Annotated in this window: 63 protein-coding genes (1 of these 63 cut by a window edge); 34 read left to right on the top strand and 29 right to left on the bottom strand. The window is 64.2% G+C overall.

The genetic code is table 11. The features are described from left to right. On the top strand, positions 1-708 hold the 3' portion of the coding sequence (locus QM590_RS11725; RefSeq protein ID WP_149407496.1) for a ferredoxin--NADP reductase. It extends 381 nt beyond the left edge of the window; 708 of the gene's 1089 nt are visible here — the last part of the coding sequence; its start codon lies beyond the left edge, outside the window; the stop codon is at positions 706-708. Beyond that, complete coding sequence (locus tag QM590_RS11720) at positions 708-2117, top strand: ABC1 kinase family protein (RefSeq protein ID WP_269595008.1); 1410 nt, start codon at positions 708-710, stop codon at positions 2115-2117. The genes QM590_RS11725 and QM590_RS11720 overlap by 1 nt, the downstream gene beginning before the upstream one ends. 4 nt (positions 2118-2121) lie before the next feature. Here QM590_RS11720 and QM590_RS11715 read toward each other — a convergent pair whose 3' ends face one another. From QM590_RS11715 to QM590_RS11705, 3 genes are read right to left on the bottom strand one after another with little or no spacing between them, the layout of a single operon-like run. Further along, a complete protein-coding gene (locus QM590_RS11715; protein ID WP_149407399.1) occupies positions 2122-2799 on the bottom strand; it encodes a TetR/AcrR family transcriptional regulator in 678 nt (225 codons plus the stop codon). After that, complete coding sequence (locus QM590_RS11710) at positions 2796-3617, bottom strand: alpha/beta fold hydrolase (RefSeq protein ID WP_094640786.1); 822 nt, start codon at positions 3615-3617, stop codon at positions 2796-2798. Before QM590_RS11710 ends, QM590_RS11715 begins: the two co-directional genes overlap by 4 nt. A 21-nt stretch (positions 3618-3638) precedes the next feature. After that, the gene (locus tag QM590_RS11705) at positions 3639-5174 is read right to left on the bottom strand and encodes a flavin-containing monooxygenase (protein ID WP_317813405.1); all 1536 of its coding nucleotides are present in this window, start codon (positions 5172-5174) and stop codon (positions 3639-3641) included. A 198-nt stretch (positions 5175-5372) separates the two neighbouring features. Between QM590_RS11705 and QM590_RS11700 the strand changes: the two genes are divergently transcribed. From QM590_RS11700 to QM590_RS25935, 4 genes are all read left to right on the top strand, one after another. After that, entirely contained in the window at positions 5373-5531 is a 159-nt protein-coding gene (locus QM590_RS11700; protein ID WP_188078787.1) for a hypothetical protein, read from the top strand. Between the two features lie 73 nt (positions 5532-5604). After that, positions 5605-6249, top strand: a complete 645-nt coding sequence (locus tag QM590_RS11695; RefSeq protein ID WP_094669034.1) for a TetR/AcrR family transcriptional regulator — start codon at positions 5605-5607, stop codon at positions 6247-6249. 19 nt (positions 6250-6268) lie between these two features. Next, positions 6269-7291 carry a YdcF family protein gene (locus tag QM590_RS11690; protein WP_269595010.1) on the top strand — a complete coding sequence of 341 codons (1023 nt, stop codon included), beginning with the start codon at positions 6269-6271 and terminating at the stop codon, positions 7289-7291. A 186-nt stretch (positions 7292-7477) separates the two neighbouring features. Continuing rightward, positions 7478-8068 carry a CsbD family protein gene (locus QM590_RS25935; RefSeq protein ID WP_149407402.1) on the top strand — a complete coding sequence of 197 codons (591 nt, stop codon included), beginning with the start codon at positions 7478-7480 and terminating at the stop codon, positions 8066-8068. A 53-nt stretch (positions 8069-8121) separates the two neighbouring features. On the opposite strand, the gene QM590_RS11680 is transcribed toward QM590_RS25935, so the two are convergent. Together QM590_RS11680 and QM590_RS11675 are read right to left on the bottom strand one after the other, a co-directional pair. Continuing rightward, positions 8122-8418 carry a hypothetical protein gene (locus QM590_RS11680; RefSeq protein ID WP_149407403.1) on the bottom strand — a complete coding sequence of 99 codons (297 nt, stop codon included), beginning with the start codon at positions 8416-8418 and terminating at the stop codon, positions 8122-8124. A gap of 105 nt (positions 8419-8523) precedes the next feature. Beyond that, complete coding sequence (locus QM590_RS11675; RefSeq protein WP_373455116.1) at positions 8524-9489, bottom strand: alpha/beta hydrolase; 966 nt, start codon at positions 9487-9489, stop codon at positions 8524-8526. 300 nt (positions 9490-9789) lie between these two features. Between QM590_RS11675 and QM590_RS11670 the strand changes: the two genes are divergently transcribed. Then, positions 9790-10185: a hypothetical protein gene (locus tag QM590_RS11670; protein WP_149407404.1), complete on the top strand. Its 396-nt coding sequence runs from the start codon at positions 9790-9792 to the stop codon at positions 10183-10185. Between the two features lie 25 nt (positions 10186-10210). On the opposite strand, the gene QM590_RS11665 is transcribed toward QM590_RS11670, so the two are convergent. The 3 genes from QM590_RS11665 to QM590_RS11655 form a co-directional block, all read right to left on the bottom strand. Beyond that, the gene (locus QM590_RS11665) at positions 10211-11518 is read right to left on the bottom strand and encodes an NAD(P)/FAD-dependent oxidoreductase (RefSeq protein WP_149407405.1); all 1308 of its coding nucleotides are present in this window, start codon (positions 11516-11518) and stop codon (positions 10211-10213) included. A 108-nt stretch (positions 11519-11626) separates the two neighbouring features. Beyond that, positions 11627-12253 carry a DUF305 domain-containing protein gene (locus tag QM590_RS11660; protein ID WP_149407406.1) on the bottom strand — a complete coding sequence of 209 codons (627 nt, stop codon included), beginning with the start codon at positions 12251-12253 and terminating at the stop codon, positions 11627-11629. Positions 12254-12329: 76 nt separating this feature from the next. Next, positions 12330-12725, bottom strand: a complete 396-nt coding sequence (locus QM590_RS11655) for a hypothetical protein (RefSeq protein ID WP_149407407.1) — start codon at positions 12723-12725, stop codon at positions 12330-12332. A gap of 151 nt (positions 12726-12876) precedes the next feature. On the opposite strand from QM590_RS11655, the gene QM590_RS11650 reads away from it, so the two are divergent. Both QM590_RS11650 and QM590_RS11645 read left to right on the top strand, forming a co-directional pair. Beyond that, complete coding sequence (locus QM590_RS11650; RefSeq protein WP_068055612.1) at positions 12877-13755, top strand: universal stress protein; 879 nt, start codon at positions 12877-12879, stop codon at positions 13753-13755. Further along, on the top strand, positions 13752-16142 hold the full coding sequence (locus QM590_RS11645; protein ID WP_269595011.1) for a phosphoketolase family protein: 2391 nt from the start codon (positions 13752-13754) through the stop codon (positions 16140-16142). Before QM590_RS11650 ends, QM590_RS11645 begins: the two co-directional genes overlap by 4 nt. Positions 16143-16159: 17 nt before the next feature. Here QM590_RS11645 and QM590_RS11640 read toward each other — a convergent pair whose 3' ends face one another. The 4 genes from QM590_RS11640 to QM590_RS11625 all read right to left on the bottom strand — a co-directional run bounded on the left by QM590_RS11640 (position 16160) and on the right by QM590_RS11625 (position 20371). Next, positions 16160-17044 carry a universal stress protein gene (locus QM590_RS11640; RefSeq protein ID WP_269595012.1) on the bottom strand — a complete coding sequence of 295 codons (885 nt, stop codon included), beginning with the start codon at positions 17042-17044 and terminating at the stop codon, positions 16160-16162. Further along, positions 17041-17883, bottom strand: coding sequence for a universal stress protein (locus QM590_RS11635; protein WP_269595013.1), 843 nt, complete (start codon positions 17881-17883; stop codon positions 17041-17043). The genes QM590_RS11640 and QM590_RS11635 overlap by 4 nt, the downstream gene beginning before the upstream one ends. Positions 17884-18003: 120 nt before the next feature. Then, positions 18004-19710: a sensor histidine kinase gene (locus QM590_RS11630; protein ID WP_068055650.1), complete on the bottom strand. Its 1707-nt coding sequence runs from the start codon at positions 19708-19710 to the stop codon at positions 18004-18006. Then, positions 19703-20371 carry a response regulator gene (locus tag QM590_RS11625; protein ID WP_068055658.1) on the bottom strand — a complete coding sequence of 223 codons (669 nt, stop codon included), beginning with the start codon at positions 20369-20371 and terminating at the stop codon, positions 19703-19705. The genes QM590_RS11630 and QM590_RS11625 overlap by 8 nt, the downstream gene beginning before the upstream one ends. A 196-nt stretch (positions 20372-20567) precedes the next feature. Here QM590_RS11625 and QM590_RS11620 point away from each other — a divergent pair, with 196 nt between their 5' ends. The 5 genes from QM590_RS11620 (at position 20568) to QM590_RS11600 (ending at position 24380) form a co-directional block, all read left to right on the top strand. Beyond that, the gene (locus QM590_RS11620) at positions 20568-21503 is read left to right on the top strand and encodes a universal stress protein (protein ID WP_269595014.1); all 936 of its coding nucleotides are present in this window, start codon (positions 20568-20570) and stop codon (positions 21501-21503) included. A gap of 87 nt (positions 21504-21590) precedes the next feature. Next, entirely contained in the window at positions 21591-21875 is a 285-nt protein-coding gene (locus QM590_RS11615) for a DUF4342 domain-containing protein (RefSeq protein WP_269595015.1), read from the top strand. A 51-nt stretch (positions 21876-21926) separates the two neighbouring features. Beyond that, positions 21927-22874 (top strand): ABC transporter ATP-binding protein, encoded by a 948-nt coding sequence (locus QM590_RS11610; protein ID WP_269595016.1) that lies wholly within the window; start codon positions 21927-21929, stop codon positions 22872-22874. Continuing rightward, the gene (locus QM590_RS11605; RefSeq protein WP_068055020.1) at positions 22871-23710 is read left to right on the top strand and encodes an ABC transporter permease subunit; all 840 of its coding nucleotides are present in this window, start codon (positions 22871-22873) and stop codon (positions 23708-23710) included. The genes QM590_RS11610 and QM590_RS11605 overlap by 4 nt, the downstream gene beginning before the upstream one ends. Before the next feature lie 31 nt (positions 23711-23741). Continuing rightward, on the top strand, positions 23742-24380 hold the full coding sequence (locus QM590_RS11600) for a hypothetical protein (RefSeq protein WP_269595017.1): 639 nt from the start codon (positions 23742-23744) through the stop codon (positions 24378-24380). On the opposite strand, the gene QM590_RS11595 is transcribed toward QM590_RS11600, so the two are convergent. Next, positions 24377-25273 carry an alpha/beta fold hydrolase gene (locus tag QM590_RS11595; protein ID WP_269595018.1) on the bottom strand — a complete coding sequence of 299 codons (897 nt, stop codon included), beginning with the start codon at positions 25271-25273 and terminating at the stop codon, positions 24377-24379. The genes QM590_RS11600 and QM590_RS11595 overlap by 4 nt on opposite strands. Next, positions 25270-25761, bottom strand: coding sequence for a DUF5994 family protein (locus tag QM590_RS11590; RefSeq protein ID WP_269595019.1), 492 nt, complete (start codon positions 25759-25761; stop codon positions 25270-25272). The genes QM590_RS11595 and QM590_RS11590 overlap by 4 nt, the downstream gene beginning before the upstream one ends. A 520-nt stretch (positions 25762-26281) precedes the next feature. On the opposite strand from QM590_RS11590, the gene QM590_RS11585 reads away from it, so the two are divergent. Genes QM590_RS11585 through QM590_RS11575 form a run of 3 tightly spaced genes read left to right on the top strand, consistent with a single transcriptional unit; the run spans position 26282 to position 27715 of the window. After that, complete coding sequence (locus tag QM590_RS11585; protein ID WP_269595020.1) at positions 26282-26839, top strand: flavodoxin domain-containing protein; 558 nt, start codon at positions 26282-26284, stop codon at positions 26837-26839. Then, a complete protein-coding gene (locus QM590_RS11580; RefSeq protein WP_269595021.1) occupies positions 26836-27279 on the top strand; it encodes a universal stress protein in 444 nt (147 codons plus the stop codon). Before QM590_RS11585 ends, QM590_RS11580 begins: the two co-directional genes overlap by 4 nt. A gap of 10 nt (positions 27280-27289) precedes the next feature. Then, positions 27290-27715 (top strand): VOC family protein, encoded by a 426-nt coding sequence (locus QM590_RS11575; RefSeq protein WP_269595022.1) that lies wholly within the window; start codon positions 27290-27292, stop codon positions 27713-27715. 22 nt (positions 27716-27737) lie between these two features. Here the strand turns inward: QM590_RS11575 and QM590_RS11570 are convergent, their stop codons facing one another. From QM590_RS11570 to adhP, 3 genes are all read right to left on the bottom strand, one after another. Beyond that, complete coding sequence (locus QM590_RS11570) at positions 27738-28379, bottom strand: hypothetical protein (protein ID WP_269595023.1); 642 nt, start codon at positions 28377-28379, stop codon at positions 27738-27740. Positions 28380-28475: 96 nt separating this feature from the next. Next, complete coding sequence (locus tag QM590_RS11565) at positions 28476-29240, bottom strand: GAF and ANTAR domain-containing protein (protein ID WP_269595024.1); 765 nt, start codon at positions 29238-29240, stop codon at positions 28476-28478. Between the two features lie 115 nt (positions 29241-29355). Next, positions 29356-30366, bottom strand: coding sequence for an alcohol dehydrogenase AdhP (gene adhP, locus QM590_RS11560; protein WP_269595025.1), 1011 nt, complete (start codon positions 30364-30366; stop codon positions 29356-29358). A gap of 256 nt (positions 30367-30622) precedes the next feature. Here adhP and QM590_RS11555 point away from each other — a divergent pair, with 256 nt between their 5' ends. Beyond that, positions 30623-31075 carry a DUF1003 domain-containing protein gene (locus QM590_RS11555; RefSeq protein WP_269595026.1) on the top strand — a complete coding sequence of 151 codons (453 nt, stop codon included), beginning with the start codon at positions 30623-30625 and terminating at the stop codon, positions 31073-31075. Here the strand turns inward: QM590_RS11555 and QM590_RS11550 are convergent. The 4 genes from QM590_RS11550 to QM590_RS11535 form a co-directional block, all read right to left on the bottom strand. Then, positions 31050-31550 carry a flavodoxin domain-containing protein gene (locus QM590_RS11550; protein ID WP_269595027.1) on the bottom strand — a complete coding sequence of 167 codons (501 nt, stop codon included), beginning with the start codon at positions 31548-31550 and terminating at the stop codon, positions 31050-31052. The two genes, QM590_RS11555 and QM590_RS11550, sit on opposite strands and share 26 nt — an antisense overlap. After that, a complete protein-coding gene (locus QM590_RS11545) occupies positions 31547-31978 on the bottom strand; it encodes a hypothetical protein (protein ID WP_269595028.1) in 432 nt (143 codons plus the stop codon). The genes QM590_RS11550 and QM590_RS11545 overlap by 4 nt, the downstream gene beginning before the upstream one ends. Before the next feature lie 65 nt (positions 31979-32043). Further along, positions 32044-32217: a DUF8730 family Cys-rich protein gene (locus QM590_RS11540; RefSeq protein ID WP_188078790.1), complete on the bottom strand. Its 174-nt coding sequence runs from the start codon at positions 32215-32217 to the stop codon at positions 32044-32046. 29 nt (positions 32218-32246) lie between these two features. Beyond that, a complete protein-coding gene (locus QM590_RS11535; RefSeq protein WP_269595029.1) occupies positions 32247-33626 on the bottom strand; it encodes an MBL fold metallo-hydrolase in 1380 nt (459 codons plus the stop codon). 130 nt (positions 33627-33756) lie between these two features. On the opposite strand from QM590_RS11535, the gene QM590_RS11530 reads away from it, so the two are divergent. Beyond that, positions 33757-34530 (top strand): sulfite exporter TauE/SafE family protein, encoded by a 774-nt coding sequence (locus QM590_RS11530; protein WP_269595030.1) that lies wholly within the window; start codon positions 33757-33759, stop codon positions 34528-34530. Here the strand turns inward: QM590_RS11530 and QM590_RS11525 are convergent. Next, positions 34456-35934, bottom strand: a complete 1479-nt coding sequence (locus tag QM590_RS11525; RefSeq protein ID WP_269595031.1) for a DUF4389 domain-containing protein — start codon at positions 35932-35934, stop codon at positions 34456-34458. The genes QM590_RS11530 and QM590_RS11525 overlap by 75 nt on opposite strands. A gap of 196 nt (positions 35935-36130) precedes the next feature. Here QM590_RS11525 and QM590_RS11520 point away from each other — a divergent pair, with 196 nt between their 5' ends. The 10 genes from QM590_RS11520 (at position 36131) to QM590_RS11475 (ending at position 42844) form a co-directional block, all read left to right on the top strand. Further along, positions 36131-36436, top strand: a complete 306-nt coding sequence (locus QM590_RS11520) for a three-helix bundle dimerization domain-containing protein (RefSeq protein ID WP_269595032.1) — start codon at positions 36131-36133, stop codon at positions 36434-36436. Next, on the top strand, positions 36430-37314 hold the full coding sequence (locus QM590_RS11515; RefSeq protein ID WP_269595033.1) for a universal stress protein: 885 nt from the start codon (positions 36430-36432) through the stop codon (positions 37312-37314). The genes QM590_RS11520 and QM590_RS11515 overlap by 7 nt, the downstream gene beginning before the upstream one ends. Before the next feature lie 118 nt (positions 37315-37432). Further along, on the top strand, positions 37433-38029 hold the full coding sequence (locus QM590_RS11510; RefSeq protein WP_269595034.1) for an Rv1733c family protein: 597 nt from the start codon (positions 37433-37435) through the stop codon (positions 38027-38029). Between the two features lie 45 nt (positions 38030-38074). Further along, the gene (locus QM590_RS11505; RefSeq protein WP_269595035.1) at positions 38075-38890 is read left to right on the top strand and encodes a hypothetical protein; all 816 of its coding nucleotides are present in this window, start codon (positions 38075-38077) and stop codon (positions 38888-38890) included. After that, the gene (locus tag QM590_RS11500; protein WP_269595036.1) at positions 38797-39546 is read left to right on the top strand and encodes a bifunctional aminoglycoside phosphotransferase/ATP-binding protein; all 750 of its coding nucleotides are present in this window, start codon (positions 38797-38799) and stop codon (positions 39544-39546) included. The genes QM590_RS11505 and QM590_RS11500 overlap by 94 nt, the downstream gene beginning before the upstream one ends. Continuing rightward, positions 39543-40577, top strand: coding sequence for a zinc-dependent alcohol dehydrogenase family protein (locus tag QM590_RS11495; protein WP_269595037.1), 1035 nt, complete (start codon positions 39543-39545; stop codon positions 40575-40577). The genes QM590_RS11500 and QM590_RS11495 overlap by 4 nt, the downstream gene beginning before the upstream one ends. A 152-nt stretch (positions 40578-40729) precedes the next feature. Then, positions 40730-40930, top strand: a complete 201-nt coding sequence (locus tag QM590_RS11490) for a hypothetical protein (protein WP_068055050.1) — start codon at positions 40730-40732, stop codon at positions 40928-40930. A 15-nt stretch (positions 40931-40945) separates the two neighbouring features. Next, positions 40946-42073 carry a cation:proton antiporter gene (locus QM590_RS11485; protein WP_269595038.1) on the top strand — a complete coding sequence of 376 codons (1128 nt, stop codon included), beginning with the start codon at positions 40946-40948 and terminating at the stop codon, positions 42071-42073. 105 nt (positions 42074-42178) lie between these two features. Next, on the top strand, positions 42179-42487 hold the full coding sequence (locus tag QM590_RS11480) for a WhiB family transcriptional regulator (RefSeq protein ID WP_037193923.1): 309 nt from the start codon (positions 42179-42181) through the stop codon (positions 42485-42487). A 135-nt stretch (positions 42488-42622) separates the two neighbouring features. Further along, positions 42623-42844 (top strand): ANTAR domain-containing protein, encoded by a 222-nt coding sequence (locus QM590_RS11475; protein ID WP_269595039.1) that lies wholly within the window; start codon positions 42623-42625, stop codon positions 42842-42844. 144 nt (positions 42845-42988) lie between these two features. Here QM590_RS11475 and QM590_RS11470 read toward each other — a convergent pair whose 3' ends face one another. From QM590_RS11470 to QM590_RS11445, 6 genes are all read right to left on the bottom strand, one after another. Beyond that, positions 42989-44203 (bottom strand): EAL domain-containing protein, encoded by a 1215-nt coding sequence (locus tag QM590_RS11470; protein WP_269595040.1) that lies wholly within the window; start codon positions 44201-44203, stop codon positions 42989-42991. A gap of 339 nt (positions 44204-44542) precedes the next feature. After that, the gene (locus QM590_RS11465) at positions 44543-44785 is read right to left on the bottom strand and encodes a GGDEF domain-containing protein (RefSeq protein ID WP_269595041.1); all 243 of its coding nucleotides are present in this window, start codon (positions 44783-44785) and stop codon (positions 44543-44545) included. Continuing rightward, complete coding sequence (locus QM590_RS11460; RefSeq protein ID WP_269595042.1) at positions 44722-45651, bottom strand: GGDEF domain-containing protein; 930 nt, start codon at positions 45649-45651, stop codon at positions 44722-44724. The genes QM590_RS11465 and QM590_RS11460 overlap by 64 nt, the downstream gene beginning before the upstream one ends. Before the next feature lie 451 nt (positions 45652-46102). Then, positions 46103-46966, bottom strand: a complete 864-nt coding sequence (locus QM590_RS11455) for a DUF559 domain-containing protein (protein WP_269595043.1) — start codon at positions 46964-46966, stop codon at positions 46103-46105. A gap of 151 nt (positions 46967-47117) precedes the next feature. Then, complete coding sequence (locus QM590_RS11450) at positions 47118-47792, bottom strand: SGNH/GDSL hydrolase family protein (protein ID WP_269595044.1); 675 nt, start codon at positions 47790-47792, stop codon at positions 47118-47120. Between the two features lie 25 nt (positions 47793-47817). Beyond that, a complete protein-coding gene (locus QM590_RS11445) occupies positions 47818-49644 on the bottom strand; it encodes a DUF4012 domain-containing protein (RefSeq protein WP_269595045.1) in 1827 nt (608 codons plus the stop codon). Between the two features lie 461 nt (positions 49645-50105). On the opposite strand from QM590_RS11445, the gene QM590_RS11440 reads away from it, so the two are divergent. Genes QM590_RS11440 through QM590_RS11420 form a run of 5 tightly spaced genes read left to right on the top strand, consistent with a single transcriptional unit; the run spans position 50106 to position 53499 of the window. After that, positions 50106-51329, top strand: a complete 1224-nt coding sequence (locus QM590_RS11440; protein ID WP_269595046.1) for an alkane 1-monooxygenase — start codon at positions 50106-50108, stop codon at positions 51327-51329. Then, a complete protein-coding gene (locus QM590_RS11435) occupies positions 51329-51493 on the top strand; it encodes a rubredoxin (protein ID WP_269595047.1) in 165 nt (54 codons plus the stop codon). The genes QM590_RS11440 and QM590_RS11435 overlap by 1 nt, the downstream gene beginning before the upstream one ends. After that, complete coding sequence (locus QM590_RS11430) at positions 51490-51663, top strand: rubredoxin (protein ID WP_269595048.1); 174 nt, start codon at positions 51490-51492, stop codon at positions 51661-51663. Before QM590_RS11435 ends, QM590_RS11430 begins: the two co-directional genes overlap by 4 nt. Beyond that, positions 51660-52868: an NAD(P)/FAD-dependent oxidoreductase gene (locus QM590_RS11425; protein WP_269595049.1), complete on the top strand. Its 1209-nt coding sequence runs from the start codon at positions 51660-51662 to the stop codon at positions 52866-52868. The genes QM590_RS11430 and QM590_RS11425 overlap by 4 nt, the downstream gene beginning before the upstream one ends. A 10-nt stretch (positions 52869-52878) precedes the next feature. Next, complete coding sequence (locus tag QM590_RS11420) at positions 52879-53499, top strand: TetR/AcrR family transcriptional regulator (protein ID WP_269595050.1); 621 nt, start codon at positions 52879-52881, stop codon at positions 53497-53499. A 95-nt stretch (positions 53500-53594) separates the two neighbouring features. On the opposite strand, the gene QM590_RS11415 is transcribed toward QM590_RS11420, so the two are convergent. Further along, positions 53595-54262 (bottom strand): DDE-type integrase/transposase/recombinase (locus tag QM590_RS11415; protein ID WP_283279092.1); only part of this gene is annotated, 668 nt, incomplete at its 5' end.

The raw sequence follows: 54262 nt of genomic DNA, 5'->3' as shown, positions 1-54262 counted from the left end.
GACGTCGATTTCGTACTTCTGGCCGCCGGTAGCGGCATCACCCCGATCATGTCCATCATCAAAACCGCACTGTTGCGGCACGAGAACCGCGTCACCCTCGTCTATGCCAACCAGAACAGCGACTCGGTGATCTTCGCGGAACAGCTGACCGAACTTCGGTCTCGTTTTCCCGATCGACTCGACGTGCATCACTGGTACACGTCGGACTCGGGATTGCCCACTGCTGCAGGGCTGGCCACGATGAATGCGGCCGTTCCGCCGGAGTGCGAGGCCTTCCTCTGCGGCCCAACGCAGTACATGAACGTCGCCGAGGAGTGGCTCGGCCGCACCGGCACGGTCGCACGCAGAACGCATCGAGAAGTGTTCTCCTCCTTCGACTCCAATCCGTTCCAGAGCGAAAACACCACGTCGGCTCACGAATCGGACGCACAGTCCGTCGCCGCTCAGGTCGAGATCGACGGAACAGAGACCGAATTCGCCTGGAATTCCGGCACCAAGCTTCTCGACCGGCTCCTCGAACTCGGTCTCGATCCGCCGTACGTGTGCCGCGAAGGGACCTGCGGCGGATGCGCGTACACACTCACCGAGGGCACTGTGACCATGCTCGCCAACGAGACACTCGACGAGCACGAGCTCGAACACGGGGTTCGATTGGCGTGCCAGTCCGTGCCCGAATCCCAGTCGCTCCGTGCGGTGTTCGACCGCTGATGCCCGATGCGATGGGCCGTGACACCGACTCCGACGGAGCGCCTACCGAGGCCCTCGACATCGCGTATCCCGACCTCACACATTTCGGACTCGAAGAGTTGGGCCGGGCCGCGTGGATCACCGTGGTACTCCTGGCTGCCGCAGCGATCGCCGTCGTTCGCTGGCCGGTGTCCTGGCTCGCCAAACGCCGTCGCTTCACGGTCTCCCTAGCCGAGGGTGTGGTCAAAGGATTCGAGGCGCTGGGGCCGACGTTCGTCAAACTGGGACAACTCATGGCGTCGTCGCCCGGTGTGTTCCCCCCGGTTCTTGCCGATGCGTGTCTGCGCTTGCTCGACGGTGTGCCACCCGTCCCGGCCCACAAGGCTCGCCGTGTGATCGAACGCGACCTGGGTGGCAGTATCGCGGAACTGTTCACCTCGTTCGACGACGTGCCGCTCTCGGCCGCATCCGTGGCGCAGGTCCACGCCTGCGTGCTACCCGACGGGCGCGAGGCGGTCGTCAAAGTGCAGCGGCCCGAAATCCGTCGTCGCATGCGAGTCGATCTACGGGTGGCCTTCACCGGTGCGTCGTTGTTGGAGAGGTTCTTCGAGGTCTTCCGCATCGCCAACGCGACGGCCGTTGTCCGTGACCTCGACGAGTTGACGGCCCAGGAACTCGACAGCGCAGCAGAAGCATTGCGTCAGCAACGCTTTCGCGACAACCTGTATGTCTTCGGAGACAATTCTCACGTGATGGTTCCGGACATCTACTGGAGCCATTGCGGACCTCGGGTGATCTGCATGGAACGAGTTCGAGGAACCCCGGTGGGCCGTGTCACGCCGGGCGATCTCGCCGGGCTCGATTCCGAGCTGCAGTTGCGTCGCGGCGTCAAGGTATGGCTGGAAGCCGTTGTGCTGCACGGCCCCTTCCACGGTGATGTACATGCCGGCAATCTGTGGGCACTGGACGACGGACGGGTGGGATTCCTGGACTTCGGAATCGTCGGGGAACTACCCGAGCAGTGGCGCGAGGTACTTCGCGAGATGTTCCGTGCCTCCCTGTTCGACGGCAACTACACCGAAGCTGCGCGACGCATCCGCATGCTCGGCATCACCGAGGGAACAACTCTGGGCGACAAGCTGATCGGTCTGCAGCTGAGGAAGTTGTTCGAGCCGATTCTGGGTAGAGGAGCCGCCCGCGTCGACCTGAGCAAACTCGTCGCGTCTCTGGTCGAGACAGGCAGGCGCTGGGGTATCGCGACACCGGAGGAACTGGTGTTGTTCGGCAAGCAGCTCGGCTACTTCGAGCGCTACTCGGCTGCACTCGCACCGGAATGGGTGTTGGGTCGAGACCTGTTCCTGTTCAGAAACATTCTCCCGGAGGAAGTGGCCGCAGCGGTGGCCGCGAGGAACATCGCGCTCCCGGACTGAGCCCTCACGGCTCGTCGATCAACGGATGAGATTCCGACGCGAATCGCGCAGCAGAGCCCGCGGCGCGCGCTATGCCCGCAATTCCGCTCCACACCATCATGGTGAGGTAGTCGACGAGCTCGTCGGCCGTCATGGTTCGATCGAAGATCCACCAGTGTGACGCCAATCGAACGGCACCGATCATCGCGAAGGCGATGGGCATCGAGCCGGCCGTGGAGAACTCACGCTCTCGAAATCTGTCGGCGATGACGGTGGCCAGGAGCTCGGCGATCAGCCCCTCCGCGGCGGTGATGACGTCGTGGTTGCCCGAGACTGCGTTGTTGGCGTGGACGTAGATGTAGATCTCGGGATCCGTGTCGACCGTCGAGACGTAGGCGGAAATCACTGCCCGGGTGAGGTGATACTCGTCGAGGTCCTCGGACATCGCATCCCTGATCCGAGGCACCAGCTCGGTCTCGACGTATCGCGCCATGGCAGCGTCGGTCAAGCCCCGTTTGTCGGTGAAATGCTTGTACAGAACAGTTTTCGAGACACCGTTCGCAGAGGCGATGTCGTCCATGCCGATGTTGTGACCCTGCTGTCGGATGGTGTCCAGAGTGCAGTCGAGCAGTTCACGCCGCCGCGTGATCCGATGATCGCGCCACCGGTGGCTTCGGCCGTCGACCTTCTCCGGAACGCTCACGCCGACTGGGAGACGGTTCGAGATCCCCTCAACAGAATCGACGCCACCAGTTCCGGATCGTCCGACATCGGTACGTGCCCGAGCCCCGCGTACGTCGTCACGTCCGCCTGCGGAAAGGTTCGACGCACCAGCGGTGCCTGATACACCGGCAGAACCCAGTCGCGACGCCCCCACGCGACGGTGACCGGAACATCCTCGTCGACCGGAATGCTGAAGCGCGGCACTGCGTTACCCGCTGCGTCGATCGCCCGGTTGGTGGTGATACTGAGCGCGTCGATGGTGGCCGTCGCGGCGGGAACTCGCCACGGCTTGGCGTAGAAGACACCGTTGGCGATCGTGCGACCGACGACCGAACGCATGACGGCCGGTGCGATCGGGCTGATCACTCGGGACAACGCGCGCAACAATCGGAACACGAGCAGCGCACGCGTCTGATCCCAGTGTCCGCGGAAGAATCCGGCCGGCGAGAGCGCGGTGGCCGAGGCAACCGATCCGCGGGCGGCGAGTTCGAGGGCGAAGTATCCACCCAACGAGTTTCCGGCCACGTGCGGCTTCTCGCCGTCCACCGCCACGTGCTCGAGGAACCGCTCCAGTTCGGCGACGATCCACGGGCCGAGATCGAACTCCTCGGTGGGTAGTTCGGGTGAATCACCGTGGCCGGGCAGGTCGACCGTCACCACTCGCCGGTGCTGCGCGAGTGTCTCGATGACGCTGTCCCAGGCGTGTTGCCGATGAACTATCCCATGGATCAGCACCAGGGTCGGTCCCTCGCCGCGGATGGTGTGCGCGAGCGCGGGGCCCTCGATGTCGAAAGTCATTGCGGTCCGATCTGTTCTCGTCTATCCGGTGCGAGCGTCTACTGCTTCGGGGCCGGCCACCCGTGCAGGCACGGTCCGTCCGAACGTCATCGATTCGGTGAGATTGTCGAAGCGCGCGTCTATTCTGTCGAGAATATAGTTCTGCCTCACCGACCAGGGCCGCTCGGTCCCCGATTTGGGTAGCTCGTCCAAGGATCGCGTGACGTATCCCGACGCGAGGTCCACGACCGGTCGAGATTCCACGGCCTTGCCCTGACGGTCCGGGATCGCGTGGGTGTAGCCGTGAGACTGCATATACACCAACAGTTTCGCCACCGCCTTGGCCGTCATGTCGGCTTTGAGCGTCCACGATGCATTCGTGTACCCGATGCACCAGGCAACGTTGGGCACGTCCTCGAGCATGTGCCCCTTGTAGACGAACTTGTCGTGCGCCGCGAACGGTTGTCCGTCCAGTGACAGCGCGATGCCACCGAAAGCCTTGAGCTTCAATCCCGTTGCAGTGACGATGATGTCGGCCGGGATCTCGTCTCCGGATTCCAGGAGAATGCCGTCGGCGGTCAAGCGGGAGATTCGGTCGGTCACCACGGTCGCACGACCGGAACGAATGGCCTTGAACAGGTCGCCGTCCGGCACCACACACAACCTCTGGTCCCACGGGGCGTACGTCGGATCGAAATGCTTGTCGACGTCGTATCCCCGCGGCAATTGCGCCTTCGTCATGGCCCGGAACACCCTGCGGGCCGTCTTCGGTGCGCGTCGACACAATTGATACGAGCCGACCATCAACAGCGCATTACGCCACCGCAATGCACTGTGCGCCAGAGAGTCCGGCAGTACGCGCTGAGTGAGCGTGGTGAACGGGTCGGTCATCGGCAGCGACGCGATGTAGGTGGGCGATCGCTGCAGCATCGTCACCGACGCGGCCTCGGCAGCGAGTGAGGGCACCAAAGTGATTGCGGTTGCTCCACTTCCGATCACGACGACTCTCTTGCCCGAGTGGTCCAGATCCTCGGGCCACTGCTGAGGGTGCACCATCTGCCCGGTGAACTCGTCGGCCCCGGGAAGATCGGGGGTGTACCCGCCCGAGTAGTCGAAGTATCCGGTGCACAGGAACACGAATCGGCTGCGATAGGTCTTCGGAACACCGCTCGAAAGCGTCTCGACGGTCCACAGGTCCGTCGACGAATCCCAGTTCGCGGCCTCGACCGACGTCGAGAAATCGGTGTGTTCGTCGATGCCGTTCGCGTACGCGGTATCGACGATGTAATTGCGGATGTCTTCGCCGTGCGCCAGCAGGGTGTCTCCCTGCCACGGTGTGTGCGGGAACGAGAACGTGAAGATGTCACTGTCCGACCGAATTCCGGGGTACCGAAACAGATCCCAGGTACCGCCTGCGCGCTCACGACCTTCCAGGATGGTGTAGCTGAGCTCCGGTGCCATCTGCTGCAGGCGATATGCGGCTCCGACGCCCGATATGCCTGCACCGATGATGAGAACGTCCTGGAAATTGTCGACGGAGCCGTCGAACTCGGGCCATCGACCTCGGCTTGTCGTCACGTCGTGCCTCGCTGTCTCGCCGAACACCATCGCGGATCGGCCCGACTGTGCGGCGGATCGCGACTTACATCACACAATGTGTCATTGACGAGTGGCGATGTCAATGACAGTGTTCACCGCACACCGAAGACAGGAACCCCTCATGAACCACACATCACCTGTTGCCTGCATCCACACAGCACAGGGAACCAGAATCCGATGACTGCTGTGGCGGTCGGGGCCGCAGCAGTCATCGCTCTCGTCCTCCTGGCGTCGAGGGGATCGGGCCTGGACTTCGAGCGACGTGCCCTGTCCGGCGCATACAAGCCGGTCCGCTCGACGTGGCCGAAGCGACCGGTCACGCGCCGACGCACGTGACGAGCTCGCGAGCGGTCCATTCCGTTCCGTGACGTCGACAACGGCAGCGGGCCCGGTCAGTACTCTCGACCCCATGGGCGATCGGAAGTACGCAGGCAGGTCGCCCGAGGAACGATCCTCCGAACGCATAGCCCGTCTCATGGACACCGCGATCGCTCTGTTCGGCAGCCACGGGTACGCGGCGACCACGATCGGGATGTTGTGCGCGGAATCGAACGTGTCGACCCGTCACTTCTATCGCGAGATCGGAAGCCGGTCGGAGCTGCTCAAGAAGATCGTCACCACCATGAATCAGGACGGCGAGCACGCTGCACGAGAGGCACTGACCGCCGACGGTCGGCAACCGGTGTTGGCGTCGATCGACGCCGCAATCCGGGCGTACCTCGGCGTCACGTGTCGCACCAGGATGTCGGCTCGGGTCTGCTACGTCGAGGTGGTCGGCGTCAGTACCGACATCGAACTGTGGCGCATGAACCAGCGAGACGTCATCGTCGAGATGTTCGACTCCCTTGCAACCACCGCCGCAGCACGAGGAGAACTGCCGAACAGAAACTATCGCCTGGTCATTCTTGCCATCATCGGTGCCGCCAACATCTTCGCCCAGGAATGGGCCCTGAGCCGCAGTTCCGACGTCGGAACCACCGATGACACCTTCACCCCGTACATCGACACCCTCGTCGAGTTGGTCACCGCTGCACTGACGACACCACTCCCCTGACCGGAACCAGGTTCGAACCATGTTCCTACTCGCGTTGGCTGTCGTGTTGGTCGTCACGTCGTTCGTCCGTATCCGGCGAGACCCGCGTCGGCTGTCCAACGGCCTGACTGTCATTGCGGCTCTCGCTGCGCTGGCGATCGGATCGCCGAGTCTGCTGCATCGGCTGGACGCCCGGGTCGAGGCGATTCTCGTCGTTGCGGTGCTGTCGGCAATCCTGCTGACGGCGATCGGACTCGTGGGCGCAGCGGCCATCAATGGGCTGGTGGTGATCAGGCGCGAAGGGCTCCGGCTCTCGACCGCACTGCCACTTGCTCTGGCGGTTGCGGTGACGCTGGGCGTCGGGCTGTTCGTCGCAGTGGCGGCCGTGCTGGAAACGCACACTCTGCCCCTGTGGTTGCTGGCCGCGGTCTGGACAGGGGTGCTGTTCTCGGTCTGCCTCGGCGTCCAGCTCGCCGCGTTCTCTGTCCACGCGCTGATCTACGGACACTTGGAGCCACCGAAAGGAAGTTCAGCCGTTGTTGCTCTGGGATGCGGGCTGGGCTCGGGAGGAACCGTGACGCCTCTTCTCGAGAGCCGACTGAACCGCGCCCTCGATGTGTACAACGCCGAAGTGGCGTCCGGACATCGCCCGGCCCTCGTCGTATCCGGCGGGCAAGGGTCCGACGAGGAGACTGCGGAGGCCACGGCAATGAAGAAGTACCTGGTCGGCAAGGGTGTGTCCGAAAAACTGATCCTCGCCGAGGCGCGCTCGCGAAACACTCGGGAGAACTTGACGATGACGAGGGACCTTCTGGAGTCGTCGGATCTGAGATCGGAGCCGATGATCGTGGTGACCAGCAACTTTCACGTCCTGCGAACGGCCGCGTTCACTCGCGATCTGGGTCTCGACGCTCATGTGACGGGAGCCGACACGGCACGTTTCTACGCACCGACGGCGTTTCTGCGCGAGTTCGTCGCAATCCTGCATCGCTACCGGAAGCCCAACATCGCTCTGCTGGTCGGCATCGCTTCGATCGTGGTGATTCTCCAACACGTGAACTGACAATGCGGGGCCAGACGGCACCAGCGAACTGCGCGCCACCGAGCATCCCCACCGATAGTGACCCGGAACACGCCCGTCGGACGTATGTTTCGGAGCGTCGATTTCGACTCATACCTAACGGCGTCGTCCGCGACGCCCCCAGCTCCGGGTATCCGGAGACGACCTACACGAAAGAGGTAATCACCGATGGCCGACTTCATCGACAAGGCTCAGCACAAGGCAGAGGAACTGGCCGGGACTGCGAAGGAGAAGGCCGGCGAGGCCACCGGTGACGACAGCCTTCGCGCCGAGGGTGCCGCCGATCAGACCAAGGCCAACACCCACCAGGCCGCCGACAAGGTCTCCGACGCAGCCGAGAATGTTGCCGACACCGCAGCCGATGCCGCCAAGGAAGCCAAGCACGCAGCCGCCGATGTCGCCGACAAGGCGTCCGACGTGGCCGAGGACGTCAAGAACACCGTCAAGGACAAGGTCTCGAACGTCGATGCCGACGACGTGAAGGAGAAGGCCTCCCAGGTCGCCGACAAGGCAGCCGACAAGGCCTCCGCCGTCGCCGACGACGTGAAGAACACGGTTCGCAACATCGACTCCGAGGATGTCGCCCAGGCGGCGAAGGTCGGCACTCCGATCATCGCAGCCGTCGCAGCCGCAGCCGGTGCCGTCGCGTTCGTACTGATTCGTCGACGCAACCGTCGCCGTAGCGCTGCGCACCTGTTCGTGCCGTCGAAGCGCACCACCCGCAAGCTCGCCAAGAAGGCCCGCAAGCACAGCTTCTGAAGGTAATTGCACAGAAAAGCCCCGCCTCGATCGAGGCGGGGCTTTCTGCGTCTCTACAGCGGCTTGAGTGCCCGGCTGGGTACCCAGTGAGTGACGGTTTCGCTGCGGTCTCGTGCCATCAACTCGTACGTGACGCGGCCCAGCCAATCTCCGTCCACGGTGATGGACCATTCGACCAGATCTCCCGGCACGACGCGTCGCACATCGAATCCCTCGGGATTGAACTTCGAGGCGTGGTGCGGCGGCAGCGGGTAGAGGATGTTCAGGTCGATCCACACCTTCAGCGGTGGTCGGAGCAGCTTGAACGGGCGCACGGCAGACGCCGGTCGAGGTTGTGCGCGCCGTGCCATCGTTCGATCATACGTTCGATCAGGACGTCGATCCACCGCCCCGGACAACGAAGAACGGCCACCCGCACACGAGGTGCAGGTGGCCGTTGTTCGGTGCTGAAAAGATCAGATTCCGAGCGATCCCGCCAGGAACGGCCAGGAGTTGTGCAGGTCGTCCTGCCAGTAGCCCCACGAGTGGTTTCCGACCGGGCGGAAGTCCACGGTGGCCGGGATACCGAGCTGATCGAGGCGCTTGGCCAGGTTCGAGGTGCAGAAGTTGGTGGCAACTTCGATGCCGCCGCCGACGATGACCTGGTTGGCAAGCGTCGCCGGGTCGTTCTTCAGACGCGGGTTGGCAAAGGTGTCGTTCGGGGCACCGGGCAGGCCGCTGCCGGTGCTCATGTAGATCTGCGTTCCACGGAGCTTCTCGGCGTTGAGCAGCGGGTCGTTCTCGCGCCACACGGGGCCGTCGAGCGGTCCCCACATGTTCTCGACGTTGCCGCCGCCGTAGGTCTCGACGACGAGCTTGACGAACTGCTGACCGATGGGGTCGGAGGTCTGAGCGCAGCCGCTGTACGCCGCGACGCCGGTGAACTTGCCCGGGTACTTGATCGCGATGTTGAGAACCGAGGTGCCCGTCATGGACAGCGCTGCGAGCGACTGGCGACCGTTGGTGTCGAACTGGGCGTCGATCAGCGGGGGCAGCTCTTCACCGAGGAAGGTGCTCCACTTGTTGCTGCCGAGCTTCGGATCGTCCTGGAGCCAGTCGGTGTAGTAGGACCACTTGCCCTTCTGCGGAGTCACGATGTAGGCGTTCTTGTCCGACAGGAAGGCCTCGGCGTCGGTCTGCGACTGCCACGATGCGGCATCCTCGCCGCCGCCTGCGCCGTTGAGCAGATACAGCACCGGGCGGGACACGCTGTCGTCGGCCGGCTTCTGCACCGTCACGGGAATGGTGCGGTTCATGGACGCCGAGTACACCTGGAGCTGGACCTGGCGGTTCTCGAGGGTGTTCACCGACTCGATCCTCGATCCGTTGCTCGACTGCGTCGTAGCCGCAGGCAGCTCTTCCGCGGACGCGACGGGCGTCATCAGCGCGGTCGGGAGAATCGCCACTGCGAGGGCGACGGCCGTAGCCGAACCGATTCGCCGGAAGCCGTGTCGTCGAGATCGTGGCACGCTGTTTCACCTTTTCGTCGAGTTACACCGGTCGAGTCTCTACATCGGCCGAAGATGAGGTGACGTTACCTCGAGCAAACGTCCCGAGCGTTATGGACCGGACGAATCCGAGACGCGATCGTGATGCTCTCGGCAACGCAGACCCAGAGGTGTTCCCACGAGACGAGTGTCTGTGGTCTATTGGGTGCCCGTCCCGCGAAGGAGTCGATCGAGATGTTTCGTCGCACCGCTGTCATTGCTTGCGTCATTGCAGGTGCCGCTGCCTTCGGAACGGGAACGGCCGCAGCCGACGAGTGGCCCACTCCGCCGCCGTATCCGAGTCCGTCGGCTCCGCAGGATGTCACCGGATTCCTCACCCCACAGGACCTGGACTACTGGAATCCGTTCGTCAGCAGGAATCGACTGACCTCGCCCTACGGCAACAGCACTCGCATCGTCTGCACCGGATTTCACGGAGTGCTGTCCTCCTGCTGGCAGGCCGATTCGAATGGCAACCCGCACAAGCTGATTCTGCTGAACATGAACTACCCGGGTTCGACGGGCCAACTGCTGCCCGGCGGAGGTCCCGGGCACTTCGTCTACCCCGGCTTCATCCCCGGCATCGGCTGACCCGCACCTGGTTGTTGGCGTTCGCTCAGTTGTACGGCTTACGCGCCGTTTCCGGGTCGCCGTAGGTGATGGCACGTTCGCGTCGGGTGCCGGTGGCCAGGGTTGCGGCCCAGTTGATCAGCGTCCCGACGCGATTGCGGTTGCCGGCCAGGAATGCGATGTGGATAACTCCCCACGACACCCAACCCACGAAGCCCGACATCTTCAGCGGCCCGGCCTGCACCAGTGCGTGACCGCGGGCGATGTAGGCCGCGGTGCCGAGATCTCGGTACTTGAAATCCTTTCGCGCAGAACCGGACAGGTCTGCTGCGATGGCCGCGCCCGCCGCGCGTCCGCCCTGCATCGCCACTTCCGCAACTCCCGCGAGCTTGTTCAGCGACATGATGTCTCCGACGACGAAGACGTTGCGGTGTCCCGGGATCGAGAGGTCCGGCTGCACAGCGATGCGTCCGGAGCGATCCTGTTCGACGCCCATCGCGTCGGCGAGTTGTTTCACGAACGGAACGGCTTCGACGCCTGCGGTCCACAGCACGGTGTGGGTGTCGTAGCGAGTGACGGTCTTGGGTTCGGCCTTGGCCGTGACCTCGACGTCGGTGGCCGTGACGTCGGTGACGTGAACTCCGAGATGGGTTTCCACGCCTACCGCGTCGAGGGTGCGTTGCGCTTTCTTCGTCAGGGAATCGGGGAACGATTCGAGGACGCGGTCACCGCCGTGGAAGAGCAGCACACGCGCTTCCGACGGGTGAATGGTGTCGAACTCCTTCGCCAACGCCCTGGAGGCGAGTTCCCTTATCTGACCGGCCAATTCGACTCCGGTCGGGCCTCCCCCTGCCACGGCGAACGTGAGCCAGGGTCGGCGTTCCTCGGCGGTGGGCAGGGATTCGGCCATCTCGAAGGCAGAGATCAGCTTTCGCCTGATCGCGAGGGCATCGTCGAGGGTCTTCATCCCCGGTGCCCACTGCACGTATTCGTCGTGGCCGTGATAGGCCTGCTGCATTCCGACAGCGACGACGAGGTAGTCGTAGGGCAGCTCGAAGGTCGAGCCGTCGAACCGACTGGCCGTCACCACTCCACCGTCACCCACCGCGGTCACCGAGGTCGCTTCACCCAGCGCCACATACACGTTCTTCTGCTTACGCAGCAGGTGCCGCAGCGGACTGGCAATCGAACCCTCGGACACAAGACCGGTGGCGCACTGATAGAGCAGTGGCTGAAAGACGTGGGAGGTGCCGCGCTCGAGCACGGTGACGTCGACGTCCTCACCGCGTAGACGCCGGGCCGCGCGCAGCCCGCCGAATCCTCCGCCGATGACCAATACCCGTGGACGTGCCATGTGAACGTTCTCCCTCGGACCGACCGCAGAGAAGGACTCTCCGAGTGGCAAGCCTACTCGAGGGCCGCACCCCCTGGTCAGGAGTGCGGCCCTCGGTGTCGATCCGGGTCAGCCGAGCAGCGCCCGCATGGTGTCGATTTCCTGCTGCTGCGTGGCCACGATCGTGCGGGCCATATCCTGCGCGTCGGTGTTCGACCCGTCCGCGATCTCGCTGTTCGCCATCTCGATCGCGCCTTCGTGATGTTCGATCATCATCGTCAGCCACTGGCGGTCGAACTCGGCACCGGTGGCCGCACTCAACGCGTCCATGTCCTGCTGGGTCATCATGCCCATGCCCGAGCTGTGGTCCATTCCGCCCATCTCACCCATGTCGGACGAGGGCGCGGGCTGACCCCATTCGGCAAGCCAGGCGGTCATCCGGTCCATTTCCGGTTGCTGCGCGGCCTCGATAGCCGACGCCAACGCCACGACGTCCGGATTGTCGGTGCGGCCCTGGACCATTGCCGCCATTTCGACCGCCTGCGCATGATGCGGGTACATCATCTGCGCGAACATCACGTCCGCATCGTTGAATTCTGCCGACGCGTCGGACTGGGTCGATGACGCCGACGACGAGTTCGACGAGCCCATCGAATGGCCGTCCATCGACGAGTCGGAGGTGTCGCTGCTGCAGCCTGCGACGAGAAATGCGCTCACGGTGGCAGCAGCCAGCGAAGCGACGAGTGTTGTACGCATGTGAAACTCCTTGAACGAGTGCGAAATACAGGGATGAGTGAATCCGCCGGTGGTCGTACGTTCACCGGGCTCCCTGTCACACTCGCAAGGTCACCGATCTGTCCAGCTCCCAGAGGGTCCACGGCGGAGCACGCTCCGAGATGGAGTCGGTGCGCCCACCGATGCCGTCCGCCGATATCAGCGAGTAGCCGATGTCGACGCTCGTCGACGGAACCGACAGAGCAGCCCACGACACCGTGGTTCCCGCGCACGGATGCATCATCTGGTGCGCCGCCGGGCAGTCGTGTTCACCGACCGCCACCTGCACGGGCCCCTCATGGTGCATCGCCGACGCCATGGCAGCGTGTTCGTTGCTCGCCGACGCGGTCGCCGTCGCCGAGTGCATCAGCAGCACCCCGAAGATCGTCAGTGCGATCAGCAATCCGGCCGCCGAGGCAATGCCCTGGCGACGGCGTCGGATCACTCGATGCATGTCGCCGACGATAGCAAGATATACCCCCTAGGGGTAGCCGGCAGGGACTTCCGCCTCGCACCGAAGGACTTCCGCCTCTGTCGGCGGCGAGCCGATCCGAGCCATGCTCGGTGGGTATCTGCACACGCAAGTCAATGGACGGGAATTCGTCATGAATGCATCGAGTCGGGTAGTCGTCGGAGTCGACGGATCTGCCACATCGCTCGACGCGGTCCGCTGGGCAACGCGCGAGGCCGTTCGACGCCACGCTCCGCTTGAGTTGGTCACGTCGTCTCTGTTCGCGCCGGGAACCTACGGGGATGCCATCAGTCTCCGGATCGGTGCATTCTCGGACCCGGACGTCGAGGCCAAGCGTGTGCTGACCGCAGCGGTCGATGTTGCGCACAAGACTGCCGCCGGCAATTCGCTGATTCTCGATACGCGCCTCGAACACGGCTCTGCTGCACGGAATCTGACGCACTTCGACGTCGCTCCCGCCATGATCGTCGTGGGGTCGAGGGGTCTGGGCGAGTTCACCGGCGGGTTGATCGGGTCGGTCAGTACCGCAGTGGTCACGCATGCCAAATGCCCTGTTGCAGTAATCAAATCGAACATCGTCAGCGACGGTCCGGTTGTCGTCGGGGTGGATTGCACCGCCAACAGTCAGCCTGCGATCGGATTCGCTCTGAAGGAAGCGTCACTGCGCGGAGTCGACCTCGTCGCTGTACACGCCTGGAGCGACCTCGAACTCGGCAGCGTGTTGACGCGCGACGACGAGGGTCCGTGGGTCGATTCCGAACTCGCCGAGAAGACGTCGTTGGCGGAGAGCCTGGCCGGCTGGTCGGAGGACTACCCGGACGTCACCATCCATCGAGTGGTGGTTCAGGACAGGCCTGTTCGTGAGCTGGTCCGTGCGTCGGAGGCAGCGCAGTTGATCGTCGTGGGAAGCCGCGGTCGGGGTGGATTCGCATCGATGCTTCTCGGTTCCACCTCGCGTGCGGTGTTGCATTCGGTGGATGTTCCCGTCGTCGTCGTTCCCACCGATCGATGAGCGTGGAGTCGATCGAGTCTTCCTACAGCTCAGATGAATTGGACGCCGACCTGCGCTACTGGGCTGCGGCGAACTATCTGACGGTGGCGCAGATCTATCTGCAGGACAACGTATTGCTGCGTCGTCCTCTGGAGGTGGCGCACATCAAACCGAGGCTGCTCGGGCACTGGGGCACCAGTCCCGGACTCTCGATGATCTACACCCTCCTCAATCGGGTGATTCGTCGAACCCATTCGGATTGGCTGTACGTCACCGGTCCCGGCCACGGCGGTCCGGCGTTGGTGGCGAACACCTACCTCGAGGGAACCTACAGCGAGATCTACCCGAACATCTCGCTCGACAACGAGGGCGTTCGACGGCTGTGCCGTCAGTTCTCCACTCCCGGCGGCATTCCGAGCCATGTCAGCGTCCAGACTCCAGGCAGCATTCACGAGGGCGGCGAGCTGGGTTACGCCCTCGTCCACGCCGCCGGTGCCGCGTTCGACAATCCCGATCTGATCGTTGCCTGTGTCGTCGGGGACGGTGAGGCCGAAACCGGTCCCCTGTCCGGTTCGTGGAAGATCCCGGCCTTTCTGAACCCGATTCGCGACGGTGCCGTCTTGCCCATCCTGCATCTGAACGACGGCAAGATTTCCGGACCGACGGTTCTCGGACGCAGCACCGATCAATCGGTAGCCGACTATCTGAGCGGCCAGGGGTGGGCACCCCTGTTCGTCGAAGGCGACGACCCACGAGAGGTGTTCCCGGCGCTCCACGCAGCCCTCACGCGAGCTCACGACGCGATCGAGACAATCCAGCACGCCGCCCGCAACGGAGAACCACAGCACGACATCGAATGGCCCGCCATCGTTCTACGCACCCCCAAGGGCTGGACCGGCCCGCACGAGGTGGACGGCAAGCTCATCGAGGGCACGCACTGGGCGCACCAGGTACCGCTGTCGGGAGTCCGCGAGAACCCGTCGCATCTGGCGCAGCTCGAGAAGTGGCTGCTCTCCTACGACCCCCGATCGCTGTTCGACGACGACGGCGCTCCCGTCGACTCGATTCGCGAGCTCGCTCCGTCGGGCACCGAACGTCTCGGTGCCACTCCGTATGCGAACGGAGGACTACTTCTGCAGCCCTTGGTCATTCGCGATCTGGAGAACTATGCGCTCACCGTGGAGTCCCCGGGGCGCACGTCGCACGAGACGACCACCGTGCTCGGGGAGATGATGCGTGATATCTATCTCGACAACGCACAACCCCACGGCGGCGGCAACTTTCGCCTGTTCTGTCCCGACGAGACCGCGAGCAACCGGCTCCAGGCGGTGTTCGAGGTGACCGATCGATGCTGGCAGTTGCCGACCACCGAGTTCGACGACGATCTCGGTCCCGACGGTCGCGTGATGGAGGTGCTCAGCGAGCATCTGTGCGAGGGCTGGCTGGAGGCGTATCTGCTGTCGGGTCGACACGGCCTGTTCGCCAGCTACGAGGCCTTCGCCATGGTGAGCGTGTCGATGCTGATCCAGCACACCAAGTGGCTTCAGCACGCGGCAACACTCGCGTGGCGGGCACCCGTCGCCTCGCTCAACGTGCTGCTCACCAGCACGTGTTGGCGCAACGACCACAACGGATTCAGCCATCAGGGCCCCGGACTGATCGACGCGGTCATTCCTCTGGCACCGGATGTGGTGCGCGTGTGGCTGCCACCGGATTCCAATACGCTGCTCGCGGTTGCCGATCATTGTTTCCGCAGTCGAGGTCACGTCAATGTTCTGTTGGTGGACAAGCAGAGTCACCCGCAGTATCTGACGCTTCCCGAGGCGCGGGCGCATGCAGCGGCAGGTGCGTCCCGCTGGGACTGGGCCGGCACCGAATCGGTCGACGCCGAGGAAGATCCCGAGATCGTTCTGGCGTGTGCAGGCGACGTGCCGACCGAGGAAACCCTCGCTGCCGCAGAGTTGTTGCGGACGTGGACTCCCGAGCTCAAGGTTCGGGTGGTCAACGTCATCGATCTGATGGCGCTGCTCCCCGTCGGCGATCATCCCCACGGATTCTCCGACGAGCAGTTCGCGGACCTGTTCACCACCTCGGTCGATGTGGTCTTCGCGTTCCACGGCTATCCCCGTGCGGTGCACCAACTGGTGCACGGCCGACCGGACGCCCAGCGGTTCCACGTACGCGGGTTCATCGAACAGGGCACCACCACAACACCGTTCGACATGGTGGTGCTCAACAAGATCAGCCGATACCATCTCGCCCTCGCGGCACTCGACCGGGCAACAACCACGCCGGCCGGTGCCGAGGCACTACGGCAACACTGCCGCGACCAACTGGCGCGACACGACGCCTACATCCGAGAGCATTTCGAGGACCTCCCCGAGATCCGGCAGTGGCGGTGGTCGTGACTGCCGGACCCGTCGAGCTACCCGCGGGCGATGATCAACGGGCAGTCGACGCGGTGGGCCAGTGAACGAACCGTGGATCCGAGAAGTCTGTCGCTGAAACCGTTGCGTCCGCTCGAACCGACGACCACGGCCTGGGCGCGCGGTGACACCTCGAGGATCTTCTCGACCACGTTGCCGCGCAGCACTTTCTGCTGGACCACGACGTCCGGATACTGTTCGCTCCAGCCGGACAGGCTCTCCGCCAACACGGTTCGGCCGTTCGACACGATCGCATCGGATCTGTCGGTCGCGGACGCGTCGGGCGAGGAGATCGGTTCGTCCGTGGACACGTGCACTGCAACCAATTCCGTTCCTCGGAGCGAGGCTTCGTCGAATGCCAACCGAACGGCGTTCAGGTTGTGCGGCGACCCGTCGACGCCGAGGACAACAGGGCCTCCCGACGAATGCAGCTCCACACTTTTCGGCACGATGACCACCGGGCAGTGCGCTTGAACGGCCACCGCGGTGCTCACCGAGCCGAGCAGTTCAGCGAAATAATCGCCGTTGCCGCGCGAGCCCACCACCATCATCGAGGCACTGGAGGACTGCTCCAGCATGGCCTGAATCGTCGGGCCCACAATCGATTCGCTCACGATCTCGAGACCGTCGGGGTCCTTCACCGACCGTCGCGCAACCAGCGAAGCCCAGGCCAGGACCGACTCGGCGGCTTTGTGCTCCTCGGAGCCGATGTGAGACGGCAGCGCGACGAAGCTGGTGTACAGGACCTTGACTTGATAGGCGGACACCAGCTTCACCGGTACCCCACGCAACTCGGCCGCATGAGCGGCCCACCCGACTGCGTCGAGCGACGAGCCGGAGCCGTCGACACCGACGACGATCGGAGACTGCCTCGAGGTACTCATGCGTGCGGGACGACGAGGACGGGGCAATGGGCATGCCGCAGTACGGCGGTCAGTGTTCGTCCCGGCACTCTGTCTCGCTCGTGGCCGACCACCATCAGCTGGGCCGTCTCGGAGACCGCCACGAGTTCCGATCCCGAGTCGGCCTCGGCGTACACCGACGCCACGCGAACGTCTGGGTAGTCCGCGCCGAAGGGTTCGAGCCGAACGTCCATTGCCGATTCGGGGTGTAGCCCGTCACCGGGTCTACTGAGGGCGGACGCGAGAATGGAGGAGACGGCCTGGGTGTGCACCGCCAACACGCTGGCCGACCTGATCGATGCCTCGTGAAACGCCTGAGCGACAACAACATCGGCTTGTGAAATGTCGGCATCACCCAGCGCCGCGACGACCGGTCCGCGGCGTTCGGCGTCGAAGTGCCGGACGATCGCCACGGGGTGGGGCGATGCTTCGACCACGGCTCCGACCATCGATCCGAGTACCCAGGCGGTCACTGCACTGCCGGTCGTGGTCCCCAGTACGAGCAGAGACGCAGATCCCGCTTCGGTCGACATCACCGATTCGGGACGCCCTTGTGCGACAACTGATTCCACGGCAACGGCCGGATCGATCGATGCGGCCACATGCGCTGCGCGACTCAATGCCGTGCGGGCATAGTCGCCGTCGACATCCGGAGCGCCGTAGACGGTTTCGGGCTCGGCGTGGCCGGCGATCACGTGGATCAAACGAAGCGACGTCCCCCGCCCACGTGCCTCCTGCACGGCGAATCGGACCGCATCGAGCGCGGTCTCCGATCCGTCGATACCGACCACGACGGGTCCGGCGGTGTGTGCACTGTTCATCGGGTTCCTCTCGGTGGTGCGACGATAGGTTCTGCACCTTCACCGAGAACGCTACGAGCGCACACCCACCCCACGCAGCGGCCGGAGGTCACCGAAACAGGTGACGAACGACTGCACCCGTCAGGGCAGCGGTACCGACCAGGTCACATCGGTGCCGCGTCCGGAGGAGCCGGGACCGATGTTCATCGACCCACCGCATTCGACAGCACGGGCACCGAGGTTGGACAGTCCGCTGGCGGTGGTGTCCTCTGGCATCCCGATCCCGTTGTCGGACACGACGATCTGCAACTCGTCGCCCACCGACAAGGTTACGGTCACAGTGTCGCCCTGCGCGTGATGGACGACGTTGCTGACCGTCTCACGAACGACGGCAACGGCATGATCGGCGAGCTTGGTGTCCACAACCGACAGAGGCCCGAACATCCGCACGACGGCACGGATATCGACGTTCTCGGTGAGTTCGAGTACCGCCGCATTGATGCGTTGACGCAATCGCGTGGCCGAGTGGGACGTGCTCTGCAAGTCGAAGATCGTCGTCCGGATGTCCTGCACCGTGTCCTGCAGGTCGTCGATCGTCCTGGACAGTCGCACCCGAATTTCCTCGGACTCGGTGCGCTGCAGAGTGCTCTGTAAAGCCAATCCGGCGGCGAAGATTCGCTGAATCACGTGATCGTGCAGGTCGCGGGCTATTCGGTCCCGGTCCGACAACACCTCGAGTTCGTGCATCCGGCGGCTGGAATTGGCGATCTGCATCACCAATGCAGCTTGATTGGCGAAGTTCGAGACCAGCTCGAGTTGGGAATCATCGAACGGCCCCCGCCCCTCTGTGCGGAGCACCACCAGGACGCCGCTCACGCCCTCGGCGACGCGGAAGGGTGAAATCAGTGCGGGCCCGAAAGCCGAGCCCAATTCCTTGGCACCGTACTCGAGTCGTTCCTTGCGCAACGGTGTTCGACGTCGAAATGCCGATCCCGAGCTCGAACCCTCGATCGGAATGACTGCTCCGATCATGCGATCGGATCCGAGCCCCTCGCTGACCGTGACGACCAGTTCGGTGACATCCTCGAACGGCTGGTCACCGTCCTCGGGAACCGCGATGAACGCCGCATCGGAACCGGTCAGGTGCAATGCTTTCCGCGCCACCATCTGCAGCACTTCGTCGATGTCCGTCCCGGCGAGCAGCTCGGTGCCGATGTCCCGAGTTGCTTCCATCCAGGCCTGGCGTACCCGTGAGTCCTCGTACAGTCGCGAGTTCTCGATGGCGATGCCGGCCGCGGACGCCAGCGCCTTCGTGACGACCTCGTCGTCCTCGGTGAACTGCTTGCCGTCCTTCTTCTCGGTGAGATAGAGGTTGCCGAATATCTCGTCACGAACCCGAATCGGGACGCCGAGAAAAGTTTTCATCGGCGGGTGGTTCGGCGGAAATCCCACCGACTCCGGGTGCGCCGAGAGATCCTCGAGGCGCAGCACTTTCGGCTGGTCGATCAACAGTCCGAGCACCCCGCGCCCGGTAGGGAGCGGGCCGATGGCCACTCGTGTGTCCTCGTCCATGCCGTGATTGATGAACGCACTCAACCCGTGACCGTCGCCGCGGACGCCGAGTGCGCCGTACCGAGCATCGACGAGGTCGACGGCCGATTCCACGATGGAGCGCAGTGTCACTTCCAGATCGAGGCCGGAGGTGATGACGAGCATGGCGTCGAGCAGCCCGTCGGCCTGGACTCTGGCGTCGGCGATTCGGCCTATCCGGTCCTGAACCTCGGCCAACAGTTCACCGAGTCGCAACTGCGGCAACGAGGACGAGGTCTCCGCGCGGTGGTCATCCATCCCGCGACCCCGGTTGTCCGGCCGACGGAGCGGTATCGGCAAGCTTCGACGCGTACACCGCAGCCTGGGTACGCCGCTCCATCCCGAGCTTGGCCAGCAGCCGAGAGACGTAGTTCTTCACCGTCTTCTCCGCCAGGAACATCCTGGCTGCGATCTGCCGGTTGGTGAGGCCTTCTCCCAACAGATCCAGCAGCGTGCGCTCCTGGCTGGTGAGATGGTCGATGGGTCCTGGAGTCGCAGTTCCGGCTCGCAGTTTGTCCATCAGCGCCGCTGCTGCACGGTTGTCGAGCAGCGACCGACCGGACCCGACGTCCTTGATCGCGCGGGTGAGCTCCATGCCGGTGATGTCCTTGACGACGTAACCGCTCGCGCCCGCGAGGATGGCGTCGAGCATGGCCTGATCCTCGGTGAACGAGGTCAGCATCATGGTCTTGAGGAGCGGCAGGCGATCGAGGAGTTCGCGGCACAGTTCGATGCCGTTGCCGTCGGGCAGGCGCACGTCGAGCACGGCAACGTCCGGCTGTAGGGCCGGGATTCGGGCCAGCGCCTGAGCGCAACTGCCCGCCTCACCGATGACCTCGAGGTCCGGATCGGAGTCGATCAGGTCGATCAGACCACGCCGCACGATCTCGTGATCGTCCACCAAGAACACCGTGACCACAGCGACACCCCTCACCTGCGTCCACACTGGGCGCCTCGACTTCCGAGCCTACGGGTCGCAGGTACGGCCGGCCCGACCTTTCGTCACCGAATCAATGGACCAAAGTCCTTCGTGTCGGTGTTGTTGTCCTGCCGCGCCCGAGACTGTGCGAGGCGTCTGATGGATGTTCCGACACCACGACCGAGGAGGTCGCACGATGGGTTCACTACCGACCGTCGTCGGAGTCGACGGATCAGCTGCAGCGTTGGATGCAGTGCGCTGGGCAGTTCTCGACGCACACCTACACAGCTCCGATCTGGTTCTCGTCTCGGCGATGCCACTTCCGAAGGCGCTGACGGGGGTGGGGATACTCCCCGAACCCGTTGTCGAGCAATCGAGATCGGAAATCAGAACAATTCTGGACGAGGCCAGGGCGCTGGCGTCCCGCGTGAGCGCGACGGCCGGTCCGATCGGCATCGACACCGTCTCGTCCGAGAACCCCGCCGTTGCCACGTTGCTCGACCTCTCGACCACCGCCCGCATGGTCGTCATCGCCACCCGCGGTCTCGGCGGGGCCGAGCAACGATCACTCGGGTCGATCGGTTTCGCCGTCACCACCCATGCTCGATGCCCGGTCACGGTGGTCCGTGGCTGGTCGGGCGACGGCCTGGACACGACGCATCCGGTGGTCGTCGGGGTGGACGGAACGAGAGCGAGCGCGGCGGCGGTGGCGCTGGCATTCGAGGAGGCCTCCGTGCGGTCGGCTCCGCTCACGGCAGTGCACAGCTGGTCCGACGCGGATCTGACGGTCGGACTTCCGATTCGAGGATTGGAATGGCCGGCCAATCGGCCCGCAGCGGCGGATCAACTGACCCGGATGCTCGAGCCGCACACACGTCGTCATCCCACGGTGGCGGTGCGCACCGTGGTGGTCAAGGACCGGCCGGTGCAGGCTCTACTCGATCATGCACAGGGCACACAACTTCTGGTGATCGGCAGTCACGGGCGCGGCGGCTACGGCGAGATGATGCTGGGCTCGACCAGCCGGTCGGTGCTGGCGCGTGCGCACTGCCCGGTCACCGTCGTTCCGTCGCCCGGCCGCCGCCTCGCGCGGATCACCGCAACCGCAGTGGCACTGGCAGATCCCGAGTGATCCTGCCCGCGCGCGGACTGTCGTTCGCCCACGAACGAGGGTACAAATGCCCTACGCGAGCGAAGCCCGGGACTGCAGGCTGTAGCCATGAGCGAATCCGACAGCACCCCATCCACCCCGACCACCGACACACTCCAGGTTCGCGGTGAGAAGTTGACCGAGACGGTCAAGAAGTTGCTGCACGACGGCAATATTCGGCGAATCGTGGTGAAGAACGATCAGGGGCACACCATCATCGAGATACCCGTGACTGCAGGTGTCGCGGTCGCGATCGTCGCACCCGTCCTCGTCGCAGTCGCTGCGATCGCCGCAGTGCTGGACGACTGCACCATCGAGGTCCACCGCATCGACGAACACCGTCCCGCCGCCTGAGCGCACGTCTGCTCACTCCGAACGACTCGCCGCCACAGGGGAACGAACACCATGCCTTATCCGATCGAAGTACGCGCGCTGAGCAAGAGCTACGGCGACAAGCTCGTCATCGACGACTTGTCGTTCGTTGTCGAACCCGGCACTGTCACAGGATTTCTCGGACCGAACGGGTCCGGTAAGTCCACCACGATGCGGTTGATCGTCGGATTGGATCGTCCCTACGCCGGCACTGCACTGATCGGCGGCGTCGAGTACGCCCAGTTGAACAAGCCGCTGCTCACCGTTGGAACCCTACTGGACTCCGAGGCCGTCCACCCAGGGCGATCGGCCTACAAGCATCTGCTGTATCTGGCTCGTACGCAACGCATTCCAACGTCCCGAATCATCTATGTTCTGGAGCTGGTCGGGCTTCGCGGCGTCAGCGGCGAACGTACCGGATCGTTCTCGCTCGGCATGCGGAAGCGACTCGGAATCGCTGCAGCCCTGCTGGGCGACCCGGCGGTGCTCATTCTGGACGAACCGATCAACGGGTTGGACCCGGACGGCATCTACTGGATGCGCAACCTCATGAAGAACCTGGCGGGAGAGGGACGAACCGTCTTCGTCTCCAGCCATCTGATGGGCGAGATGGCGCAGACCGCAGACCACCTCGTGGTCATCGATCACGGCAAGCTGATCGCCGAATGCACTCCCGCAGAGCTGATAGCTCGCAGCAGTCGAGCGTCGGTGCTGGTCTCGTCCTCCGATTCGACGAGTCTCGCCGCATCGATCGCAGCGGCCGGAGGTACCACCGACGTACTCGGCCACGACGGACTCACCGTCCACGATCTCTCGGCACACCGGGTCGGGGAGCTCGCCCAACAGCAGAACATCGCGATCTACCAGCTGACCCCGCAGGAGGCATCGCTGGAAGAAGCGTTCATGACACTCACCCACCTCGACGACGTCGAACACGACCGCCCCCTCGTCACTCACTCTCGCGGACAGGCGACATCATGAGTATCACCGCACCGCGCACCGCAACCAAGCCCCCCGAGCGAGAACATCATCGCGACGATGTCCTCGGACTGGTGACATCGGAGTGGACGAAGCTGATCTCACTGCGCTCGACGATCTGGTCCCTGGCCGCACTGGTGATCGTCACCATCGGCTTCACCGGATTCTTCACCTGGTTCACCGTCGCCTACTGGGACAACGTCGATCCGGTTTCCCAGCTTCAGATCGTCACAGACCCGGCACGCCAGATCCTGGGGGCAGGGTTCCAGCTCGGCCAGTTGGCGGTCTGCGTACTCGGCGTCCTGGTGGTCACGAGCGAATACTCGAGCGGCACGATCAGGGCCAGTCTGCTGGCGGTGCCCTCACGAATACCGATGTTGGCGGCCAAAACCGGTGTGTTCATGGCCGTCGTGTTCGTCATCGGCGAGATCACGGCATTCCCCACATTCTTCCTCGGTTCGGCCATCATGGACTCCAAAGCATCTGTGTCGCTGAGCGATCCCGGCGTGCTGCGAGCGGTGATCGGTGCCGGCCTGTACCTTTCGCTGCTCGGCGCCATGGCGGTCGCCGTCGGTGCCATCGTCCGACACACCGCGGGAGCTATCACGGGCATGATCGGGTTCGTTCTCGTACTGGCACCGCTCACCCAACTGATTCCCGGCACCGTGGGACGGCACATCCAGGCGTACCTGCCCTCGCAGGCCGGCAGTCTGATCGCCTCACCCCGGCAAGCTCCCTCCGACTTGCTCACTCCCTGGCAGGGTTTCGGAGTCGCAGCGCTGTGGACGGTCCTGCTGCTCGCCCTCGCGGCATATCTCCTTCGCCGACGCGATGCCTGACATCGATCTCACAACAGGGGGACAAGTCACCATGAACGAACTGGCCGAGTCTGCCGGTGGCGCAGGCCTCATCGCGTTCCATGTCCTGGCCTCGATTCCTCTGCGCAAGTGGCGCACGACGTGGGGCGCGACGCCGGCCGAGGTGAATGAAACATTGCCCGGTGACGAGAGCGTGCCACACCCGGCGTGGACGTACACCCATGCAATCGATGTCGACACGACGCCTGATCTCGTGTGGCCTTGGTTGATTCAGCTCGGACAGCAGCGGGCCGGCTTCTACAGCTACCGCGGACTGGAGAACATGGTCGGCTGCAACATCACGTCGGCGACGGAAATCGACCCTCGATTCCAGACTCTCGAGGTCGGCGACTCCGTGCTCCTGCATCCCCAATCACCACCTCTGACAGTGACACTGGTCGACGACGGCACCGCCTTCGTGCTGCTCGGTGCAGACCCCGACTCGGCCGACCGGGCGCTCTGGTCGTTTCATCTGCGCGCCCTGCCCGGTGGAAGAACTCGACTGATCGAGCGGGGACGGTATTCGCACGCTGCAACATTGAAGAGCCGCTTGGTCTTCGGACGCTACTTCGTCGAGCCCATCGGATTCGTCATGAGCAGAAAGATGCTGCGCACCATCGCCGCGCATGCTGCGACGGCGCAACACGCCTAACCTTTCGGGAACACCCCGCCCAGTCGGCGGAGATCGTCCAGAATGTCGTTGACCCGGCTCATCAGGGAGATATGTCCCTCTCCTTCGATCAGGTGGGCCTGCGCTCCTGCGACGTTGGCCGCCAACCAACGAGCGTGGGCGAACGGAACCATCGTGTCAAGACTGCCCTGCCATATCGACACCGGTGTGCTGATCTCGCTCAGGTCGAATCCCCATGGGCGCGTGTGGGTCAGGTCGTCGTCACGCCAGCCCACGATGCCTTGACGTCCGGCCGCGTTGACCGATGCGGCGAGGTACTCGGTGAGTCCCTCGGTCAGCGCGGCGCGGTCGACCGGTGGAGCCAACGCTCCCAATCCTGCCGCTACCTGGTCCGGGGTGACACCGAAGAACCCTTTTCGGATATCGAGAAACGACTCCAAGGCTTCGACGCCGGCGAACACGGCCGTGTACTCGTCGATATTCTCCTCGGCCATTCCGTCGCGGATGTCGCCGTCGTAGTCGGCGGCGGGTGCGATCCCGACACAGCAGGCGGCCGCGAGGCACCGCCCGGGCAGTATTGCTGCACAGGCCAATGCACGCGGTCCCCCACCTGACCAGCCGATCGTCAGAAATTCGCCGATGCCGAGGTGGTCGAGCACCGTTGCCGTGTCGGTGGCGTCGTCGGCAACCTGGGCCGTGGTGGCACCGTCCGGACGCGGAGTGGACGCTCCGTACCCCGGCCTCGAGTAGGAGACGACCCGCAATCCCTGTGCAGCAGCTGCCCGTTCGAGCGTCGGGAACGGTACTGCACCCTGCGGGGTGCCGTGGTGATAGACGAGTGGAAGCGCGTCGACCGGCCCTGTATCGAGTACTTCGAGGCTGCGGCCGTCCTCGGTCGGGACCAGAACTGTCATTTGTCTTCGGTGCTGCTGCCGGATGCGTCGGTCAACGTCAATCCGAGCAACTGTTGCACCGTCTCTGTGTTTCCGCGCTGACCGGCACCGTGTAGTACTACCTGCGCCGCAAGCCCACTCATCAACGGCGGTACCACGAGCAGCGTCACACTGTCGCCGTCGCGAGTGCGAACACCGAGTGTGTGGTGTGGCTGAAACCGGTAGCCGTCCAGGTGAATTCTCCGTGCGCCTACGGTGACGCGCCGGGGTGCCTTCTGCCACTCGTCGAGGCGATAGAGCACTCGATCGATCGGACCGAGCCGCCGCGACAGGGCAGCGACGAGATCGGGTGCTTCGTAGTCGAGGTCGTCACTGTACGACAGCCACGCACCGTCGACTTCACCTGTTTCCCAGTCATTCTCGTTCGGTGGAGTCAGGGTCAGACGCCGATCACTGTCGGACGGCAAGGAGCGACCGACCCGATCGTAATGGGATGCATTGTTCCTCATGACAGGCTCTTCTCTGTGGGGTGTTCCGCTGTCCACTTGCACGCTAGCGATGCGTCGACCCGGCCCGGAAGGGTACGAAGTACCCAATGGGCAGGGACCGGCGACGGACGACGGAATACCGGGTGGTGCAGATCCATTCGGCCGCTCACCGCGAACACCTTCGGCGACCGGTGAGGGTCCTAAGTCCCTGTTTCCAGGCGCTCCCGCGCGGCAGAGTCGTCGTCAGTGATCCTCACGAGCAACCACCGACAGGACCGACCGGCATGACACTCTCCCTCACATTCGCTTTCGCTGTCGCAGCACTCTGTTTGCTCGCAGTGCTGCGGTCCGGGGTTCGCACTCCCGCCTGGTCAAGAGCGCGCGCCGTTACCGGTCCCAACACGTTGGAGGAGTTGTTCGCCGCTCGGTACGCGCGTGGCGATATCGACTTCGCTCAGTACCGCAAGTCCGTGAATCTTCTGACAGCACAACTCCATTGCTGACCGAACGCCGTACCTCGAGAAAGAAGGCAGAAGGCATCATGCGCATCCTGATCGCAACGGCAAGCCGTCACGGTTCCACCCGCGAGCTCGGACAGTGGTTGGGCTCGTCGCTGACCGCGAGGCTGGCCGACACCGCTACCACAGCCACGGTCGATGTCCGCGACGCGGCCGAGGTGGACAGCATCGCCGAGTACGACGCCGTCGTACTCGGAAGCGGCGTCTACATGGGCCGCTGGCTCGGTGATGCCCGGTCGCTCGTCGCCCGTGAGCAATCCGAACTCGAGACCAGGCCGGTGTGGCTGTTCTCCAGCGGGCCCATAGGTAGCGGGACACCGCCCACTGCGAAGTCGAAGTGGAGCGAGGCGTCCTGGGCAATCGAACACAAGGTGTTCGGCGGCAAGCTCGATCGATCGACATTGTCGTTGTTCGAGCGCGCGGTGGTCCGAATGATCAACGCCGGCGACGGAGACGACAGATCACGCGCCGAGGTCGACGAGTGGGCCGGAGACATCATCGGTGTCCTCACAAAGCGGCTTTCACCCTCCACCTCCGCCGTCGACAGAGATTCATCACCCGAGAAAGGCCCATCCTCATGACCGACACCGAGCCGACCTGCCGCCCCATCGTGGTGGGAGTCGACGGATCACCTTCGTCGATCCTCGCCCTGCAACGCGCGCAGCAATTGGCCACCGCCTTGTCGACCACGGTGGAGGCAGTCGATGTCTGGCAGTACCAGCCGTACATGGACACCGGTTATGTCGTCGAGGTCGAGCCCGCGAAGAATGCCGAGACGATTCTCGCCGAGGCTACGGCTGCTGCGTTCGGCACCGACCTCCCCGCAGGCCTGAAACAAGTTGTGAGACAGGGTTCTGCGGCAAAGGTCCTGCTCGACGCCAGCCACGAGGCGGAGATGCTCGTCGTCGGCAGCCGAGGGCACGGCGGATTCGTCGGACTGCTCCTCGGATCCGTCAGCTCGCAGTGCGCAGAGCATGCACATTGCCCAGTGCTCGTGGTTCATGCGAGGGACCATCACTAGCGGGGCCGCCGTGCCCACACCGTCGCACATTGCGACGGTGGCCGTGGCATCGGCGCTGATCAGGGTTCGGGAACTCGAGCGGTCCATCGACTTCTACTGCTCGGTGTTCGAGTTCACCGTCTCCCTCCGAGAAGCGGACGCCGCACTGTTGCTGGCGCGAAACGGCTTTCAGATCTATCTGCACGCCGACCCTCAGTCTTTGCCGCGACCGGTGACAGCTCTGGGAGTCAGCGAGATCATGTGGTCGGCTCAACGCGCCGAGTCACTCAACGAGATCGGGGCTCGGCTCCGCAAGCACTACCCGTCCACGTACGCCCACACAGCCGACGGAGTCAGTTTCGTCGACGGGTGCGATCCGGACGGCAACAGGGTTCTCGTGGCCTACCCGAGCCCATTGCAGTTGCCTCGCAGCGTCATCGAGCATCGTTTCCGCTGAATCCCGGCGGTGACACTGTGGGTCAGGAACCCTGCGGCGGAAACCATCCGCGTGCGTCACGCAGGGTTCTTCGAGCCACTTCGGCTGTGGGCGTCCCGGATTGCGCTGCCAATCGGTGCAGTTCGGCACGGCCTTCCGCCGCGCTGCGCCCGCCGGCGATGAGCACTCCGATCGCCTGATTCACTTCGCTCACCGAAGCGAGCGCGTGGGCTGACCCCTCTTCGCCCGCACCGCGCAGGTGTCGATCGAGAACTGCGGAGTCGCCGCCGAGTCCGAGTGTGAAACTCACATCGGCGGCGAAGTCCACGAGAGCGCCTGCGGTGCCGGACAGAATGAGCAGATACTTCTCGGTGCCGATGCTCAGCGGGTCGGTGAGGGTGAGCCTGAGCGATGATGCCGGCTCGTGGTCGGCACTGTTCCCCGTCGATGCCGACACCTCGAAGTACTCACCGTCGACGATCACGGTGAGGGTTATCGAGACCACGGCCGATACGGCCGCGTCGATATCCGCGGACAGTCGGTCCACCAGTTGTGCCAGGTCGACGGTGGAGCTGTCGAGTGCTGTGGTCAATCGCGCCAGATCGGCGAGCAGACGAGGCTGCAATTTCATCGAGAATCCCGTGCGGCCCGACCGCCTGTTCGATTCTTCCGTGAATCCTGCCACGATGGATCTCCATCGTCCGGTGCAGGCGCGAGGCCAAAGTCGGAGTCCATGCCTCGAGTGCACCCGCATAGTCGACGCTACGCGCTTTTGTCCGGTCTATGTGCGTCGGCGACGCGCGCGTGCCACCTTCATCGCCTCGGCGACCATGGATTGGGCCACTACAGCGATCTTCTTGTGCTCGGTCTGACTGATGTCTCGAAGCTTGTCGTATCCCTCGGCATCACTGCATCCGGTTCTACTGATCAGTATGCCGATGGCCTGATCGATCACGGCTCTACTGCCCAATGCCTTTTCCAGTTGCTTGGTCAGCTGCACTGCACTGTCCAACGCACGGGCATTCTGAGCCGAAATCGCCGCGGGCACGGCGAACAACTCACCCAGTTCGGCCGCTCGATCGTCGAAGGCATTCGGCTTGTGCGCGTAGACATTCATCGCACCGAGTACCACCGACTTGGTGATCAACGGGAGCGACAACACGCTGTGCACACCCAGCCGGCCCACTCGAGGTCCGAACTCGGGCCACTGCGGATCGGCGTCGAGCGAACCCGACCGGACGGTGATGCCCTTCTTCGCTGCGGTGATGCACGGGCCCTGGCCCAGTCCGTACTGGATGTCGTCGACCACACGAACGAAATCCTCGCTCGCCACGATCGTGGCGGGAAGGTTGGGATGCAGCAACGTCAATCCCGCTCCATCGGCACCCGGGATGGCACGCACCGCGAATTCCGCGACGTGCGAGAGGGTTTCCGGTAGCGACATCGTGCTCATCGCCAACCGACCGAGCCCGGCCAGGGCGGCGGCGAAATCGTCGTCGAACTCGTCGGTGACGGGTTGCTCCGGGGCGGGGTTCTCCGCGTGCATCGCTGCTCGATTCGTAGTGAGCACACATGCTGATCGAGCACGTGTCTGCCCTTCCGAACCCTACGGCGTTTCGGACATTACGGGAACATCGACCCGAGATCGGGGCCATGCGCGCTCAGAACTCGAACACCTGACGAGCGGTGACGCGGCCACCCATGAGGTCGTCGAAGCACTCGTTCACTTCGTCGAGTTTGCGCGAGACGGCAGATACCGTGGTGCGCCCGGCCTCGTGCAATGCGAACACCTCACGCAGGTCCTTTCGGGTGCCGACGATCGAACCGAGGACGGAGATACCGCCGACCACCGTCTCGAAGATCGGAACCGGGAACACACCGTGCGCGGGCATCGACACGCACACCAGCCGTCCGCCGCGTCGCAGGGACCGGAATGCCTGATCGAACACGCTGGGGATGACGGCCAGCACGATGGCGACGTCGGCTCCGCCGAGATCTTGGATGGCCGCCACCGGATCGGTCGTCGCCGAGTTGACGGTGTGGTCTGCGCCGAGTTCACGAGCGAGTTCGAGCTTCTCGTCCTCGATGTCCACGGCGGTGACGAATCCTCCGGCGATCTTGGCGTACTGCACTGCCATGTGACCTAGTCCGCCGACGCCGAAGATGGCCACGCGCTGTGCCGGTGTGACGCCACCGACCTTGACTGCCTTGTACGTGGTGACGCCGGCGCAGGTCAGCGGAGCGGCATCGAACGAGGAGATGCCGTCGGGAACGCGGACGACATATTTCGCATGGGCCACAGCGTATTCGGCGTATGCCCCGTCGATCGAGTAGCCACTGTTCTGCTGCCTCTCGCACAGGGTCTCCCAGCCCGATACGCAATGATCGCATTCGCCGCAGGCCGAACCGAGCCACGCGATGGCGACCCGCTCGCCGATTCGATCCTTCGACACCTGTGATCCGACTGCTTCGATCACTCCGACGCCTTCGTGCCCGGGAACGAACGGCAGGGTCGGCTTGGCCGGCCAATCCCCCTGCGCAGCATGGATATCGGTATGACAGACCCCGCATGTCTCCATCTTCACCAGCACCTGCTCGGGTGCGGGTGTCGGAACAGGGATGTCTTTGACGACCAAGGGTCCGCCGAACTCGGTGACAACAGCAGCTTTCATCGTGGATTTCCTCCAACTATCGAAACCAATGCCGTTCTCGACCATCGAGCAATGCACACCGTCGATGGTCGGCGCTGCGACACTCGGCATGTAGGGCCGGAAGTCACCGCAGGTTCGGGACGTATCCCGAACCGACAGGTCGGGAGCAGAAAGGCCCGAGGAGCAGGGGCTTTCGTCCCTGGCACTGGTCGACGACCTCGGCCACACTCGGCAGCATGGATACTGCTGCACACTCCCGATCGAACACCTGCGAGCAATGAACCTGTGGCGAAGACACCCCGGGGTCCGAACCGGTGATGCACTGACCACCGGTGAGCGAGCGGCGGATTACGTCCGAAACGGAATGGGCTCATGGCCGTTCGTGTTCCTGTTCCTGGGCACCATGGCGCTGTGGGCAATGTACAACCAGAGCGACGGATTCGACCCGTACCCGTTCATTCTGCTCAACCTGTTCCTGTCGATGATCGCGGGACTACAGGGAGCGATTCTGCTGATCTCCGCGAAACGCGCGGACTCGGTGAGCAGTGAGGTTGCCGTACATACACTTTCGAACACCGCCCTGCTTCAGGACATGATCGAGGCCAATACGGTCTTGACCGAATCGGTGGCGCAGTTGGCAGCCGAGATTCACGAGCACGTCTGCCCGTCCGCTCAGCGTCTCGGTACAGGCAGATCTCAGAAGGTCACGAGCCCGGTGTCCCAGCCGTGAGACAGGCGAGTATCTCTCGGGCCCAATTGCATACGAGCACCCAGTCGCGGAAGTCTCCTGCGACTGCTCCGGAGTTTTCGAAGATCTGACGCTCCCCCACCGAAAGTTTCTCGGGATCAAGCCTTCCGGGAAATGTTCGGTGCGCGATGGCATGCAACACCGCCACTGCGTGGGCCGCGTCGGAGGTGACGTTGACCGGCCGGTCGCTCGAGTGCAGTGGTCCACAGGAGAACAGCCAGACGGGTGGATGGTCGGACCTGGACACCCTGTCGACCAGAGCCTTCGCGGCGGGAACCCAGCGATCGGAGTAGACGGCGCTGCCGATGATCACCGCGTCGTAGCCGTCCACGCGGGTCACCGATTCCGGTGCCCGTACATCGACGTCGACGCCCTCGTGCTCGAAGACTCGGCCCATTTCCTGGCCCAGACTGTGGGTCGCTCCATGCCGACCCGCGGTACAGATCAGCAACCTCATGCGTCGTCCGACAACAGATACGCGGACTTGCCCGCGGCAACCGTCATCCGCCAACCGCGGAGAGCGATGACGAGCCCCAACACACCGAACGATCCCAGCAACCAACTCGTCTCACCGGTCAGGACCGCTTGAGCGACGATCCAGACCACGAGGAGCACGCCGGCGATGTGAGCCATCGGGCCCGACCGTCCGCCGCCTGCGAAGGCAGACGCCGCAGCAAACCCCATCGGTATGCCGACGACCAACACCAGTGAGAGCGCTGTGAGCGTGACTGGCAACGTCCCCTGCACGTCAGGACTCGGATCGATTGCACCCGAGACCAATCCGATCGCGGCACCGAACGCGTTGATCGATGCACCTCCGCAGACTGCGCCGAGCCACGGCCAGCGTCGAGTGCGTTCGGTGGCCACCCGCGTTGTCGATATCATCGGTCCAGCTTGGCCGCAGCGCACCGCATGTACTAGGGCACAAGGTCCCCGCTGCCCAGGGTGATTCAGCGACCGAACAACGACCGCATGCTCGGACGCTCCGAGACGGGTGACGCTGATGCCTCACCGCAGGTGCAGCGGTCGGCCACGGACACCGTGGCCATGACGTCGTCGACATGGTTGCCGCAACCACCCCAGCCGGTCTTGTTGCAGGTGTTGCAGGTGACGGGATAACACATGATTCTCTCCTCTACGATTCGGTGAAATGTCAGGCCGGAACGTGGGCGTCGGCCCAGGCGTTGTAGCCACCCAGCAGATCCGAGACGTCCTCGAATCCCTGTGCACGGAGCAAGGATGCGGCCACACTCGAACGCCAGCCGCCTGCACAGTGCACCACGATCGGCTTACCCGTCGGAACGTGCTCGAGTCGAGTTCGCAGCTGCGCCAGGGGTATCGGTGTCGCTCCCGGGATCGTGCCGAGGTCACGTTCACCCGGATTGCGGATGTCCACCAGTGTCACTTCGTCCGCTGCGAGCATGGCGTCGAGTTGCTCGACCGTGGTGCGTGGAGCGGTCTCGACCAGTTCGGTCAGCTCCGCAGGAAAGGTTCCGTCTCGGTCCACCACCAGGTAGCCGATCGCGTTGTCCGAGCCGATTCTGGCCAACCGCAGCGCGGCTTCCTGCTCGTCCCCCGGGTACGCGATGAGAACGATGCGTCCGCCGATCTCCGCGACCATGCCGCCGGTCTCGGCGAAGCGACCGTCGAAACCCACGTTGACCGATCCCCGAAGATGGCCGGCCGCGAAGTCGTCCACACTCCGCGCGTCGAGCACTCGGGTGCCGGCGGAAAGCTCGTCTCGGACCTCCTCCGGTGTCAGCGCAGGAATAGTGCGGCTCGGTGACAGCAGCGGGTGCACCTGCTTGTTCATCGCGGCGTCGGCGGAGAAGTACGACGGCGCCGCTGGTTGACCTTCGGTGACCAGCGCAACGAAAGCATCCTCGGTCATCGGCTGCACCGACGGATTGGTCGCTCGCTGCTCGCCGATGGTGGAGGTCAACTCGGTGGACAGGTTCTTGCCACAGGACGAGCCGGCTCCGTGGGCGGGCATGACGACGACCTCGTCGGGCAGCGTCAGCAGTGTGTTGTGCACCGTCCGATACATCGCTCTGGCAAGGTCGGTGGTGGACCCGTCCCCGAGATTGACGAGATCGGGTCGCCCGACATCGCCGATGAACAGGGAGTCTCCGGTGAGCACGGCGGTAGGGGTGGCCCCGGGATGCTCGCGAACCAAGACCGAGATCGACTCCCAGGTATGACCCGGAGTGGACAAGATCTCGAGTTCGACCTCGCCGAGGGACAGACGTTCCCCGTTGCGCAGTCTCCGAATAGGGTAGTCGGTCTCGGCCGATTCACCGAAGCCGATCCACGCGCCGGTCGCGTCGACCAATTCGAGGTGACCCGAGACGAAGTCTGCGTGAAAGTGGGTGTTGACGACGCCCTCGATCGTGAGGCCGTATTTCGCCGCATCGTCCAGGTATTCAGCGATGTCGCGACGAGGATCGACGACGATCGCGCGTCCGGTGCTCTCGTCACCGATCAGATACGAAGCGTGGGAAAGGCATTCGAGGTAGTACTGCTCGAGGATCATGATTTCCTCCATCTGGCTGTCTCCGGGCGAATTTCGCGGGGCGGTAGACACAGTGTGCAATACCCCCTAGGGTATGTCAAGTACCCCCTTGGGGTATAAAGAGAACAGCAACCATGGGAGTGAACACACGATGACGTTGGCGCTGGCGCTCGGATTCGGTGCGGTGATCGGAATTCTGCTCGGCCTACTCGGTGGAGGCGGATCGATTCTTGCGGTCCCGGTGTTGGTGTTCGCCCTCGGCCTCAGCGTGGAGGAAGCGATCCCTGTCTCGCTGATCGTCGTCGGTACCGCCTCCGCAGTAGGAGTGATACCGAAGCTGCGGGCCCACCGAGTCGAATGGCGGCTGGCGGCCGTGTTCGCTGCGACCGGCATTCCCGCGACGTTCGCCGGCAGTGCACTCGGCCGGTTGCTTCCGGACAGGGTCCTGCTGCTCGGCTTCGCCGCCGTGATGATTGCCGCAGGAGCGCGGATGCTCGCCGAGCGGGGAGATATCGGAACAGCCTGCAAGACATCGACATCGGGCATCAACTGGAGACGCTGCGCACCACGTTCGATTCCGGCCGGCCTTGCCGTCGGATTCATGACCGGGCTGTTCGGCGTCGGAGGCGGCTTCCTGATCATTCCGGTACTGGTGCTGATGCTCGGCATAGAGATGTCGGTCGCTGTCGGAACCTCGCTGGTCATCATCGTCGCGAACTCCGTCGCGGGTCTGTTCTCGCACCTGAGTGGTACGACCATCGACTGGTCGATCACCCTCGCCTTCGCAGGCACCGCGATCGTCGGCTCCCTCGTGGCCGCGCACTTCGGAAGTCGAGTCGATACCGCACGGCTACAACGTTTGTTCGCCTACCTCGTGTTCGCCGTGGCCGGATACGTCGTCGTCGACGCGGTCTTTCTGAGCTGATTCGACCTCGCCCGGCCCCTGATCGAGCCGGAACGGCGGGTACTCGTCAGTCATCAGAGCCGCATAGGCCGCGACGCGAAACACCCACCGGTTGATGCCGAGCACCAGGTCGAACAGGCCTCGCGGATAGCGCCCGGCGAACAGAAGCGAGAAACCGGCGATGAGGACGAGCACGCCGAGAACGGATCCGAAGATGTACGGCTGGCCCGTAGCCCCTGCGTCCCCGCCGTTGCCCGCTATGCGGAAGCCCGCGTACCAGCCTCCCGCCAGCAGGGAGAGCACCAGGTAATGCGGGATCGCCAGTAGCCACCACTTCACCAAAACTTTTCCGCGCGATAGCTTTTCGGGGTAGTCCACCACGAGGTCGGCGGGATGGTCCGTGCGGTGCAGCGTGAACGGCGGGAAGCGGTCGGTCCCCAACGCCGAGTACGAGTAGAACTGCACGCGCCACACCCAGCGGAGAACTCCCACATTGAAGTCGAACAAACCACGCGGGTACTTCCCGGTGAACAGGATCGCCAACCCCGCGACGAAGGTCGTGACGAAGAAGCCTGCCAGGAGAAAGACCAACACGATGTAGTGCGGCACTGCCAGAATCCATTTCACGAGCCACAGCCCCCGGGACAGTGACTCCGGGCGTGTGCCTGTGAGCACCACCGGATATCGAGACTGTTCGGTAGCGCTGAGCAGGGCGTCCGGTTCGTCGAGCGGCTTCGATACCGCCGCGGTCTCGGAAGCCGCCCGCCTGCCGAGCCCGGACGCACCGAAGACGATCGCCCCGACACCGAGCACCAAAAGGATCGCCGACGCTGCGAGCACGGAAGCAGCCACCGGTCCGAGTGACTGCACTCGAACGCCTGCCCTCACGTCCACGTCGACGCCGGCGCTCCCGTCGGCGTTCATGACGACCATCGTCCACGAGCCGCCCTGCGGCTTCCACTCCAGTTCTGTTGTCCCCGTGCTACTTGCGCGGGCGGACCACCACGGCTGATCCAGCGGCGAAGCAGCGGTGTCACTTCCAGCGACGTTGTCGTATCCAGCCCGAAAGGGAGAGAACTCGACATCGGTCACCACGGTGTGCGCCACACCGCGCAGGTAGTCACGAACATCTTCGGTGGGCGCGATCCCGATCAGCACCTCGCGCGCGGGGTCGGACGAGGTGACTCGGACCGAGACCGAAATTCTGTCCGACACCTGCGGGTCGATCGCATCGACAAGGGAGACATCCTCGGACACGAGTGCGCTCGAGGCCGTCGTCAACGGTGCGGTCGGCAAACTGATTCGCCCCTCGTCGTCCTGCGCGACGTAACCGAAGAACAGAAGTACACCGACGCCGAGCACAGCGAATGCGACGAGTGAGACCACACATCCGATGACGAGTGCGAAAACTCTGTTCGTTCCCATGACGGGCCCTTCGGTCGGTACAGCTCGTGTGGTGGTGGCATCGGGCAGCGTGGACAACGCTACGAGGCGGCATCACAGGACAGAGGGGCCTTCGGTAACGAGCTCGTCGACAAAAGGCCCTACATCGCACAAGCCGCGGCGGGAACGCTCAGGGGAGGAGCACTCCATCTCCATGAGCGCGAGGTAGCCGATCTTCATGACCATCACCGACGCACCACCGACCACCCAATTGCTGAACGACGAATTGACGTCGATCGCCGCGATGCTCGCCGCGAGGTTCCCCGATCTGACGCGCGCAGTCGTCGACGACGCAGTCCGCACCACCTACGACCGCCTGTACGCGACCGCGCGCGTCCACGGCCACCTGTTCCCACTGACGTCCAATCGTGCCCGTGTCGAACTCGAGCGCCTGCACGCGGAACGAGCAATCGACGACGACCTGAAGACCGTCTCGGCGGAGATACGCCGCACCCTGCCGCCCATGGCAGGCCGGTCATGGTGAGCGCAGAGCCGCGACACCAACCCACGGACAACCCGGTCGCTCCCGGCTTCTGGGCGAAGACCGGCTGGGGTGACATCGTCGTCGCGCTCGACGGCACCGTGAAGTCCCGCGACGCCCTGACCTGGGCCGCGGGCCTGGCCTCTGTCACCGGCGCGCGCATTCGGCTGGTGCACGCACTCACCTCCCGCGAATCGGCCCGGTCGTTGGAGCGACTGCACGGTCGACGCCTTCTTCGATCGGCTCGCCGTGAACTCTTCGGTCTCGATCCCCGCATCGCAATCGATTCGATTCTGACGGACGATCCCATCGCCTCCGTTCTCGGCGCGCTCTCGCACACTGCTGATCTGATCGTCATCGGAGGTCGTGAATCGGGCCCGATCCGAGATGTCCTGTTCGGCCGCAACGCAACTCGCATCGTCGAAGAATCGACGTGTCCGGTCCTGGTGTGGCGTCCCCAGCACGCGGATCTCACGCCGACCTCTCCGGTTGTCGTCGGCGTCGATCACTCCGACTCCTGCACCCGAGCGATCGAGGCGGCCTTCTGGTTCGCCGATGCACTCGAGGTGCCACTCACCGCGCTGCACGTCGGATCGCCCCACCGTCGGCCTGTCGCGAACGATGCCGAGCTGGAACAGATCCGAGCACTCGAATGGCTGGGTGGACGCCTCGACGCTGCCAAGTCCATGCATCCCACAGTCGACGTGCATCTGCATCTGCTCGACGCGTCCGCGGAGCACGAGCTTCGACTCGCATCGGCCACCGCACACCTCCTCGTGGTCGGCAGCCGCGGGCACGGGCCATGGACTGGTCCGTTCACCGGGTCGGTCGGCCAGTCGCTGGTGCATGCATCGGGCTGCCCGATTCTCGTGGTGCGTTGAGTCCTCGAACTGCCGACAGCCCCCCGCTCATCGGGACCTTGTGCCCTTCCGGATCCACTGCTCGACGCCGGAGACTCGTAGGAGACGAATGCACTTCGGGTGGGAGTAGGTGACGGTCATGATCTCGGAACTCGCGCACCGCTGGTGGCGACACAGTCCGTGGATCTCCAATCCACTGATGCGGCTGCCGGACAGGATCGAACGAGCGGCTTTCGCCGTCGGGATCGCGGTGCTTCTACTGCTGGTTCCTGTGGCAGCGACGATCGGTTCGGTGACGTACAGCGACCTGTCGTTGCGGGCGCAACAGCAACGCGCAGAATACGTTCGAGTCGATGCCCGAGTGATCGACTCCGTCAGGACCGAGAGGTCCGAGACGGACGGTGCCGTGCCCGCCAGCGGTACCGCGACTGTGCAGTGGAGCGCGCCGGACGGCTCCATCCGGTCGGGATCGGCCCAGGTGCCGTCCGCTGTGCAGATCGGTGAGACGACTCCGATCTGGCGCGACGCGGACGGAAACCGCGTACGCGCTCCCGAGACCGCCGCCGGTGCCGTCGTCAACGGAACTGCCACGGCCGTGTTCGTGTGGTTCCTCGGTGCAGTCGTCGTCGGTGGTCTCGTCTATCTCACCACCAGGGCCGGCGAACGTTCACGAATGCGGCAGTGGGACAGGGACTGGCAACACTTTCTACAGGACCGCGACCATCCTTCGCGGTAGTGCCGTCGATCTTGTTCTTTGCCATAAACCATCGAAGGATGCACAATGCCTGCAGTAGTTGATTGCGACCGAACAGGCCCGGCGGTCGTCGGCACCGCAGAGGTCCACGAAACGCACAGCGCCTACGTGTTTCTACTCGGTGATGTCGCCTACAAGATGAAGAAGCCGATCGAGACGGACTTCCTCGACTTCCGTACCGTCGATTCCCGATGGACCGCATGCGACCGCGAGTTCGTACTGAATTCCCGATTTGCGCCCGATGTATATATCGGTATCGCCGAGCTCACCGATCCGGGCGGCGGGCCCGCCGAACCACTGCTGAAGATGCGACGCCTCCCCGATTCCACCCGGTTGTCCACCCGCGCCGCGGCAGGCGACGATATCGGCACCGTCGTCGACCTCGTCGCGCAGACTGTCGCGGTTGCCCATCGGAACAGTCCTCGAAGTACCCGCATCGACGACGAGGGGCGACAGAGCGCTCTGGACGAGCGGTGGCGCAACAACATTCGCGAGCTGCGCACACTCGCGGTCGGCGTCATCGACACCGCACTCGTCGACGAGCTCGAGGATCGATCTCTTCGCTACGTCGCCGGTCGTGCGGCCCTCTTCGACCATCGGATCTCGCGGGGCCGCATAGTCGACGGGCACGGGGACCTTCTCTCGGACGACATCTTCTGCCTACCGGACGGCCCACGAATACTGGACTGTCTCGATTTCGACGACCGACTGCGCTTCCTCGACGGAATCGACGACGTCGCCTGCTTGGCATGGATCTCGAATTCCAAGGACGCCCCGACGCGGCTCGCCGCTTCGTGGCGTCGTATCTCGAGGCGACCGAGGACAATCCTCCCTGCTCTCTGATCGATCACTACATCGCCTACCGCGCAACGGTTCGCGCGAAGGTCGCCTGCCTTCGCTTTCATCAGGGTCATCCGGCCTCGCAGACCGACGCGCTCGCCCACATGCGACTCGCGCTGGACCACCTGGCGTCGTCGGCCATCACCATCACGTTGGTGGGAGGCCTGCCCGGCACCGGCAAGAGCACGGTGGCCGCCGCACTCGCGGAACGCACCGGGGCGGTGGTGCTGTCGAGCGATGTGGTGCGCAAGGAGAGCGCGGGACTCGATCCACGGTCTCCGCATCCGTCGGCAGTCGGATGCGGGCTGTACACCCCCGAGAAGGCAGCATCCACCTATGCCGAATTGATGCACCGAGCGCGCGAGCAGGTAGGGATGGGCCGTTCGGTCGTCATCGACGCCTCGTGGAACGACGAGAAGTCGCGCGAGCACGCGCTCGAACTGGCCGCCGGCACCCACAGCGATCTTGTCGAGCTCGAATGCCGAACGCCCGAACATGTTGCCCTCGAACGTATTGCGACCCGCCCACGCGGCGCTTCGGACGCGTCGCAGGCCGTGTACGACGCCATGGCCGGTGCCCGACGCCCCTGGCCGAGTGCAACCGTGATCGACACCTCCGGGACGATTGCCGACTCACTTGCCGCGGTGGCCACTTCGTGAACTCTTCGATCCCCGGTACGGAAGAACGCGGAAAGCTCTGGCGCACCAGCGTTCCTGGCTCCGTCGACGACTCTCCGCTGCATCTGTGTGACGAACCTCGTCCCGTCCCCACATCGGGAGAATTGTTGATCGCGGTGCAGGCCTGCGGGGTGTGCCGGACGGATCTACACGTCGTCGAGGGCGATCTTCCGGTACACGAACCTCACGTCGTCCCCGGGCACGAGATAGTCGGGGTCGTTGCCGCCCTCGGCGAGGAGTGCGGCACTGCCTTTCGCATCGGAGATCGAGTTGGGGTTCCGTGGCTTCGGCACACGTGTGGGACCTGCTCGTTCTGCACCGCTGGAAAGGAGAATCTGTGCGCCGAATCCCGTTACACCGGTTGGGATCACGACGGAGGCTTCGCGCAGTGGGCGGTTGTCCCCGTTGACTACGCTCTCACGCTGCCGGACGGATACCGCAATGCCGAACTCGCGCCCCTGTTGTGCGCGGGAATCATCGGTTACCGAGCGTTGCTGCTTGCCGAGCTCCCCGAACAAGGCGTACTCGGCCTCTACGGATTCGGCGGCAGCGCCCATATCGTCGCGCAGCTCGCCCGCTCGGCCGGTGCCACGGTGCATGTGATGACCAGGGATCCTGTTGCGCGCGAGTTCGCGCTGTCCCTCGGTCTCGACTCGGCACAGGACACCTACGCCGCCCCGCCGCAGCAACTGGATGCAGCGATCGTGTTCGCTCCGGTCGGTGAGATCGTCCCCGCAGCGCTCGAGGCACTCGTGCCGGGCGGAACCGTCGTCCTGGCCGGTATCCACATGACCGATGTCCCTGCCATGGATTACCAGCGGCACCTGTTCCACGAAAAACGTTTGCGCAGTGTCGAGGCGAACACCAGGGAGAATGCACGGGCATTCCTCGAGATCTGCGGTCGAATCGACTTGACGGTGCAGACCACGGAGTACCCGTTTTCGCGAGCACCGGATGCCCTGCGCGATCTGCGGCACGGCCGGTTCGCGGGCGCCGCAGTCATCGTGATGTGAACGTCGGCAACGCCGATCACCACGAGAAGGGCCGAGTGTCCTCGAAAAGAGAGCCTTTGTGCCGACGGCACGGCGCGTGTGCCGTCGTACGCTCGAGACTGTCGTCCTTGAACTCGTCGACACGAATCACCCACGTTCGAGGAGACGATGACATGACCGATCTCGACACCGAATTCCGCTCCGCCGGTACGGACTACGAGTTCGCGCTGATGCGTAGCCCGTTGGCTGCGCAATTGCGTGTGGTCGAGTATCGGATGCGGGTGATGATGACCGAGCAGGGGGCGCTGCATCCTCGTGATCTCGTTGCGTCGGCGCTGCCGTCGAGTCGACGCCCGACGCTGAACTCTGCCTGACACCGGCGCGGGCGCATGACCTTCGAGACGCTCGCCCTGTGTGCCGCGGTGGGATTGTTCGGCCCACTGCTGGCGCTTCCACGCGGGCTTCGGATACCCGTCGTCATCGGAGAACTCGTCGCCGGAATTGCACTCGGCTACACAGGCTTCGGCGTAGTCGACCCGAGCGAGCAGACGCTGAGCTTCCTCGCGCAGGTGGGCTTTGCGCTCGTCATGTTCGTGGCCGGCAGTCAGGTTCCGATTCGCGATCCGCGACTGCGCATCGGCCTCGGGGTCGGTACTGCACGGGCGGTGGCCGTCGGGCTGCTGGCAACCGCGCTCGGCTGGGCTGTGTCCGCCGCGTTCGATCCGCCTCACCTCGGTCTGTACGCGGTGTTGATGGCGTCGTCCTCGGCCGCAGTCATCATGCCGATCGTCGAATCCACCGCGATGACCGCTCCGGGCCTGATGGCCCTCCTGCCGCAGATCGCGCTCGCCGATGCCGTCTGCATCGTCGCGCTGCCCCTCGTGATCGATCCACAGCGGGCCGGTCCGGCCGCATTCGGATCTGCGACGGTTCTGCTCGCTGCCGCGGTGATCTTCGTCGTCCTGCGACACTTCGACATCTCGGGACTGCGCCGCCGCGTGCATCGGGTGTCTGCTCAGCGCAAACTCGCGCTCGAACTGCGACTCAACCTGGTTCTGCTCTTCGGCCTCGCGGCACTCGCCGTCCACACCCACGCCTCGGTGATGTTGGCCGGTTTCGGTTTCGGCGTTGCGGTTGCCGCCATCGGAGAACCGCGACGCCTTGCCAAACAGCTGTTCGCCATCACCGAAGGATTCCTGGGACCACTGTATTTCGTCTGGCTCGGTGCATCCCTCGATCTGCGTGCACTTGCCAGTCACCCGAACATGATCGTGCTGGGACTCGTCCTGGGCTTCGGTGCCATCGCGGTGCACGGTGCGATGCGCCTGACCGGCCAGCCCACCCGACTCGGGATACTCGCGGCAGCCCAGCTGGGCGTTCCGGTCTCGGCCGTGACACTCGGCGCGCAGAGCGGAGTCCTGGCTCCCGGTGAAGGCCCTGCCATCGTGCTCGGCGCACTGGTGACCATCGCGGCGGCCGCCGCAGCGTCGCGGGTCGCCGCTCGTCGTCCTGTCTGACCCTGCGGGCCTGCGGCGGCGCAAGGCATTTGGGTGTTTCGAGTTCCGCGTGACGGGGAACATGGGTCCTGGAACGATCGGCACGACGCGAAACGGATCATGACGATGACGGATGACCAGGTCTGGCGCCTCAAGGGTGCGTGCATCGAAGACATGGATGCCTACGACTCGCAACAACTTCCTCGGCACGGACGCAAGCGCGCAGAGAAGGCATGGCGCTTGTGCGCCGACTGCCCGGTGTTGCGCAATTGCGCCGAGCAGACCGCGCGCGATATCGAGTCCGGCCGTATTCCGGTCGGCGTGGTCGTCGCCGGTGCCGCGTATCACGACAATGCGAGCAACGGGCGGCGGACCGACGCCTACCGCACTCTCGAGTTCCTGATCGGACGGCCGCTGTCCAACCCCGCCGCCTGACAGCGCCGAGGTTCTGTAACACCGCGATCACGGAACACTACGAAGTCGGTAACGTGGACAGCTCTGTTCGGCAGGTCTTCGGCGCGTCTTCTCGGGCCTGACCTGCGTCGGAGCAAGTCGCGCAACAATGTCTGCATGACCGCAGCGAACGCAACCGACTTCGGGCTACCGAACGATGTTCAACGGGCACTCTCGCAACGAGCACCGATCGAACAGGCCAAGGGAATGTTGATGGCAATACATCGCATCACCGCCGATGCGGCGTTCGCGCTGCTCGTCGACCGATCGCAGGGCACAAACCGAAAGCTTCGCGACATCGCGCAGGAGTTGGTGGACACGGCTTCGTCGGCGCGGTAACTGTTCAGGCAGCCCCGTACGCTGCTTTTTCAACGCACGGGGCCTGAGCAATGCGGCAGTCCGGACTACTTCATTACCTGCTGTGCCGTATGCCCTGCCATGGCTGCCCGAAACATTCCGTCCGGGAACGCGGTCGTCGTCGTGTCAGAAACGCGCGAGAATCGCACGCGCACAACGAACTACTGTCGCGCGGTCGTACGACATCACATAGTCGAACTCACGATCGGCGTCGATTTCCCCGCGGTGCAGATCGATCGCTGCGAGCACTCCACAGAAGTGCGGACCCAACACCACCACGTTCCACTCCTCCACGAGCGGATCCGTCGGATCGAGGGGCGCATGCATGATGCCGCCCTCTTGTACGTAGCCCATGCCAACGCCGTACACGCCGGCGTACGAGATCTGCTCGGCCATCGAGACCCAACGAGCACGGGTGGTCGAGGTGAAGTGCTCTGCTCGCTGAAAAGTACCGAGCACCAACGTTTCCGGCCCTGCGGCCGCAGCCTGCATCTCGAGAGACGTACTCATCGCCACCAGTAGACGCTTGGTGCTGCGGGTGGCTGTCTTTCCTGCGGACGCGATGGCGTACGGCGACTCGGCGGCGACAGCGGGCGTACTCGAGGTCGGGAACGGCGGCATCACCTCCGCGGCGTCCGCGGGGAGCTCCTCGGTGGTCTCGGCCGCCGGATACAGCTCACCCACCCCGTAGGTCGCTCCGAGTCCGAGTGCGCGAGTGCGGTGCAGTGCAGTGTCGACTCCGCTGGCCACCACCACCGCGCCGGTTCGTTCCACCTGAGCCGAGACGGCATGCGCGGTACGTGCGGTGGCGAGATCGGGACGCCGGGAGACCATCGATCCGGCGAGGATGATCACATCGGGTTCGATGAGCGGCAGCAGGGTCATCGACTGCGGCCGACGACCGACGTCGTCTACGGCCACCACTTTGCCGTCACGCCTGGCCTTGTCGATCGCGGCGAGGGTGCGGGCCGGACTGTCGACGAGTGCCGCCTCGGTGACGACCACGATGTCGCGGCGCAACTGTTCCTCGGTGGCGGAATCGAGTGCAGCAAGGGAGTCGACGTCCATGGAGACGAGCATCGGCAACCGCACCGACTGATTGATCCGAGCCACTCCCCACGCGAGGGCGTCGAGTTCCCGCTTGGCGTCCATTGCTCTCGCGGCGCGCTTAAGCGCGTCGGCGGAGGCGAGCGGGCCGTTCTGCGGACCTCGCAGTTGAACTTCGATCGCTGCGAGCGCGCCGTTGTCCAGCCGACAGACCGGGGCGAAATACGGTTGCACCGTCAGCTCTCCCGTGTCCGTGTCGACTGCAGATCCTGCTTCGGCCAGCGCGAACGTCACACCACAGTTTGACACGAAAAAACGACCCCCGTCACGTGGGGGTTGGCTGATCTTCAAACCTGATTTCCGTAGTTTCTTCTCGCTGTCTTAATGGTGGACGACGGAGGTGTCACGACAGACACCACAACTATCTCGTTTGGATAACTTTGCATAACGCTCCGATAACGGAACTTTCCCAGAGTCGACCGCGCGGCTCGGAACCCTCAGGGCTCGAAATCGGGCCGAAAACCCATGACGGAGTGGACTTTCAGAACCGAAGCCCAATTTTGTTACCACGGCAAACAACAAACGTACCGACCGCATTGTGACTATTTCGACGCGGACCTCGGCTCGGCGTCGTCACTGCAGTTCGTTCACGTCACCGCTCGACAGCGAATCGCCTCCGTAGAGGGCGACGCGGTCGCCGCCGAGCCTTTTCGCTTGATACATCGCCTCGTCGGCGCGGCCCAGCAGTTCGTTGACAGCGGACTCGACGTCCCCCGTCTCGACCACGGCACGGGCAATGCCCAACGACGCGGTCAACGGTGCAGGGTCGGTGCCGTCGCACAGACGAACTCGTAATCGCTCGGATTGTTCGACCACCGTATCGAGGCCGTCGACACACACGGCCGCGAATTCTTCGCCGCCCAGTCGAACCGTGCTGCCGGTGCCGGGAAGACCTCGAGGATGCGATTCGCGGTCGTCCGGATGACCGCGTCTCCATGCTCGTGGCCGTATCGGTCGTTGACCGCTTTGAAGTTGTCGATGTCGATGACCACGGCGACCAGCGACATGTTCGCACCGGATCGAGATTCCAGGTTGCCGATCGCCGCATCGAATCCCCGACGGTTCCGCAGGCCGGTGAGCGGATCGTAGAACGCGCCGGTGGCGTCTCGGCGCAACAGCATGAGGAAGGAATGCCCGATCAACGGTCCCGCGAACATCACCAGGATCAGCATGACGAAGTAGAGACTGGTCTGTAGACGCTCCGCCGGGTCGTTCACCATTGCCGAGACGTAGATGGTGACGGCGGTGACGAATGCGAAGCCGTGATGGACCGCCAACAACTTGGGCCCGTGAAACCCCGCGACATAAGCGCCCATGACCGTGAACAGGGCTGCAATGGGCAGGACTGCGGACGGTCCATCGGTGGTGAGCAGAACAGCCGCGAGCACGATGTCGGCGTACAGCACGAATGCGATCGACACGCGCCAGCTCGGCCAGCCGCCGATCAACCAGATCAACCCCACCGGGACCGTTGTGACGACGGTGAACCACAGGGGCCAGCGCGCGAAGTTGCTGTCGGCGAACCCCGGAATGGTCAGAGCGATCGCCGCGGCACCGCCGTAGAGCCAACACAGGATTCCGATGAGAACCCTGGTGATGTCCAATCCTCGTTGCGAACGCGCATACGCAACGTTCCACCCGTAGTCGACGGGAAGCGACCACCACTGACGAAGACCGTTCACCTTGCAGAGCTTTCCTGGTATCCCGACCTGGAGGGCCAAGTCAACCACAGACGAATCACCCGGTCTGCGAACTCGAGAACTTGCCTGCGGGGCACGGATCGGGCGGCGGAGCCGGGCTTCCCTCCCAGCTCCGCCGCACTCGACTGTACCTATTGTCGAACATATGTGCGAGCTCGCAAAGGAGTGGTTTTCGGTTGTACCACTCATACTGTGCACAAACCGAGAAAGTGACCTACAGTCTGTGACATGCTCCAGAAAAGGGGTTCGAACGGGGTTCGACCGCCAGGTTCCACTGATCCAGTTCATTTGGCGCTCTTAGCAATCCTCACGATTGCTGTGATCGCCCTCGTCGTCATCGCGGTCCAACAGGGCCGCCTCTGATCACGCACCTCAGCGTTCACTACCGACTCTCCTCGGCGGAATCCCGCGTTCGGCGCACGCTTTTGAACGCTCACGTCCGCGGCAGCGCTCGGCCGACTGCATCGATCGAACGTCGACGACGCCGGACCACCTCGATGATCTCGTCGACCACGCGTCGCGTTTCGCCCAAGGCCTGTACAGCGGAGTAGCGCAGAACCAGCCACCCCTGAAGTACCAGCCGGTTCTGGCGTCGACGATCGCCGTCGAACGCTCGGCTCGACGTATGGAACTCGCGTCCGTCGATTTCGACGATCACCCGTGCCCGGAAGTCCACGAGGTCGCCGAAATACGGACCAACCCGCGCGTTGATCTCCATGAAGAACTGTCGAGCGGACAGTGCCCGAGCCACCACTCGCTCGGCCTCGGATCGGGTGCCGAGGCAGCACAGTCGCAATTGTCTCCGTACTGCCTTCATGCCGTGCATCCCGCGAGATCGTTCGCATTCCGTCGCGATTCGACGTCGCAGAGCCGGCCGCGCGATCGCCGTGTCGAAGAACCGCTCCAACTCCTCACCCGTCAGAGTGGCCGCCACGTCGACGAACACCTGGGCCAACGTCACCACCGGAAGACCTCGGCACCGGTCCGCCTCGGGGACGCGTCGTCGATGGATCTTCACCCACTCCGGCGCGTGCTGCCGGGTCGAGGGCGGCACTGTCGCCGTGACCTGCGTCGGCTCCTCGTCGATCAACCCCCACACCCACGCAGCGGTCAGATGACTGAGCACAGCGCCGGGCTTCCACAGAGCAACCGCTGTGCACAGGTCGATGTACTCGGGTTTGCTGGTCGCATAGATTCCGGGCAGCACTCGAATCAGCTGCCCGGACGTAGTTCTGCGAGAGATGGTGCTGCGGCTCATCCCCCGAGCCATCAGGTCGACCGCTGTGTGTACCCCCATGCCGATACGGTGAACGATCGACGACGCCTGCGCCAGTGCTGTTTTCGAAACCTGTGGATAGTTCGGGGTTATCCACAGGCAGCCCGCAACTCAGCGTTCAGTACCGACTCTCATCGGCGGAATCCCGCGCTTACAGCACGCTTCTGAACGCTCACGTCCGCGGCAGCGCTCGGCCGACTGCCGCAGCCACCGCTGCCGCCATGGCGGCAGCCGTACTCGCGGTGGGGTGCACCCCGTCGAAGGTGGCTCCGGGACGTCCGAGCAGCGGCGCGAATTCGGCGACGGGTATGCCGCGCTCGGCGGCCAGTGCTCGAATTTCGTCGTTCAGGTCGTCGGCACTGACCTTGCGCGACGACGGCACCGTGGCGATCACGACCGTGTCGACGTCGCGTGCCCGGTCCAGGATCGTGCGTAGGTTGTCGACGATCCGGGGAAGCGGAACCGACCGGGCGAGGTCGTTCGTGCCTCCGTTGACGACGAGTATGTCCGGGTTCGCCGCCAGTGCGTCGTCGGTTCGGGCGAGGATCTGCGTCGTCGTCGCGCCGTTGATTCCCAGATTGCCACCGTCGGCTGCGCGGGCATCGTCTCCGCACACGAGATACGAGTACCACGACGTGTTGCCGTGAATCCCCCAGTCGACGCGTGAATTGCCTTGCGCCATCGAGTCGCCCAGCGTCACCAATCGTGGGCCGGTGTCGTTGACGCTCCACCCGAAGCAGTGTGCGTTGCGGACCGTCAGCGCCGGCTTCTTCAGTGGTCCTGCCACGAGCGCGGCGACCAGAGCCACCCCGAGTGCCCCGGCGATCCACAGTCGAGTTCTTCGCACGCCGGGGATTCTGCCCTACCGGCGATCACGAGCAGTCCGGGAAGTCCACTTCCGTCCGTGCTGGAGCCGATTGCGGCTGAACCGGTGCCTGCGCTTCGCCGGCGACAGTCGGTTCGACGAGGTTGTACTCGATGGTCTTGGTCTGTCCCGGTTCGATGACGACCGGCACGTAGAACACCGGATGGCCCCGTTCGGCAGCGGTCAGCAGAAACAGTGGAGTTCCGTTGATCGTGGCGTCGGTCAACGTTGCGCCCCGAGTTGCGTACAGTGCCACCACCGATCGGTTGGTTCCCGGAGGTCCGTCGTATCGGGTGGAGTCGTTCTGTCTGCCGGCGATGTAGGTGGTGTAGTCCTGCAGCGGAGCGTTGTTGGTAGTCTCGGCGACGACGCGGGTGGTACGCGTCGGGCCGTCGCAGGACTGCGCGGAGTAGGTGACCTTGCGCTGCAGGTAGTAGTCGAGCTTGCCGCCCGCACCGTTGTTCACCACCACCGCGGCGTACGGGTCGGGGCTGTCGGGAACTTCGTGGCCGATCTCGGTCGGACCGAGGATCGCTTGGAGTGCCGGGTCCGCGCTCCACACGGAGATGTGGCCCTCACTAGTGGCTTTGCCGAGCGCTTCGAGCAGCGCACTGGGAGAGCCGATGTTGCCCTGCATCTTCGCGACCACCCGGGCGGCGATGTCCTGCAGGTAGGCCTTCCGTGCGGCATTGTCGTCCTGGAAGCGGAAGTAGGCGTCGGACTGCGTGATCCGGACGACGTTGGATCCGTCGATCACTTCGCCGTCGCCCATCGTGATGGGTCCGACGGCGTCGAGGATGTAACCGAGGGCGACCGGGTCGGTGGCCAACGCGCCGTCGAGACGCTCGCCTGTTTCCTGCTCCCACATCGACTGCCAGATCCGACCCGCGTACGGAAAGTGCGGACTGACGTTGCTGTTCTGCCAGTTCTGGGTGGGCTGAAAGCGGCTCTCGTAGAAGTCGAAGAAGTCCGGGCCGAGATCGATGGGGTCGTACGGAATCCGAAGCTCGGCATTGCTGGCCAGCGAGTCGACCGCGACCTTCCCGTCCACGGCGCGCACGATGCCGAATCCGCCTATCAATCCGCCTGTTCCGCGGGATTCCGACAGTGTCTGGAAGGCGAGAAAGTAATTGCGCGGGCCGTCCGCCCCGAGCATCGCCGGAAGAACCTCGGCCGCGATGTTCGTGTTCGTCAGCAGGGACGTCAGCTCGTGCGTCTGATCCTGCAACCGAGTTCGCGCCTCACCGACCCGATCGACGAATGTCGGTTCCTCGATTGCCTCGGCCTGGGCATCGAGTACCTCCGCTGCAGCCGCCGCCCGAGACAGCGCAGGCGAGGCGTCGCGCAGGGCGGCGATGTCGATGGAACCGTCGGGCCCACGCAGCCGACTCGGATCGAGGGTGGTGCCCACCTCCACCGAGGGTGTCAGCACATCCACGCTCAACCCGTTGACGACGTCGGTGATCTGCGAGACGACGTCCAGCGGTTGGCCCACGTACGGAATTGCGGCGGCCGCCGTCCAGATCAACGAATCGGTGGCGTCCTTCGCCTGGGTCGAGGTACGCACCGCGTCGGACACGGAGGTGTCGGCCTTCTGCGTATCCCCGGTCAATAGTGCACTTTTTGCCGCCTGGGCATGCTCGCGGGCCTGATCGAGGGAGGTGTATGCGGCATTGGCAGTGTAAGCGAGCCAGGCACCGAGTCCGAGCGCCACGACGACGAACACACCGAAACCGAGCAGGATGCGTCGACCGGAGTTCTTCTTCCCGGCTCGTCGATGCCTACTGCGACCGCGAGGGCCGTCACCGTCCAGGTTGTCGCTGTCGTAGCCCATGGCGTGGTGCGGGCCCCTTTCGCTCCGGCCAAGAGTACAAACGGTGCCGTCGCAGCGCGACACGACTCTGTCGGAGCAGGCTGCGCCGGCGTCGCACCGGCGCAGCCCTCGAACGTCAGGAACCGAGGAATGCGCTCACTGCGGTGCTGCCGCTCTCGGCGCTTCCGCTGCCGATGAGCCCGAGGATGACGTCGACGATGATCTTGGCGATGAATGCGTCCATAACTACTCCTGTTGTGAAGTACCCCCGACGGGATACAGACGGACCTACGAGCGTTGCGACCGTTTGTGACCGGCCACAACGAATCGAAAGGTAGCAGCTGGATCTGTCCAAACGGTGGCGCTGTGGGCGCCGCCACAGTCCCAAGCATTGTTTGTACAAATTTCTGATTTTGTACACATCCTGACAAATTCCGTGTATTGTCCAATCTACAGTGATCGGCCTTACACGAGGAGTAACGATGACCGCATCGAATGTCGACGATCAGGCGCAGGCGCCGGTCGCCGAGTGGCACGACCGAAAGCGATACCTCTGGCTGATGGGTTTGATCCCACCCACGGCGGTCTTCCTGGCCACCGGCCTGGTGTGGGCCTTCAACCAGCTCGGCTGGACCGCCGTGTCGCCGGTCTGGTGGTGGATCGGCGCGCTGCTGGTCTACGGACTGCTTCCGATCCTCGATCGCTTCTTCGGTCCCGACGGTGACAACCCACCCGACGAGGTGATGAAGGCGCTGGAGGAGGACAAGTACTACCGCTACTGCACCTACGCCTACATTCCTTTCCAGCTCGCCAGTCTGGTGTTCGCCTGCTACCTGTGGTCAGCGAACAACCTGTCGTGGCTCGGCATCGACGGTGGACTCGGCCTGATCTCGAAGATCGGCCTGGCCATCAGCATCGGCGTAATGGGCGGAGTCGGTATCAACACCGCGCACGAGCTCGGCCACAAGAAGGACAGCCTCGAGCGTTGGTTATCGAAAATCACTCTGGCACAGACGTTCTACGGCCACTTCTACATCGAGCACAATCGCGGCCACCACGTTCGCGTCGCCACTCCCGAGGATCCGGCGAGCTCGAAGTTCGGCGAGAGCTTCTGGGCCTTCCTTCCTCGAAGCGTGTGGGGCAGCCTGAAGTCGTCCTGGGAGCTGGAGAAGACGCGCATGGAGCGACTGGGCAAGAGCACGTGGAGCATTCAGAACGACGTGCTCAACGCATGGCTGATGTCGGTGGTTCTGTACGGGGTCCTGATCGCGGTGTTCGGTCCGATCGTATTGCCGTTCTTGATCATTCAGGCCATCTACGGATTCTCACTGCTGGAGACGGTCAACTACCTCGAGCACTACGGCCTCCAGCGTCAGAAGAAGGAGAACGGCCGCTACGAGCGCTGCACTCCCGAGCACAGCTGGAACTCCGATCACATCGTGACCAACATCTTTCTGTACCACCTTCAGCGCCACAGCGACCACCACGCCAATCCCACCCGCCGATACCAGACTCTGCGCAGCATGGACGGGGCACCCAATCTGCCGAGCGGCTACGCGAGCATGATCTCGCTGGCCTACTTCCCACCGGTGTGGCGAAAGGTGATGGACCACCGCGTTCTCGACCACTACGACGGTGACATCACGAAGGTCAACATTGCGCCGTCCAAGCGGGAGAAGATCCTCGCCGCGCACGGAGCGAAGTGATGGCCGCGTTCGAGTGCCCGGTGTGCGAGTTCGTCTACGACGAGACCAACGGTGCTCCGCGAGAGGGTTTTCCGGCGGGAACACCGTGGGCGGACGTACCCGACGAATGGCCGTGCCCCGATTGCGGAGTGCGCGAGAAAATCGACTTCAGGAGTAAGGCATGAAGCTCTACCGCTGCGTTCAGTGTGGATTCGAGTACGACGAGGAACTGGGCTGGCCCGAGGACGGCATCGAGCCGGGCACGCGCTGGGGCGACATTCCCGACGACTGGTCGTGCCCCGACTGCGGCGCGGCCAAGGCCGATTTCGAGATGGTCGAGGTAGAGCGCGGGTGACTACTGGGCAACCCGCCGAGGTCGTGATCGTCGGCACCGGTGCCACCGGGTACACCGCCGCCAAAGTGCTACGGGCCGAGGGCTTCACGGGTTCCATCACGCTGATCGGGAGCGAGCAGGAGCCCACCTACCGTCGTCCGGCGGTGTCCAAGGAGCTGCTGATGGGCACCAAGTCGGTCGATCAGGTCCGGTTGGGTGCAGCCATCGAGGACGTGGACGTCCGCACGGGCGTCACCGCTGTCGCCGTCACCGACTCGGCCGTCGAGCTCGATCAGGGCGATCCGATCCCGTACGACGCCGTGCTGTTGGCAACGGGTTCTCGGGCTCGGCAACTCGATTTCCCGGGTCACGTGTTCACGCTCCGCAGCGCCGCCGATGTCGCACCGCTGCATGCCGACATCCTCCGCACCGGGTCGCTGTTGGTGATCGGCGGCGGATTGATCGGGTGTGAGGCGGCCGCAGCAGCCCGGTCACTCGGTGCCGACGTGACGGTGCTCGAAGCGGCATCGGCTCCGCTGAGCCGCATCGCGCCGCCGGAGATATCGCAGATGTACCGAGACCTTCACGCGGACAACGGTATAGCGATGCACACTGACGTCACGGTGACGAGTCTCGACGAGCAGGACGACGGCACCCTCCGTGCCACAGCTCAGGACGGACGCTCATGGTCGGCCGGCACCGTCCTGGTGTCGGCCGGTTCTGTCCCCAACGTCGAGCTCGGGGTGGACATGGGCCTCGAGACCGCGTCGGGAATCCTGGTCGACGCGGCTATGCGGACATCCAGGCCGAACGTCTACGCGGCGGGCGACGTCGCCGAGGTTCCCAACACCATTCTCGGCGGCACCTATCGGAGTGAGCACTGGAACGGTGCCGTCGATCAGGCGACCCGGGCGGCACGGTCCATACTCGGTCTCGACGTCGGCAGCCTCGACGTGCCGTGGGGCTGGTCGACTCAGCACGGGCTCAACCTGCAGTTCGCGGGGTGGACCGGTGCCGAGGACGAGTACGTCGTGGTTCGCGGCTCCATCGAAGATCGCCGCTTCACCGCCTGTGCGCTGCGCGGGGACACGCTCGTCGGGGCCATAGGCGTCGGCTACCCCAAGGACATCCGACAGATCAGATCCCTCATCGCGAGCGCAGACCCCATCGATCGGGAACTCCTCGGAGAAGATTGGCTGGATCGGCCCCATGCGGTCGTTCGATAGAGTCGTGTTCATGCCCGCAGCCGAACAGACGTCGACCCCCGGTCGATACCGTGAAGCCGCGTCCACTCTCGCGCGCGATACCGCGCTCGACGCGTTGCGAGAGCTGCTGAACGAGCGCAACTGGCGCAACGTCACGATGAGCCACATCGCCAAGGCGGCAGGGCTGAGCAGGCAGAGCCTGTACAACGAGTTCGGCTCACGACGCGGCGTCGCGCAGGGGTACGCCATCAGATTGACGGACCTCTTCGTGGCCATGTGCGAAACGGCTCTGTATCAGCACGAGAACGACGCGTCGGCCGCTCTGCGGCAGGGCTTCTCGTCGTTCTTCGAGCTGAGCGGCCTGGATCCGCTCGTCCGGTCGCTGCACAGCGGCGACGCACCGGAAGATCTTCTGCGCCTGATCACCACCGACAGCGAAGTGCTCATCGAGCGGGCGGGTGAGCGTCTGTCCGAGACCTTCCAGCGCGGATGGGTGGGCGCGAGCCCACGACACGCCGACGTGGTCAGCAAAGCCATCGTCCGATTGGCCCTGAGCTACATCCCCGAACCGCCCGAGGACATCGCTGCAGCGGCCGACGATCTGGCGCTGCTGCTGACCCCGTTCGTCGATTCGATCACCGCCGACAACTGACCTCGACGTCCAGAGTTCGACCTCGCCCAGTACGCCGATCTCGCCCCCGCCCCGCTCCCGCCCCCTGACCTGCTTCGGCCCCCTGACGCTCAATGTCAAGCTGTCTGGAGTCGGTTGTTGTTGATTCCGACTGTTGCGGGCGGTTGTGGTGTGCAGGGGCGGCGGCGGAACCGTTCGGGGTGTCGGTCGTAATAGGCCTGGTGAGCTCGGTCTCGGTCGGTCCACAGGTTTCGCCAGTTCCCGGAATGGACGTCCGCGGGTGAGAACAGGGCGATGCCGGAATGTTTGTGGTCGGTGTTGTACCAGTCGACGTAGTCGGTGAGATGCCCGCGGGCGGCATCGATGTCGGAGAACATGCCCGGGTAGTTCGGCCGGTATTTCATGGTCCGAAACTCGGACTCGGAGAACGGATTGTCGTTACTGACATAAGGCCGGTTGTGGGTGAGCTCGACACCGTGCGCGGTCAAACAGTTCTTGAGGGTGTTCGAGCGCATCGCTGCACCGGAGTCTGCGTGAACGAATGATGGTGCGCCGTAACGCTGTATGGCTGTCTCGAACATCTCGGCGGCGAGGTGGTCGCTCTCTCGTTCCTCCACACGCCACCCCGCGATCAGGCGGGAGTGGATGTCGATGATCGAGTACGCCTTGAACGAGGCACCGCGCCACGGGGAGTGCAGATCGGTGATGTCCCAACTCCACACCTGACCAGGTGCGGTAGCGGTGTGCACGGGCATCGGGCGCGGGGTTCGGGTGCTCTTCTTGG

The sequence above is a fragment of the Rhodococcus sp. IEGM 1372 genome (assembly GCF_030056835.1).
Taxonomy (GTDB): domain Bacteria; phylum Actinomycetota; class Actinomycetes; order Mycobacteriales; family Mycobacteriaceae; genus Rhodococcoides.
This window is presented reverse-complemented; position numbering and strand designations above follow the sequence as displayed.

Excerpts from the sequence above, each read along its gene's own strand:
- QM590_RS11440 (WP_269595046.1), top strand. The coding sequence starts at position 50,106 with ATGACCGCATCGAATGTCGACGATCAGGCGCAGGCGCCGGTCGCCGAG.
- QM590_RS11475 (WP_269595039.1), top strand. The coding sequence starts at position 42,623 with ATGACCGCAGCGAACGCAACCGACTTCGGGCTACCGAACGATGTTCAA.
- QM590_RS11585 (WP_269595020.1), top strand. The coding sequence starts at position 26,282 with ATGCGCATCCTGATCGCAACGGCAAGCCGTCACGGTTCCACCCGCGAG.
- QM590_RS11545 (WP_269595028.1), bottom strand. The coding sequence starts at position 31,978 with ATGATATCGACAACGCGGGTGGCCACCGAACGCACTCGACGCTGGCCG.
- QM590_RS11535 (WP_269595029.1), bottom strand. The coding sequence starts at position 33,626 with ATGATCCTCGAGCAGTACTACCTCGAATGCCTTTCCCACGCTTCGTAT.
- QM590_RS11700 (WP_188078787.1), top strand. The coding sequence starts at position 5,373 with ATGACTGCTGTGGCGGTCGGGGCCGCAGCAGTCATCGCTCTCGTCCTC.
- QM590_RS11630 (WP_068055650.1), bottom strand. The coding sequence starts at position 19,710 with ATGGATGACCACCGCGCGGAGACCTCGTCCTCGTTGCCGCAGTTGCGA.
- QM590_RS11605 (WP_068055020.1), top strand. The coding sequence starts at position 22,871 with ATGAGTATCACCGCACCGCGCACCGCAACCAAGCCCCCCGAGCGAGAA.
- QM590_RS11520 (WP_269595032.1), top strand. The coding sequence starts at position 36,131 with ATGACCATCACCGACGCACCACCGACCACCCAATTGCTGAACGACGAA.
- QM590_RS11580 (WP_269595021.1), top strand. The coding sequence starts at position 26,836 with ATGACCGACACCGAGCCGACCTGCCGCCCCATCGTGGTGGGAGTCGAC.
- QM590_RS11675 (WP_373455116.1), bottom strand. The coding sequence starts at position 9,489 with ATGACGCCCGTCGCGTCCGCGGAAGAGCTGCCTGCGGCTACGACGCAG.
- QM590_RS11660 (WP_149407406.1), bottom strand. The coding sequence starts at position 12,253 with ATGCGTACAACACTCGTCGCTTCGCTGGCTGCTGCCACCGTGAGCGCA.
- QM590_RS11505 (WP_269595035.1), top strand. The coding sequence starts at position 38,075 with ATGCCTGCAGTAGTTGATTGCGACCGAACAGGCCCGGCGGTCGTCGGC.
- QM590_RS11500 (WP_269595036.1), top strand. The coding sequence starts at position 38,797 with ATGGATCTCGAATTCCAAGGACGCCCCGACGCGGCTCGCCGCTTCGTG.
- QM590_RS11490 (WP_068055050.1), top strand. The coding sequence starts at position 40,730 with ATGACCGATCTCGACACCGAATTCCGCTCCGCCGGTACGGACTACGAG.
- QM590_RS25935 (WP_149407402.1), top strand. The coding sequence starts at position 7,478 with ATGGCCGACTTCATCGACAAGGCTCAGCACAAGGCAGAGGAACTGGCC.
- QM590_RS11480 (WP_037193923.1), top strand. The coding sequence starts at position 42,179 with ATGACGGATGACCAGGTCTGGCGCCTCAAGGGTGCGTGCATCGAAGAC.
- QM590_RS11455 (WP_269595043.1), bottom strand. The coding sequence starts at position 46,966 with ATGGGGGTACACACAGCGGTCGACCTGATGGCTCGGGGGATGAGCCGC.
- QM590_RS11590 (WP_269595019.1), bottom strand. The coding sequence starts at position 25,761 with ATGAGGAACAATGCATCCCATTACGATCGGGTCGGTCGCTCCTTGCCG.
- QM590_RS11650 (WP_068055612.1), top strand. The coding sequence starts at position 12,877 with ATGAATGCATCGAGTCGGGTAGTCGTCGGAGTCGACGGATCTGCCACA.
- QM590_RS11665 (WP_149407405.1), bottom strand. The coding sequence starts at position 11,518 with ATGGCACGTCCACGGGTATTGGTCATCGGCGGAGGATTCGGCGGGCTG.
- QM590_RS11600 (WP_269595017.1), top strand. The coding sequence starts at position 23,742 with ATGAACGAACTGGCCGAGTCTGCCGGTGGCGCAGGCCTCATCGCGTTC.
- QM590_RS11515 (WP_269595033.1), top strand. The coding sequence starts at position 36,430 with ATGGTGAGCGCAGAGCCGCGACACCAACCCACGGACAACCCGGTCGCT.
- QM590_RS11510 (WP_269595034.1), top strand. The coding sequence starts at position 37,433 with ATGATCTCGGAACTCGCGCACCGCTGGTGGCGACACAGTCCGTGGATC.
- QM590_RS11640 (WP_269595012.1), bottom strand. The coding sequence starts at position 17,044 with ATGAGTACCTCGAGGCAGTCTCCGATCGTCGTCGGTGTCGACGGCTCC.
- QM590_RS11595 (WP_269595018.1), bottom strand. The coding sequence starts at position 25,273 with ATGACAGTTCTGGTCCCGACCGAGGACGGCCGCAGCCTCGAAGTACTC.
- QM590_RS11610 (WP_269595016.1), top strand. The coding sequence starts at position 21,927 with ATGCCTTATCCGATCGAAGTACGCGCGCTGAGCAAGAGCTACGGCGAC.
- QM590_RS11555 (WP_269595026.1), top strand. The coding sequence starts at position 30,623 with ATGAACCTGTGGCGAAGACACCCCGGGGTCCGAACCGGTGATGCACTG.
- QM590_RS11445 (WP_269595045.1), bottom strand. The coding sequence starts at position 49,644 with ATGGGCTACGACAGCGACAACCTGGACGGTGACGGCCCTCGCGGTCGC.
- QM590_RS11695 (WP_094669034.1), top strand. The coding sequence starts at position 5,605 with ATGGGCGATCGGAAGTACGCAGGCAGGTCGCCCGAGGAACGATCCTCC.
- QM590_RS11655 (WP_149407407.1), bottom strand. The coding sequence starts at position 12,725 with ATGCATCGAGTGATCCGACGCCGTCGCCAGGGCATTGCCTCGGCGGCC.
- QM590_RS11530 (WP_269595030.1), top strand. The coding sequence starts at position 33,757 with ATGACGTTGGCGCTGGCGCTCGGATTCGGTGCGGTGATCGGAATTCTG.
- QM590_RS11550 (WP_269595027.1), bottom strand. The coding sequence starts at position 31,550 with ATGAGGTTGCTGATCTGTACCGCGGGTCGGCATGGAGCGACCCACAGT.
- QM590_RS11525 (WP_269595031.1), bottom strand. The coding sequence starts at position 35,934 with ATGGGAACGAACAGAGTTTTCGCACTCGTCATCGGATGTGTGGTCTCA.
- QM590_RS11680 (WP_149407403.1), bottom strand. The coding sequence starts at position 8,418 with ATGGCACGGCGCGCACAACCTCGACCGGCGTCTGCCGTGCGCCCGTTC.
- QM590_RS11710 (WP_094640786.1), bottom strand. The coding sequence starts at position 3,617 with ATGACTTTCGACATCGAGGGCCCCGCGCTCGCGCACACCATCCGCGGC.
- QM590_RS11430 (WP_269595048.1), top strand. The coding sequence starts at position 51,490 with ATGAAGCTCTACCGCTGCGTTCAGTGTGGATTCGAGTACGACGAGGAA.
- QM590_RS11420 (WP_269595050.1), top strand. The coding sequence starts at position 52,879 with ATGCCCGCAGCCGAACAGACGTCGACCCCCGGTCGATACCGTGAAGCC.
- QM590_RS11435 (WP_269595047.1), top strand. The coding sequence starts at position 51,329 with ATGGCCGCGTTCGAGTGCCCGGTGTGCGAGTTCGTCTACGACGAGACC.
- QM590_RS11670 (WP_149407404.1), top strand. The coding sequence starts at position 9,790 with ATGTTTCGTCGCACCGCTGTCATTGCTTGCGTCATTGCAGGTGCCGCT.
- QM590_RS11645 (WP_269595011.1), top strand. The coding sequence starts at position 13,752 with ATGAGCGTGGAGTCGATCGAGTCTTCCTACAGCTCAGATGAATTGGAC.
- QM590_RS11615 (WP_269595015.1), top strand. The coding sequence starts at position 21,591 with ATGAGCGAATCCGACAGCACCCCATCCACCCCGACCACCGACACACTC.
- QM590_RS11620 (WP_269595014.1), top strand. The coding sequence starts at position 20,568 with ATGGGTTCACTACCGACCGTCGTCGGAGTCGACGGATCAGCTGCAGCG.
- QM590_RS11635 (WP_269595013.1), bottom strand. The coding sequence starts at position 17,883 with ATGAACAGTGCACACACCGCCGGACCCGTCGTGGTCGGTATCGACGGA.
- QM590_RS11690 (WP_269595010.1), top strand. The coding sequence starts at position 6,269 with ATGTTCCTACTCGCGTTGGCTGTCGTGTTGGTCGTCACGTCGTTCGTC.
- QM590_RS11540 (WP_188078790.1), bottom strand. The coding sequence starts at position 32,217 with ATGTGTTATCCCGTCACCTGCAACACCTGCAACAAGACCGGCTGGGGT.
- QM590_RS11485 (WP_269595038.1), top strand. The coding sequence starts at position 40,946 with ATGACCTTCGAGACGCTCGCCCTGTGTGCCGCGGTGGGATTGTTCGGC.
- QM590_RS11720 (WP_269595008.1), top strand. The coding sequence starts at position 708 with ATGCCCGATGCGATGGGCCGTGACACCGACTCCGACGGAGCGCCTACC.
- QM590_RS11565 (WP_269595024.1), bottom strand. The coding sequence starts at position 29,240 with ATGCACGCGGAGAACCCCGCCCCGGAGCAACCCGTCACCGACGAGTTC.
- adhP (WP_269595025.1), bottom strand. The coding sequence starts at position 30,366 with ATGAAAGCTGCTGTTGTCACCGAGTTCGGCGGACCCTTGGTCGTCAAA.